This is a genomic window from Dokdonella fugitiva (genome assembly GCF_004342425.1).
GTDB classification, from domain to species: domain Bacteria; phylum Pseudomonadota; class Gammaproteobacteria; order Xanthomonadales; family Rhodanobacteraceae; genus Dokdonella_A; species Dokdonella_A fugitiva.
On record NZ_SLWQ01000012.1, the window covers coordinates 1 to 56,518 of the forward strand.

49 protein-coding genes and 1 pseudogene (1 of these 50 cut by a window edge) are annotated in these 56,518 nt (G+C 69.9%); 21 read left to right on the plus strand and 29 right to left on the minus strand.

All coding sequences use genetic code 11. The annotated features are described in order from the left end of the window. Positions 1-130: 130 nt before the first annotated feature. Together EV148_RS16515 and EV148_RS16520 are read right to left on the minus strand one after the other, a co-directional pair. Positions 131-439: a P-loop NTPase family protein gene (locus EV148_RS16515; protein ID WP_131999960.1), complete on the minus strand. Its 309-nt coding sequence runs from the start codon at positions 437-439 to the stop codon at positions 131-133. 53 nt (positions 440-492) lie between these two features. Beyond that, positions 493-675: a hypothetical protein gene (locus tag EV148_RS16520; RefSeq protein WP_131999961.1), complete on the minus strand. Its 183-nt coding sequence runs from the start codon at positions 673-675 to the stop codon at positions 493-495. 215 nt (positions 676-890) lie between these two features. Between EV148_RS16520 and dbpA the strand changes: the two genes are divergently transcribed. Both dbpA and EV148_RS16530 read left to right on the plus strand, forming a co-directional pair. Then, positions 891-2,258: an ATP-dependent RNA helicase DbpA gene (gene dbpA / locus EV148_RS16525; protein ID WP_131999962.1), complete on the plus strand. Its 1,368-nt coding sequence runs from the start codon at positions 891-893 to the stop codon at positions 2,256-2,258. Continuing rightward, a complete protein-coding gene (locus EV148_RS16530; RefSeq protein WP_131999963.1) occupies positions 2,255-2,848 on the plus strand; it encodes a DUF1415 domain-containing protein in 594 nt (197 codons plus the stop codon). The genes dbpA and EV148_RS16530 overlap by 4 nt, the downstream gene beginning before the upstream one ends. A 118-nt stretch (positions 2,849-2,966) precedes the next feature. On the opposite strand, the gene EV148_RS16535 is transcribed toward EV148_RS16530, so the two are convergent. Continuing rightward, positions 2,967-3,809: a phosphodiester glycosidase family protein gene (locus tag EV148_RS16535; protein ID WP_241988131.1), complete on the minus strand. Its 843-nt coding sequence runs from the start codon at positions 3,807-3,809 to the stop codon at positions 2,967-2,969. Positions 3,810-3,935: 126 nt separating this feature from the next. Between EV148_RS16535 and EV148_RS16540 the strand changes: the two genes are divergently transcribed. Genes EV148_RS16540 through EV148_RS16550 form a run of 3 tightly spaced genes read left to right on the plus strand, consistent with a single transcriptional unit; the run spans position 3,936 to position 6,100 of the window. Next, the gene (locus EV148_RS16540; protein WP_131999964.1) at positions 3,936-4,847 is read left to right on the plus strand and encodes a DUF2167 domain-containing protein; all 912 of its coding nucleotides are present in this window, start codon (positions 3,936-3,938) and stop codon (positions 4,845-4,847) included. 15 nt (positions 4,848-4,862) lie between these two features. Then, the gene (locus EV148_RS16545) at positions 4,863-5,576 is read left to right on the plus strand and encodes a site-2 protease family protein (protein ID WP_131999965.1); all 714 of its coding nucleotides are present in this window, start codon (positions 4,863-4,865) and stop codon (positions 5,574-5,576) included. Between the two features lie 41 nt (positions 5,577-5,617). Continuing rightward, on the plus strand, positions 5,618-6,100 hold the full coding sequence (locus EV148_RS16550) for a YajQ family cyclic di-GMP-binding protein (protein ID WP_131999966.1): 483 nt from the start codon (positions 5,618-5,620) through the stop codon (positions 6,098-6,100). Between the two features lie 136 nt (positions 6,101-6,236). Here the strand turns inward: EV148_RS16550 and EV148_RS16555 are convergent, their stop codons facing one another. The 4 genes from EV148_RS16555 to EV148_RS16570 all read right to left on the minus strand — a co-directional run bounded on the left by EV148_RS16555 (position 6,237) and on the right by EV148_RS16570 (position 10,413). Next, entirely contained in the window at positions 6,237-7,721 is a 1,485-nt protein-coding gene (locus EV148_RS16555; protein WP_241988132.1) for a hypothetical protein, read from the minus strand. 5 nt (positions 7,722-7,726) lie between these two features. Beyond that, a complete protein-coding gene (locus EV148_RS16560) occupies positions 7,727-8,902 on the minus strand; it encodes an SPFH domain-containing protein (protein WP_241988133.1) in 1,176 nt (391 codons plus the stop codon). 217 nt (positions 8,903-9,119) lie between these two features. Beyond that, positions 9,120-9,596 (minus strand): cupin domain-containing protein, encoded by a 477-nt coding sequence (locus EV148_RS16565; RefSeq protein WP_131999967.1) that lies wholly within the window; start codon positions 9,594-9,596, stop codon positions 9,120-9,122. A gap of 10 nt (positions 9,597-9,606) precedes the next feature. After that, positions 9,607-10,413, minus strand: a complete 807-nt coding sequence (locus EV148_RS16570; RefSeq protein ID WP_131999968.1) for an MBL fold metallo-hydrolase — start codon at positions 10,411-10,413, stop codon at positions 9,607-9,609. 86 nt (positions 10,414-10,499) lie between these two features. On the opposite strand from EV148_RS16570, the gene pdxR reads away from it, so the two are divergent. Then, positions 10,500-11,978: a MocR-like pyridoxine biosynthesis transcription factor PdxR gene (pdxR, locus tag EV148_RS16575; protein ID WP_131999969.1), complete on the plus strand. Its 1,479-nt coding sequence runs from the start codon at positions 10,500-10,502 to the stop codon at positions 11,976-11,978. 31 nt (positions 11,979-12,009) lie between these two features. Here the strand turns inward: pdxR and EV148_RS16580 are convergent, their stop codons facing one another. Genes EV148_RS16580 through EV148_RS16590 form a run of 3 tightly spaced genes read right to left on the minus strand, consistent with a single transcriptional unit; the run spans position 12,010 to position 14,181 of the window. Next, positions 12,010-12,726 carry a pseudouridine synthase gene (locus EV148_RS16580; protein ID WP_131999970.1) on the minus strand — a complete coding sequence of 239 codons (717 nt, stop codon included), beginning with the start codon at positions 12,724-12,726 and terminating at the stop codon, positions 12,010-12,012. Beyond that, positions 12,723-13,772, minus strand: coding sequence for a class I SAM-dependent methyltransferase (locus tag EV148_RS16585; RefSeq protein WP_131999971.1), 1,050 nt, complete (start codon positions 13,770-13,772; stop codon positions 12,723-12,725). The genes EV148_RS16580 and EV148_RS16585 overlap by 4 nt, the downstream gene beginning before the upstream one ends. A gap of 22 nt (positions 13,773-13,794) precedes the next feature. Further along, positions 13,795-14,181 (minus strand): YajD family HNH nuclease, encoded by a 387-nt coding sequence (locus EV148_RS16590; protein ID WP_131999972.1) that lies wholly within the window; start codon positions 14,179-14,181, stop codon positions 13,795-13,797. A 196-nt stretch (positions 14,182-14,377) separates the two neighbouring features. On the opposite strand from EV148_RS16590, the gene EV148_RS16595 reads away from it, so the two are divergent. Continuing rightward, on the plus strand, positions 14,378-15,193 hold the full coding sequence (locus EV148_RS16595; protein WP_158287518.1) for a transglutaminase domain-containing protein: 816 nt from the start codon (positions 14,378-14,380) through the stop codon (positions 15,191-15,193). A 43-nt stretch (positions 15,194-15,236) separates the two neighbouring features. On the opposite strand, the gene EV148_RS16600 is transcribed toward EV148_RS16595, so the two are convergent. From EV148_RS16600 to EV148_RS16610, 4 genes and pseudogenes are all read right to left on the minus strand, one after another. After that, complete coding sequence (locus EV148_RS16600) at positions 15,237-15,671, minus strand: hypothetical protein (protein WP_131999974.1); 435 nt, start codon at positions 15,669-15,671, stop codon at positions 15,237-15,239. 208 nt (positions 15,672-15,879) lie between these two features. After that, positions 15,880-17,529: pseudogene (abc-f, locus tag EV148_RS16605) on the minus strand (ribosomal protection-like ABC-F family protein); the annotation flags it as partial. A 57-nt stretch (positions 17,530-17,586) separates the two neighbouring features. After that, positions 17,587-17,757: a hypothetical protein gene (locus tag EV148_RS18565; protein ID WP_158287519.1), complete on the minus strand. Its 171-nt coding sequence runs from the start codon at positions 17,755-17,757 to the stop codon at positions 17,587-17,589. Positions 17,758-17,890: 133 nt separating this feature from the next. Continuing rightward, complete coding sequence (locus EV148_RS16610) at positions 17,891-18,625, minus strand: hypothetical protein (protein WP_131999976.1); 735 nt, start codon at positions 18,623-18,625, stop codon at positions 17,891-17,893. Between EV148_RS16610 and EV148_RS16615 the strand changes: the two genes are divergently transcribed. Then, complete coding sequence (locus EV148_RS16615; RefSeq protein ID WP_131999977.1) at positions 18,624-19,337, plus strand: hypothetical protein; 714 nt, start codon at positions 18,624-18,626, stop codon at positions 19,335-19,337. The two genes, EV148_RS16610 and EV148_RS16615, sit on opposite strands and share 2 nt — an antisense overlap. Then, positions 19,334-20,689 (plus strand): MATE family efflux transporter, encoded by a 1,356-nt coding sequence (locus EV148_RS16620; RefSeq protein WP_131999978.1) that lies wholly within the window; start codon positions 19,334-19,336, stop codon positions 20,687-20,689. Before EV148_RS16615 ends, EV148_RS16620 begins: the two co-directional genes overlap by 4 nt. A gap of 141 nt (positions 20,690-20,830) precedes the next feature. Here EV148_RS16620 and EV148_RS16625 read toward each other — a convergent pair whose 3' ends face one another. After that, positions 20,831-21,286, minus strand: a complete 456-nt coding sequence (locus EV148_RS16625) for a Rid family hydrolase (RefSeq protein WP_131999979.1) — start codon at positions 21,284-21,286, stop codon at positions 20,831-20,833. Between the two features lie 133 nt (positions 21,287-21,419). Further along, the gene (locus EV148_RS16630) at positions 21,420-22,175 is read right to left on the minus strand and encodes a queuosine precursor transporter (protein WP_131999980.1); all 756 of its coding nucleotides are present in this window, start codon (positions 22,173-22,175) and stop codon (positions 21,420-21,422) included. A 120-nt stretch (positions 22,176-22,295) separates the two neighbouring features. On the opposite strand from EV148_RS16630, the gene EV148_RS16635 reads away from it, so the two are divergent. From EV148_RS16635 to EV148_RS16645, 3 genes are all read left to right on the plus strand, one after another. Further along, positions 22,296-25,133, plus strand: a complete 2,838-nt coding sequence (locus EV148_RS16635; protein WP_158287520.1) for a S53 family peptidase — start codon at positions 22,296-22,298, stop codon at positions 25,131-25,133. A gap of 165 nt (positions 25,134-25,298) precedes the next feature. Then, positions 25,299-26,015, plus strand: coding sequence for a YebC/PmpR family DNA-binding transcriptional regulator (locus EV148_RS16640; protein ID WP_131999982.1), 717 nt, complete (start codon positions 25,299-25,301; stop codon positions 26,013-26,015). Positions 26,016-26,091: 76 nt separating this feature from the next. Next, a complete protein-coding gene (locus tag EV148_RS16645) occupies positions 26,092-26,781 on the plus strand; it encodes an HAD family hydrolase (protein WP_131999983.1) in 690 nt (229 codons plus the stop codon). Positions 26,782-27,017: 236 nt separating this feature from the next. On the opposite strand, the gene EV148_RS16650 is transcribed toward EV148_RS16645, so the two are convergent. Further along, on the minus strand, positions 27,018-28,439 hold the full coding sequence (locus tag EV148_RS16650; RefSeq protein ID WP_131999984.1) for a M20/M25/M40 family metallo-hydrolase: 1,422 nt from the start codon (positions 28,437-28,439) through the stop codon (positions 27,018-27,020). A gap of 337 nt (positions 28,440-28,776) precedes the next feature. After that, the gene (locus tag EV148_RS16655) at positions 28,777-29,490 is read right to left on the minus strand and encodes a pseudouridine synthase (protein ID WP_131999985.1); all 714 of its coding nucleotides are present in this window, start codon (positions 29,488-29,490) and stop codon (positions 28,777-28,779) included. A 123-nt stretch (positions 29,491-29,613) separates the two neighbouring features. On the opposite strand from EV148_RS16655, the gene EV148_RS16660 reads away from it, so the two are divergent. Continuing rightward, positions 29,614-30,039 carry an OsmC family protein gene (locus tag EV148_RS16660; protein WP_131999986.1) on the plus strand — a complete coding sequence of 142 codons (426 nt, stop codon included), beginning with the start codon at positions 29,614-29,616 and terminating at the stop codon, positions 30,037-30,039. 200 nt (positions 30,040-30,239) lie between these two features. Here EV148_RS16660 and thpR read toward each other — a convergent pair whose 3' ends face one another. Continuing rightward, on the minus strand, positions 30,240-30,809 hold the full coding sequence (gene thpR / locus EV148_RS16665; protein WP_131999987.1) for an RNA 2',3'-cyclic phosphodiesterase: 570 nt from the start codon (positions 30,807-30,809) through the stop codon (positions 30,240-30,242). A gap of 80 nt (positions 30,810-30,889) precedes the next feature. On the opposite strand from thpR, the gene EV148_RS16670 reads away from it, so the two are divergent. Together EV148_RS16670 and EV148_RS16675 are read left to right on the plus strand one after the other, a co-directional pair. Next, positions 30,890-31,345: a YbaY family lipoprotein gene (locus EV148_RS16670; RefSeq protein WP_131999988.1), complete on the plus strand. Its 456-nt coding sequence runs from the start codon at positions 30,890-30,892 to the stop codon at positions 31,343-31,345. A gap of 7 nt (positions 31,346-31,352) precedes the next feature. Beyond that, positions 31,353-31,703, plus strand: a complete 351-nt coding sequence (locus EV148_RS16675) for a VOC family protein (RefSeq protein ID WP_131999989.1) — start codon at positions 31,353-31,355, stop codon at positions 31,701-31,703. An 18-nt stretch (positions 31,704-31,721) separates the two neighbouring features. On the opposite strand, the gene EV148_RS16680 is transcribed toward EV148_RS16675, so the two are convergent. The 7 genes from EV148_RS16680 to EV148_RS16710 form a co-directional block, all read right to left on the minus strand. Beyond that, positions 31,722-31,997 (minus strand): hypothetical protein, encoded by a 276-nt coding sequence (locus EV148_RS16680; protein ID WP_131999990.1) that lies wholly within the window; start codon positions 31,995-31,997, stop codon positions 31,722-31,724. Between the two features lie 109 nt (positions 31,998-32,106). Next, on the minus strand, positions 32,107-33,120 hold the full coding sequence (locus tag EV148_RS16685) for a serine hydrolase domain-containing protein (protein ID WP_182517499.1): 1,014 nt from the start codon (positions 33,118-33,120) through the stop codon (positions 32,107-32,109). Positions 33,121-33,158: 38 nt separating this feature from the next. Next, positions 33,159-34,706: a serine hydrolase domain-containing protein gene (locus EV148_RS16690; RefSeq protein ID WP_131999992.1), complete on the minus strand. Its 1,548-nt coding sequence runs from the start codon at positions 34,704-34,706 to the stop codon at positions 33,159-33,161. Continuing rightward, positions 34,706-35,920 (minus strand): dipeptidase, encoded by a 1,215-nt coding sequence (locus EV148_RS16695; RefSeq protein WP_131999993.1) that lies wholly within the window; start codon positions 35,918-35,920, stop codon positions 34,706-34,708. The genes EV148_RS16690 and EV148_RS16695 overlap by 1 nt, the downstream gene beginning before the upstream one ends. Beyond that, positions 35,917-37,194: a diaminopimelate decarboxylase gene (lysA, locus tag EV148_RS16700; protein ID WP_131999994.1), complete on the minus strand. Its 1,278-nt coding sequence runs from the start codon at positions 37,192-37,194 to the stop codon at positions 35,917-35,919. Before lysA ends, EV148_RS16695 begins: the two co-directional genes overlap by 4 nt. 68 nt (positions 37,195-37,262) lie before the next feature. Further along, the gene (locus tag EV148_RS16705) at positions 37,263-40,247 is read right to left on the minus strand and encodes a TonB-dependent receptor (RefSeq protein ID WP_131999995.1); all 2,985 of its coding nucleotides are present in this window, start codon (positions 40,245-40,247) and stop codon (positions 37,263-37,265) included. A 39-nt stretch (positions 40,248-40,286) separates the two neighbouring features. Next, positions 40,287-41,738: a transglutaminase-like domain-containing protein gene (locus tag EV148_RS16710; RefSeq protein ID WP_131999996.1), complete on the minus strand. Its 1,452-nt coding sequence runs from the start codon at positions 41,736-41,738 to the stop codon at positions 40,287-40,289. Between the two features lie 165 nt (positions 41,739-41,903). Between EV148_RS16710 and EV148_RS16715 the strand changes: the two genes are divergently transcribed. The 6 genes from EV148_RS16715 to EV148_RS16740 are packed head-to-tail and all read left to right on the plus strand — an operon-like array spanning position 41,904 to position 48,485. After that, positions 41,904-43,055 (plus strand): DUF819 family protein, encoded by a 1,152-nt coding sequence (locus EV148_RS16715; protein WP_131999997.1) that lies wholly within the window; start codon positions 41,904-41,906, stop codon positions 43,053-43,055. A 12-nt stretch (positions 43,056-43,067) separates the two neighbouring features. Beyond that, positions 43,068-44,504, plus strand: coding sequence for a C40 family peptidase (locus tag EV148_RS16720; RefSeq protein WP_131999998.1), 1,437 nt, complete (start codon positions 43,068-43,070; stop codon positions 44,502-44,504). Further along, complete coding sequence (locus tag EV148_RS16725; protein WP_131999999.1) at positions 44,501-45,595, plus strand: dipeptide epimerase; 1,095 nt, start codon at positions 44,501-44,503, stop codon at positions 45,593-45,595. The genes EV148_RS16720 and EV148_RS16725 overlap by 4 nt, the downstream gene beginning before the upstream one ends. Positions 45,596-45,602: 7 nt before the next feature. After that, a complete protein-coding gene (locus tag EV148_RS16730) occupies positions 45,603-46,445 on the plus strand; it encodes a MurR/RpiR family transcriptional regulator (RefSeq protein ID WP_132000000.1) in 843 nt (280 codons plus the stop codon). 1 nt (position 46,446) lies between these two features. Further along, positions 46,447-47,208: a L,D-transpeptidase family protein gene (locus tag EV148_RS16735; protein ID WP_132000001.1), complete on the plus strand. Its 762-nt coding sequence runs from the start codon at positions 46,447-46,449 to the stop codon at positions 47,206-47,208. Between the two features lie 32 nt (positions 47,209-47,240). Continuing rightward, positions 47,241-48,485, plus strand: coding sequence for a dicarboxylate/amino acid:cation symporter (locus EV148_RS16740; RefSeq protein ID WP_132000002.1), 1,245 nt, complete (start codon positions 47,241-47,243; stop codon positions 48,483-48,485). Positions 48,486-48,536: 51 nt separating this feature from the next. Here EV148_RS16740 and EV148_RS16745 read toward each other — a convergent pair whose 3' ends face one another. From EV148_RS16745 to mgtA, 3 genes are all read right to left on the minus strand, one after another. Next, positions 48,537-49,070: a DUF4142 domain-containing protein gene (locus tag EV148_RS16745; RefSeq protein ID WP_132000003.1), complete on the minus strand. Its 534-nt coding sequence runs from the start codon at positions 49,068-49,070 to the stop codon at positions 48,537-48,539. 123 nt (positions 49,071-49,193) lie between these two features. Then, the gene (locus tag EV148_RS16750; protein ID WP_132000038.1) at positions 49,194-53,630 is read right to left on the minus strand and encodes a DEAD/DEAH box helicase; all 4,437 of its coding nucleotides are present in this window, start codon (positions 53,628-53,630) and stop codon (positions 49,194-49,196) included. 305 nt (positions 53,631-53,935) lie between these two features. Continuing rightward, positions 53,936-56,518, minus strand: partial view of a magnesium-translocating P-type ATPase gene (mgtA, locus tag EV148_RS16755; protein WP_132000004.1) — the 3' portion only. 114 nt of this gene lie beyond the right edge of the window; only the last 2,583 of its 2,697 coding nucleotides appear in the window; its start codon lies beyond the right edge, outside the window; the stop codon is at positions 53,936-53,938.

The following is a 56,518-nucleotide window of genomic DNA, read 5'->3' on the forward strand; positions in this document are numbered from 1 at the left end:
CGCCAAAGCTCATCTGGTCCATCGCGCGCGCTCCTCGTCGGGTAGTGGCACTATCTCAGCACAATGGGACGGACTTGTTCAGACCTTCCCTAACGTGCGCGCGAACGGCGTTCATGCAGTGCTTCGTGCATCAGGGGTCCTGCTGCAGGAGCCCGAGGCCGCAGTGCGGGCAGCGCCCGCCCCATTTGTGGCGGGTATAGGTGGTGGCGCACTCGGGGCAGACGACCTTCTGTGCGCGCATCGCGAGCCATGCCGTCGTCGCGGCCAGCCCGACCAATCCGGCGCCGATCAGCCACGGGAAGGCCTTGCCGAACGCGTCGTGCCCAGCAGCGAGCAGAGCGAGCACGAACACCCAGGCGAGGATCACGCCGGACATGCGCAGCGCTCCGCGGACCTGGGCCCTCGAGTAGTTCTCCCAATATGCGGTGTGCTTGCCCATGCGCCTTCGCCCCGCTGCGGATGGTACCCGAGTGGTTGCCCGTGCCCGAAAGGCTAGAACACCGTGAACAAGGCGAGCGACAGCGCTGCATAGATGACGACCACCGTCCAGTAGTAGCGCGGGGATTCCTCGCGCAGCACTTCGCGCATGCGGATGCCCGACTTGGCGAGGACGCGGCCGGTCGCGACCGCGTGGGCGACGTAGAGCAGGACGAATATGCCGATGATCTTGAACATGTCGCTTGCAGTCCTTGCGTCCGGGGGAGCCGGCCGAATGGCAGGCCTTGGTCAGGATTGCACGACGTGGCAGCCCGGGACGGTGCGGTCGCGCACGGGGTGCTCCTACAGTATGGCCGGAGCGTGGGCCACGCGCATTTCCGTTCGCGCCGGGCGTAGTCCGCGACGGGAGGTGGCGCAGGGGACGCGACCGCCGATACCTGCGAGAATTGCGCATGCCTTCCTTCTCCTCGATTCCCCTCCCCCCTGCCCTGCACCGCTCGCTCGAGACGCTCGGCTATGCGGAGATGACGCCCGTGCAGGCGGCGACATTGCCTGCGCTCATCGGCGGGCGCGATGTCGTCGCGCAGGCGCCGACCGGCAGCGGCAAGACCGTCGCGTTCGGGCTCGGCCTGCTGCATCGGCTCGATCCCGCGTTCGTCAAGCCGCAGGCACTCGTGCTCTGCCCGACGCGCGAACTTGCCGACCAGGTCGCGCGCGAGATCCGCCGGCTTGCGGCGACGATCCCCAACCTCAAGGTGCAGCTGCTCACCGGCGGCATCCCGGTCGGGCCGCAGCTCGCCTCGTTGCGCAAGGATTCGCACGTGATCGTCGGCACGCCGGGGCGGGTGCAGGAGATGATCGAGCGGCAGGCATTGTCGCTCGCGAAGGTGCGCACGCTCGTGCTCGACGAGGCGGACCGCATGCTCGACATGGGCTTCGAACCGGCGATCCGCGAGATCGCCAGGCACTTGCCGCCGAAGCGCCAGGGCCTGCTGTTCTCGGCGACGTTTCCCGAGGACATCCGCCGCATCGGCCACGAGTTCCTGCGCGAACCGCTCGAAGTGACGATCGAGGGCGCCGACGAGCAGCCGGAGATCGACGAGCGCTGGTTCGAAACGGAGCTCGCGCGCAAGCCCGCCGCGCTCGCCGCGGTGCTCGCGCAGTACCGGCCGGAATCGAGCGTCGTGTTCTGCAACACGCGTCGCGACGTCGACGACGTCGTCGACGCACTCGCCAAGGCGGGCATCGACGCGCTCGCGCTGCACGGCGACATCGAGCAGCGCGACCGCGACGAGGTGCTCGTGCGCTTCGCCAACCGCAGCTGCAGCGTGCTCGTCGCGAGTGACGTCGCCGCGCGCGGTCTCGACATCAAGGACCTCGCCGCGGTCATCAACTACGAGTTGCCGCACGACGGCGACTCCTACCGCCACCGCATCGGCCGCACCGCGCGCGCCGGCGCGAAAGGGCTCGCGCTCAACCTCGTCGCGCCGCGAGAGATGCAGCGCGCGAAGACGCTCGAAGCCCTGCGCGACGCGCCGCTGCACTGGAGCGCGATCCGTGCCGTCGCCAAGGTCGCGGACCTGCACGCGCCGATGGCGACCCTGCGCCTCGACGCGGGCCGCACCGACAAGATGCGCCCCGGCGACATCCTCGGCGCGCTCACCGGCGACGCCGGCCTCGCCGGCGACGCGGTCGGCAAGATCGACGTGTTCCCGACGCGCTCCTATGTCGCGATCCGCCGCAGCGAGGCGGGCAAGGCGCTCGAACGCCTTCGCGCGCGTGGCATCAAGGGGCGCAAGGTGCGCGTGGTGCGCCTGTGAGCGACCTGCCCGCGAACGCGACGGATACGCCGACCGACGACGAGGCGATCGCCGCGACGCGCCGCTGGATCGAGCGCGCGGTGATCGGCCTCAACCTGTGCCCGTTCGCGCGCGCGCCGTTCGTGCAGGATCGCCTGCGCATCACGGTCAGCCGCGCGACCGACGTCGAGGCACTCGTCGACGACCTGCGCGCGGAACTCGAATGGCTGCGCGATGCCGATGCAACCGAATGGGAGACGAGCCTGCTCGTGCATCCGTTCGTGCTCGGCGACTTCGAGGACTACAACCAGTTCCTCGACGTCGCGGACGCGCTGCTCGAGGCGATGCAGCTCGACGGCGAGATCCAGGTCGCGAGCTTCCACCCGGACTATCGGTTCGCCGACGCGGGATCCGACGACATCGAGAACGCGACGAACCGTTCGCCGTTCCCGACCCTGCACCTGCTGCGCGAATCGAGCATCGACCGCGCGGTCGAATCGGGCATCGACACGGACGCGATCTACGAACGCAACATCGAAACGCTGCGCAGGCTGGGCCATGCCGGCTGGGATGCGCTGTCGACCGACGACACTTGGAGAGCGAAAGATTGAAACACGAGGGACGCGAAGGAAGAGCCGAGGAAAAAGCTTGGACACGGAGCACACGGAGCGAGCCGGAGACGAGAAGAGCTTTTCATGTCAAGGCTCTTTCGTCCGCGTGCCCAGTGTTTCAATCTTCGGATCTGCGCTTTCCCTCGTGCCCTTCGTGTTTCAATCTTTCGCCCCCGTCGGCGAACACTGCGAACATTCCCGCGTACGGCCTGACCAGCACGGCCGCGGCGCCTGCGTAGCCGGTCGTCGGCGTCCAGAAGCGGGACAGCGTGCCGTCGAGGTAGAGCGCGTCGCGGCAGCCGAGTTCGTCGCGGAACATGGTCGCGAATGCGTGGAACGACAGCGGCGCCTCGCTCACGGCGAACAGCACGTGGTCGGGCGTCGGCGCGCAGACGCCGCTGCGCCACTTGCGGCTGTCGGAGGCGGCGTCGAAGTTCGGATTAAGGTCGCCGTCGACGACGAGCATCGGTCCGGACTGGGTCGCGAGTCGCGGCTCGATGCGCGCCTGCTGCCAGCGTGCGGTGGTGAGGACGCCCGCGCGGCCATCGCGGTCGACGTAGAACACGCCGTTCGGCGGCAACGCGAAATTGCCGCGCCCGGTGCCGGTGCGTGCGGTGTTGAGCGGGCGCACGATGCGGCCGTCCTCGACGTGCAGGCCGAGCGGCCGGTACTGGCCGTCGTAGATGCCCGCGTTGGCGGCGAACAGCAGTGCGCGGCCGCGGCCCTCGCCCCATTCGCGCAGGCGGTCGACCGTGCCGAACGCGCGGCCGGCTTCGTCCTTCCAGTGCAGTTCGAGCCGGTCGGTGGCGAGGTCGACGCCGACCACGCGGCACTCGACGTCACCGGCGCGCACGCTGCGCACCGACGGCGCGGCCGCCAGCGGCGGCGCGCCGGCCAGGGCGAGGACCAGGGTCGGGACGAGGAACACGCGCATCGGCGCATTGTGGCGCAAACCTGGCATCGTTCGCGTTCGCTTTCGGTTATGCGCCACGCGATCCGCCAGCTTGTACACTCCGCGCCGGGGGACGAGCCGGCCCGGCTCCGTCGTGCGCCGCGCCGCGGCGATCTTTCCTTGGGGACTGACATCATGCGTATTTCGCGCTGGACGCGCCTGGCCTTGCTCGTGCTCGCCGCGGGCCTCCTGTTCAATTCCGCCTCGGCGCAGGATGCCGATACCGACGGCGACGCCGCCGGCGGCCCGTCGCCATGGCAGGTCGCTGCCCGGGCGATGCAACACGGCCCGGCGACGATCCGGCTCGCCGACCAGGCGACGCTGCGCCTGCCGCAAGGCTACGCGTTCGTGCCCACCCGCGAGGCGAGCGCGCTGATGGAGGCGATGGGCAACTCGACCGACGACAACTTCATCGGCCTCGTGTTTCCGCAGGACGCGGGCAGCGACGACGCCGAGGACTGGATGGTGTCGATCGAATACGACCCGTCGGGCTACATCAAGGACGAGGACGCGCAGCACTGGAACGCCGACGAACTGCTGCAGAACCTCAAGGACGGCACCGAGGCGGCCAATGCGAACCGCGTGCGCATGGGCATCCCCGCGCTCGAGGTCACCCGCTGGATCGAGCCGCCGAGCTACGACGCCTCGACTCAGCGCCTCGTCTGGTCGGTCGAGGGTCGCGACAAGGGTGCGTCGGCCGGCGCCGACAACACGGTCAACTACAACACCTACGTGCTCGGCCGCGAGGGCTACATTTCGCTCGACCTGATCACCTCGTCGTCGAAGATCGAGGCGCAGAAGCCGATCGCGCGCAACCTGCTCGCCGAAGTCGCGTTCATCGACGGCAAGCGCTACGCCGATTACGATCCGTCGACCGACAAGCTCGCCGCCTACGGCCTCGCGGCGCTGGTCGGCGGCGTCGCCGCGAAGAAGCTCGGCCTGCTCGCGATCGCCGCCGCGTTCCTCGCCAAGTCGTTCAAGCTGGTCGCGGTCGCCGTCGTCGCCGCCGGCGCGGCGATCAGGAAGTTCTTCTCGCGCAAGGCCTGAGGCGGCCGCACCGCGATGCTCAAGCTGCTGTTGCTGCTGTTCAAGGGCGCCAAGCTCGGCAAGCTCGCCCTCACCGGCGGCACGATGCTGCTGTCGGTGATCGCCTACGCGTGGATCTTCGGCTGGTGGTATGCCGTGGGCTTCGTCGGCCTCATCTTCGTGCACGAGATGGGCCACTACCTCGCCGCGCGGCAGCGCGGCCTCGATGTCGGCGCGCCGACCTTCATCCCGTTCGTCGGCGCATGGATCGAACTCAAGCAGCGGCCGCACGATGCGGAGACGGAAGCGTGGATCGGCCTCGCCGGCCCGCTCGTCGGCAGCCTCGGCGCACTCGCCTGCTATTTCGCCGCGCGCGCGAGCGGCAGCCAGTTGCTGCTCGCGCTCGCCTACGCGGGCTTCTTCATCAACCTGTTCAACCTGATCCCGGTGTCGCCGTTCGACGGTGGCCGCGTCAGCGCGGTGCTGTCGCCGCGCCTTTGGCTGCTCGGCGCGCCGATCCTCGTCGCCCTGTTCTTCTGGCGGCCGAGCCCGCTGCTGATCTTCATGGCGATCCTCGCCGCACCCCAGGTGATGCAGGCGATCCGCGGCTTCCGCTCGCCGGAGCAGCAGGCCTACTACGCGGCGAGCGCCGAGACGCGGCTCGGCTACGGGCTTGCCTACCTCGGCCTGGCCGCGTTCCTCGCCATCATGAGCTACGAATTGCACCAGCAGTTGCCACGCCTGCACTGAGCCCGGGCTACACTCGGGGCCTCCCACGCGCCGGAACCCTCATGCCCAGCTTCGATATCGTTTCCGAGGTCGACAAGCACGAACTCACCAACGCCGTCGATCAGGCCAACCGCGAACTCTCGAACCGGTTCGACTTCAAGGGCAGCGACGCGAAGTTCGCGCTCGACGACCACGTCATCACCGCCTCGGCGCCGAGCGAATTCCAGCTCAAGCAGATGCAGGACATCCTTCGCGCGCGCCTGACCGCGCGCAGCATCGACGTGCGCTGCCTCGACGTCGCCGAACCCGAGGTCAACCTCGCGACCGCACGCCAGAAGATCACCGTCAAACAAGGCATCGAGCAGGCCGTCGCGAAGAAGATCGTCGCCGCGATCAAGGCCGCCAAGCTCAAGGTCGAAGCGCAGATCAACGGCGACAAGCTGCGCGTGACCGGCAAGAAGCGCGACGACCTGCAACTCGCGATTGCCCTCCTGCGCAAGAGCGAGTTCGACGTGCCGTTGCAGTTCGACAACTTCCGTGACTGAGCGGGACGAGAAGCAGGAATTTCGGCACGAAGGACACGAAGGGAAGCCGAAAGCCCTTTCCGGCTCTGCTTTTTCCTTCGTGTCCTCCGCGCCCTTTCAGTCTCTTGCCCTCGATCTTCGACCCTGGCGGCCACGTCTAGCGCAGGCTCACCGTCTGGCCTTTCCAGAGCGGGTCCTGCCAGCGGTAGAAGGTGCTGAGGGAGCTGGGTTTGTCGGCGCGCTTGTCGATCGCGAGCGTGGCGAGGTCGAGCACTTCGAAGGTGCGCGAGAAGCGCCCGCCGATGCGCACTTCGCGCGCGGCGAGCAGCTTGCGGCCGCCCGGCACCCAGCCGGCAAATTCGACGTAGCCGATTTCGGGCGCATCGCCCGCGGGCGGCACGACGTCGACGGTCCAGTCGTCGCCGACGCGATGGAACACCCACATCTCGCGCCAGGCGTCGAGCGGCTGCACGGCGAGCGTGAGCGCGGTGCCGGTGCCGTTGGCGCGCGCGGAGTTCGTCCAGACCGTGCCGTAGGTGCAACGCTGCAGCAGCGGCGCCTTTTCGCCGTGTTTCGCATCCACGAGGCGGATGCAGGTCTCGCCCGGCTGGCCCGGCGCGGTCTTCACGGCGAGGCCGGTGGTTGCGAGCCGCGCGGACACGGGTTCCGCGGCCCAGCGCACGGCGCCGACGCGCACCGCGGCGTCGCTGTACGCCGCCAGGTCGTCGTCGGCGAGTTCCTGCCGGTTCACGCCGGTGAGTTCCTGCAGTGCCCGCGCTGCGGCTTCGGTCGCGGGTTCGCCGCGGCGCACGCGCTCGAACGCGAGGCTCGACCACACCGCCGCGGCACGCATGCGCAGGCGGTTCTTCAGATACCCGGGCAGGTCCGCGCGCGGCACGCGGTCGAGCACGTCGGCGCGCCAGCCGTCCAGGCTTGCGCGCTCGAACGGCGTCGTCGCCGGGTCGATGCACTCCTCGCGCGTCAGCGCGAGCGCGGCGCGCGCCTTCTGCTGCGCATCCGCCGGCAGGGCCATCACGCGCCGGAACGCGTCACCGTCGTAGCAGACGTGCACGCGGCCATCGCGTTCCAGGCTGCGCATGGCCACGCCGTAGTAGGCCACGACCTCGAGGTGCGCCGCGATCGCCGCATCGTCCGCGCGGCGGCGTTTCGACGACGCGCGGCGCGCGAGGCGGTCGGCCATCGTGCCGAGCGCGTCGAACGCCTCGGCATCGATGTCCTGCGCCGGCGCGGCGCGCAGGTACGCGGCCGCGTAAGCGATGCCGAGCGCTTCCGCACCCGGCGTGTCGCGCAGGAAGCGCACGACCGCGAGCAGCCCGGCCGCGTCGCCGGTGCGCAGCGACAGTATCCGCACCTCGCTCGCGCGCACGTAACCGGCGCGTTCGCGGCGATGGTCGTACACCTGGAGGTAGTCGAGGCGATGGCCGCGCACTTCGAGGCTGTCACCCTGCCAGAGCACGACCTGCTGTTGCGCGGACCCGCGCGGTGCCGCGCGCAACGCGGCCTGGTCGATCACGACGATCGCGGTCGGGTTGGGTTCGGGCAACGCGGGCACCTTCGCCGGTTCCGCCGCGCGCGCGGCCACGGATGCCGACAGGGCGGCGATAAGGAGCATCGTCTTCATCGCGTTCACTCCTGCGGTGCCTGCGTCATGGCCTGCGCCTTCATGCCGCCGATGAGATTGGCGCCGATGAAGCCGCCGTCCGCGGGCGTCGGCGCGATGATCACCGACACCCTGTCCGACAGCTTGTCGGCGAGCGTCTTCTGGATCAGCAGCGGGTGTTTCGTGATCAGCGCGCCGTCGCGTTCGAGCTGCTCGCTCGCGACCTTGCCGAGCTGCTCGACCCGATAGGCGTCCGCCTCGGCGAGCTTGCGGCGCGAGTCCGCCTCGCCCTGCGCCTCGATGCGACGCGCTTCGGCCGTGCCTTCGGCGGTGCGGATGCGCGCGGCCTTTTCCGCATCGGCTTCGAGCCGGCGCTGCTCGATCTGCTTCTGCTTGAACGGGATCACGTGCTTCATCGCCTCTTCCTGCGCCTTCGCCGCGATGATCTGCTCGTTCGCGCTCGCCTCGGCCGCCTTCTCGCGCCTGACCTTCTCGGCTTCCGCCTCGAGCTCCGATTCCTTGACCTGCTTTTCCTTGAGCTGCAGCGTGTACTGCATCTGCTCGGTCTCGAGTTCGACCGCGAGCAGCTTGTCCATGCCGGCGCGATAGTCGGCCGGCAAGTCGACGTTGCCCATCGTCACGCGACGCAGCGCGATGCCGTCGGCGGCGAGCAGCGGCCTGAGTTCGGCCTCGATCACGTCCTGCAACTCCTGCCGCTTGCTCGAGAAGATTTCGCGCACCGTGTAGCGCGTGAAGACCTTGTAGACGACGCCCTGCACGAGCGGCTCGACGAGTTCGGCACCGACGTCGTCGGGCAGGCGCGAAGCCTTGTCGGGAAGCGTCGCGGGATCGATCGCGTAGCGGATCGACAGCTCCACGCCGAGCGACAGGCCTTCCGACGACTGGAACGGCGCCTCGCCATCGGCCTTCGCGCTGCGCGTGGGCGTGTAGGTCTGGTCGAGCAGCGAATAGCGACGCAGCTCGTGGATGCCCGGCAGCACGAGCGCGACGCCCTCGCCGAGCCGCGTGGTCGTGCCGGTGAGGCGGTTGAGCCGCAGCGCGACTTCCTGGCGACCGACCGATTCCAGCGGTGGATGTTCGTAGACGCCATACGCCGCGACGACGGCCGCGGCGAGGACGATGGTCCTTGCATTGATGAACTTGCGCGAGGTTTCCTTCACGAAGCGAAGACGATCCGACACGGTGCCCCCCGATGTGCGTCGACTGGATCCGCGACCCGCACCGCGCGGGCCGGCCTGCGCGACGACCCGGCTTTCCTGCAGCCACTCGACGATCGGCTCGCGCAGCATCATTGCAATCCGGCCAAGGGCAAGCCCGCGGCCTCGCTCACGACGCATTGCTGGCGGGTTGTGGCGGGATTCGGGCATCACGTCACCTCCCTTGCGGGAAGTGCAGCGCCTACGACCCCACGTCGAGCTCCAGCGCAGGGCACCCGGTATCGCGGCAATGGCGGACGTAGTCGGCGAGGCGGGTGGCGGCGGTGGCGCGGGCGGTCACGGTGTCGCCGGGACCGAGGAATTCGACCGTGCCGATGACGACGACGAGGGCGACGAGTGGTACGCCGCCGATGGCTTTCCACCAGTCGATCGTGCCGGGTGGCTCGTGTACGTAGCCGCCGGCGGTGATGTGCTCGCCGGTGTGTAACATGCGCTCGCCGACGACGTTCCAGGCATGTACCTCGCCGGTGTGCCGGTGCAGCGGCATCGCGGTGCCGGGCGCCATGCGGATCAGCTCGGCGAAGCCGCGGTCGCCGAACACGCGCAGCAGCTTCGAGGCGCGGCCGGTGCCGGGCGAGGCGATCCACGGCAGCGCGTCGGCATGCCGGTCGTGATGCGCGAGCAGGGCGTCGCGCAATGCGTCGAGTGCGGTCGTCATCGCGCCGGGCTCACGCGGCGACCGCGCGCAGGTGGCGCTCGAACGAGGCATCGACCGCGGCGCGTGCGCCGCCGATGATGTTGCGACCCCAGGTGTAGCCGTAGACGTCCTCGAAGGCGAAGCGCGCGAGCCGGTCGCGCATCGCGCGCACGTCGGCCGTCGCCATCGGGATGAAGTTCGGATAGCTGTACATGAAGGTCACGTGGCGCCGGTCCATGACGACCTGCAGGGCGTCACCCGGGAACAGCGCGCCACCGGGGCGCGGCCCGTCCTTCCAGTGCAACGCGGTGCTGCCGGGGAAATGGCCGCCGCAGCGGACCAGGGTCACGTCGTCGGAGAGCGCGAGCTCGTCGCCGCTCCACCAGCGGATGCGCGGCGACGGCCGCATCACCCATTCGCGGTCGGCTTCGTGCAGCAGGATCTCGACGCCGCCGAGCGCATCGCTCCAGTCGACCATCGCCGAATAGAAGTGCGGATGCGAAATCACGATGCGGTCGACGCCGCCGCGTTCGCGCAGCGCGGCGAGCGCGGCGTCGTCGACGAGGCTCACGCATTCCCACAGCAGGTTGCCGGCACCGGTCGGCAGCAGCAGCGCGCGCTGCGGGATCGCGAAATCGGGCGCGATGCCGATGCCGAGCAGGCCCGCGTCGACGTCGACGCGCAGTCGATGCCGCTTCGCGAGCTCTTCCAGCGTCGTCCAGCGTTGGCCGGCCCAGCCGACGTACTGGCGCTCGTCCTCGCAGATCGCGCAGCGGGCTGGCGGCGCGGCGCTGTCGGCGTACTGGGTACCGCAGGTTTCGCAGACATGGCACGGCATGGTCGGGGCTCCTTTCGTTGCAGGGGCAAGCATTCGGACGAGCCATAACGTACGCTTGCACTGGTTCTCCAACCGGACCAGTCGAGATGACTTCGCAGGAACCAGTCAGCCCGCCGTTCGCCTTCCCGCTGCAGCTCGACGGCCACGCCGGCGGCCGCATGCGCCAACTGCACGAGCAGCTGCGCGCGGCGATCCTCGACCGGCGCCTGCCGGCAGGCGCGGAGCTGCCGGCGACGCGTCGCGTCGCGAGCGCATACGGGATCGCGCGCAACACGGTGATCGCCGCCTACGACCTGCTCATCGCCGAGGGCTACGTGGTCCCGCGCGCAGGCGCCAAGGCGGTGGTCGCCGAACTCGCCGCGGCGAGCGTCGCCGCGCGGCGCGCCGCGAAGCCGCGACCGCTGCCGCTGGGCCTCGAGGACCCGCGCCTCAATCCGCTCTGGCGCACGCCATTCCTCGTCAGCGCCGCGCCACGCGGACTGCCGCCGCGCTCGTTCCGCCTCGGCGTGCCCGAGCACCGCCATTTCCCGCACGAGATCTGGCGCAAGCTCTCGGCGCATGCGCTGCGCGCGTGGTCCAGGGCGCCCTTCAGCTATCCACCGTCGGAAGGTATCGGGGAACTGCGCGAGGCGATCGCGCAGCACGTGGCGTTCGCCCGCGCGGTCGCCTGCAAGGCCGACGACATCGTCGTCACGTCCGGCGCGCAACAGGCGTTCGACCTGCTCGCGCGCCTGCTCGTGACGCCCGGCAGGACGCGCGTCGCGTTCGAGGAACCGGGCTACCCGCCCGTGCGTGCCGCCATGGCCGCGGCCGGCGCGCAGCTCGTCTCGATCCCGGTCGACGACGAGGGCCTGTGCGTCGAGCGCCTGCCGCCCGATGTGAAGGTCGTCAGCGTGACGCCGTCGCACCAGTCGCCGACCGGCGTCGCGTTGTCGATGCGCCGGCGCATCGCCCTGCTCGAGTTCGCGCGCACGCATGGCGCGGTCGTGCTCGAGGACGACTACGACGGCGAGTTCCGTTTCGGCAACCGACCGCTCGACGCGCTGCAGACGCTCGACCGCGACGCGCTGGTGTTCTACATCGGCACGTTTTCCAAGAGCCTGTTCCCGGCGCTGCGCAAGGGCTTCGTGGTCGCGCCGGCGTGGGCGCGCGACGCACTCGCCACTGTCAAGCATTGCACCGACTCGCACGGCGACGCGATCGCGCAGGCGACCCTCGCCGCTTTCATCCGCGAGGGCCACCTCGCACGGCACGTGCGGCGCATGCGGCCGATCTACGCGGAGCGACGCGAAGCGCTGCTCGACGGGCTGCGGCGCCACCTCGCCGACTGGTTCGAGCCGATTCCGTCGGAAGCTGGCCTGCATCTCGCCGCGCGCATCCGCGAACCCGCCCACGCCGATGCGATCTACGCCAAGGCGCGCGTGCACGTACCCGGCGCGATGCCGGCCGGCGAATACTCGCGCGAGCCGTTGCCGCAGCCTGCGCTCACGTTCGGCTACGGCGTCATCGATGCTGAGGAGATCGGGCCGGCGTTGCAGCGGTTGGCGCGGGCGCTCGCCGGTTGAGCGCGGCGGCACGCGCTTTGCGCGTACCGCCCTACGCGGGGATGCCGGGACTTGCGAAGATCGATGCGACCTCGTCGGCGCCGAGCGCGCGCCATTCGCCCGCGGGCAGGTGGTCGAGCACGAGGCCACCGATCGCGCTGCGGTGCAGCGCCTCGACGTGGTTGCCGGTGGCGGCGAACATCCGCCGCACCTGATGGTAGCGACCCTCGCTGATCGACAGCCGCGCGCGGCGCGCGCCGAGCGGCTCGAGTCTTGCCGGCGCGAGCGGCGTCGTTTCCGATTCGAGCATGAGGGTGCCGCTCGCGAACAGCGCGGCTTCGTCGCCGCGCAGGTCGTGCGCGAGCGTCGCCTCGTACACCTTCACGACCGCCGCGCGCGGCGAGATGATCCGGTGCAGCAGCGCGCCGTCGTCGGTCCACAACAGCAGGCCCGAGGTGTCGCGATCGAGCCGGCCGACCGTCGACAAGGCCGGGCTGCGCGCGCGCCAGCGCGGCGGCAGGAGGTCGTAGACGATGCGTCCGGCATCCTTGGTCGAACAGGTGCAACCCACCGGCTTGTGCATCATGAGCACGAGCCCTAGCGGCGGATCGAGCGGCTCGCCGTCGATGCGGATGCGCGCGTGCTCGACCTTGTCGTCGGCATACAGCACCTCGCCGTCGGCGTCGGTGATGCGCCCCGCGCGGAACATCTGCGTGACGTCCTTGCGGCTGCCGTAGCCGAGATTGGCGATGAGCTTGACGAGTTTCACGGGCGCGGTCCCTTCGCTTCGATGACCTTGTAGCCGTCGCGTTCGGCCAGCGTGCGCAGGGCGCCGAAGCGCGCGCCGAGCGTCGCCTCGTACGGCAGGTGGCGGTTCGCGACGAGCAGCAGCACGCCGTGCGGCTCGAGCGCGTCCGCGGCCGCCTCTATGAATGCGCGGCCGAGCGCGGGTTCGTCGGCGCGCCCCTGGTGGAACGGCGGGTTGCTCACGATCGCATCGTAGCGACGCGGCAGTCCGCGCGTGACGTCGTGCCAGAGGAACGCGGTCGCGATCGCGCGCCGCGCTGCCGCGAGGGTCGCATGCAGGTTCGCCTCCGCCGGTTCACGCGCGCGCGCTTCCGCATCGTAAAGATCGAGCACTTCCACGCCCGCGCAGCGCCGCGCGACTTCGCAGGCGAGGTAGCCGTAGCCCGCGCCGAGATCGGCGACGCGCGGGCCGAGCGTCGGCGGCAGGTGTTCGGCGAGCAGCGCCGATGCGGGATCGATGCGATCCCAGGCGAACAGGCCGGGACGACTCGACCATGCGCCGCCGGCGATCGGCCGCATCGCATCGAGCCCGGCCCACTCCGTGGCGAGCGCCACGTCGACGCGCGCGTCGAGCGGCGCGGTCCGGTAGACGCGGCACTTGCGCCGCGACGCGCCCTGCACCGCCCCGGCGAGACGTTCGAGATCGGCCATGCCCGATCGCGCGCCTTCGTTGTTCGGCTGGCATGCGACGACGATGCCGCCGTGCGCGGCGATGCGCACAGCCTGCGCGAACACTGCACGCGCTTCGTCGCGTTGACGCGGTGGCAGCACCAGCACGAGCGGCGCCCGCGATGGCGTCACCTCGGCGAGCCGTGCGCCGGCGCGCTCGAGCGCTCCGGCGAACGGCTTGAACGTCTGCACGCAAGCGAATGCGTCGCGCCACTGCGCGAGCCAGGCACCGGCACGCGCACGCAGGAAGACGCTCCCGCCCGCGGGCGGCGCGAGGGCCCCCTGCATGAACGGCAGGAACAGCGCATCGAGCACGTCGTCGACGGCGACCGCGCTCATGCGTCGTCGTGCGCGCGCTGCGTCACGAGCCGACCTTGCCGCGCGCGAGCATCGCCTTGAGGTCGGCGAACGGATTCGACGTCGCCGCGGCAGGCTCGGGCGACGGCGCGTCGTAGCCGGCGCCGCGCACGTGGTCGATGTAGCGCGAATGTTCGTTGTCGTGGCAGTACACGCAGAGCAGCTCCCAGTTGCTGCCGTCGGCCGGGTTGTCGTCGTGGTCGTGGTTGCGGTGGTGGACCGTGAGTTCCTGCAGGTTCGCGCGCGTGAAGGCGCGCCCGCAGCGCCCGCACACCCACGGATACATCTTGAGCGCGCGCTCGCGGTAGCCGAGTTCGCGCTGCTCCGCCGCGCGGCGCGCGGCGGCGACGATGCGGTCGAGCTTGTCGTCGTCGGGTTTGCGCGCGCTCATGCTCATGGGACCGTGGCTGGGTGGCGACTTCATTTTAGCGCGTCGCCCGTGGCCGCGACCGCCCCGGGCACCGCCGCGCCGACGCCGCCCGGACCGGCCGCGAACGCCGCGGCGCGACCCCGCCCGCTGCCCCGCGACGTTGGACATCGCGCGCGGCATCGCGCACGCTCGTCGCCATCGGCCACGGATTCCACGCATGCGCTCGTCCTTGCGCCCGACCCTCCTCTGCTGCGCCGTGCTCGTCGCGTGCGGTGCGCGCGCCGGCGAACCGAAGCCGGGCAACGAGGAGATCGAACGCAGCCTGCGCAAGCTGCTCGTCACGTCGCCGTACCGCATCTCCGACGCGGCGCGCGCGGGAACGATCCGCTTCCGCGTGCAGATGCCCGGCGCGCCCTGGGCGTGGCCCGAAACACACGAACAGCACGTGCGCGACGACGGCGCGACGACCGAGCTCACGATCTGCGGGGACTGCGGAACCGAAGCGCGGCCGAGTGCGGCGGAACTGCGCCGCTACCTCGAACCGAACGCGTGGGTACAGAGCCGCGACCGCCGCGTGATCGCGTTCGCGCGCGCGGCGACCGGCGGCACGGTCGATTCGCAGATGAACCAGCTCGTGCTCGCGGTCCGGCGCAAGCTGACCGGCGCGATCGATTTCCGCGAATACCGGAGCGCGACCGAAGCGCTGCTGTCGCGCGGGGGCGACTGCACCGAGTTCGCGATCCTGCTCGCCGCCGCGGCGCGTGCGCGACACATCCCGACGCGCGTCGTCGTGGGCGTGTCGTACGCGAGCCATTTCCTCGGCGAACGGCATGCGTTCAGCCCGCACATGTGGGTGCAGGCCTGGGACGGGCAGCACTGGAAGAGCTACGACGCTGCGCTCGGCAGGTTCGACGCGGGCCACATCGCGATCAGCATCGGCGACGGGACGCCTGGAGGGTTGCGCGGCGGGATGCAGGCGATCGCGCGCATGCACATCGTCGACGCGGCCGGCGTCGTCGAGGACACCGGCTGACTTCCGTGCGCGCGCCGCCGCGGCGCGCGCACGCCATGACAGGTCAGCGCGCGCGAGCCTCGTGCACGATCGGCAGTTCCGGCACGTCATCGTCCGCGTCCTCGATCATCGCGGCCGACTGCGGATCGCTGACGCCCCCCATGAGCAGCACCTCGGATTCCGGCGGCGGCAGCGGCGCCGTCGAGGCGACGCCCGCCGTGACCGTCGCCTGGATGCCGGTGCCGATCGGATCGGCCTGGCCGGGCACCGCCACGGTCATCGCGAGCGCGGCGCCGAGACCGAGCGCGACGCCGCGGCGCACGCGATAGGACACGCAGATCGGACCTTGCGCGTTGCGCACGAACGCGACGCGTTCGGCATCGCTCATCGCATCGAGTCCGTGCACGGCCTTGCTGCAATGGTTGCAGAAGCCGGCGACACGCCGCTGCGCGTCGATGCCGAGCGGACAGGGCTGGTCGATCTTCGGGAAGCAGGCCATCGCGGGATCTCCGTTCATCGGTGGCGGCGCGGCGCGCCGGTGACCACGGAAGGATGCAACGTCGGTGCGGGGCGCGCGGGGTTGGCGCCGATGGGCTCCACGTAGGGCGGTCGAACCGCAAAGCGGCGAGTCCCACCGAGCGCGAAGCCGGAGCGGCGGCACGCGCGATGCGCGTACCGCCCTACGCCGCCGCGCGCTTGCCCTTGCCTTGCTCCGGCGTGCCGCCGCCCGAACCACGTGCGCGCAACCAGGCCGCGTATTCATCGAGGTCGCCCTTGAATTCCTCGACCTTGCCGTCGGCAACGCGCCAGAACGTGTCGCAGACGAGGCCCGTGAGATGACGGTCGTGCGAGACGAGCACGATCGCACCGTCGAAGTCGCTGAGCGCTTCGGCGAGCGCCTCGCGCATCTCGAGGTCGAGGTGGTTGGTCGGCTCGTCGAGCAGCAGCACGTTCGGCTTGCGCCAGGCGATCAGTGCGAGCGCGAGGCGCGCGCGTTCGCCGCCGGAGAAGCCGTCGATGACTTCGAATGCGCGGTCGCCCGGGAAATTCCAGCGGCCGAGGTAATCGCGGAAGTCCTGCGTCGACACGCCCGGCGCGATCTCGCGCAGGTGGTCGATCGGCGTCTGCCCTTCGTGCAGCGACTCGACCGTGTGCTGGGCGAAGTAGCCGAGCACGAGGTCGGGATGCGCGGTGCGTTCGCCCGCGAGCAGCGGCAGCTCGCCGACCAGCGTCTTGACCAGCGTCGACTTGCCCGCGCCGTTCGGGCCGAGCAGGCCGATGCGGTCGCCGGCTTCGAGGCCGAACTTCACGTTCTTCACGATCACCGCGTGGCCGTGGTCCTCGACGACCGCATGGTCCGACGGCCCCGCATGCGCATTGCCCTTGAGCGTGTAACCCGCATCGACGTGGTTCAGTCGCAGCAGCGAATGCGGCAGCTTGACCGGCTCGGGGAAGTTGATGCGGATCTGCCGCTCGGCGCGCACCGCCTCGGTGCCGCTGAGCTTGGCCAGGCGCTTGACGCGCGACTGCGCCTGCTTGGCCTTGCTCGCCTTCGCCTTGAAGCGCGCGATGAACGCCTCGAGGTGCGCGCGCTCGGCCTGTTCCTTCTCGAACGCGATCTGCTGCAGGCGCAGGTGCTCGGCGCGCTGGTGCTCGAAGCTCGTGTAGTCGCCGGTGTAGAGCTTGGCGCGCTGCTCGTGCAGGTGCAGCGTGTGCGTGCAGAGGCCGTCGAGGAACTCGCGATCGTGCGAGATCATGAGCAGCATGCCCGGGTATTTCTGCAGCCACTGTTCGAGCCAGAGCACGGCGTCGAGGTCGAGGTGGTTGGTCGGCTCGTCGAGCAGCAGCAGGTCCGACGGCGTCATCAGCGCGCGCGCGAGGTTGAGGCGCACGCGCCAGCCGCCGGAGAATTCGGCGACCGCCATGCGGTGCGTGTCGGCCTTGAAACCGAGGCCGTGCAGCAGCCGGCCCGCGCGCGCTTCGGCGTCGTAGCCGTTGATCTCGGCGAGTTTCTGGTGCGCGGCGGCGACCGCGTCCCAGTCCTCGGCCGCGGTCGCGGCGCGCTCGGCTTCGAGCACGGCGTGCACTTCGGTGTCGCCGGACACGACGAAGTCGATCGCCGCATCCGGCAGCGCCGGCGTTTCCTGGGCGACGCTGGCGATGCGCAGGCGGTTCGGCAAGTCGATGTCGCCCTTGTCGGGCTCGATTTCGCCCATCACGACGGCGAACAGGCTCGACTTGCCGCAACCGTTGCGGCCGACCACGCCGACCTTCGCCCCCGCGTGCAGGGCGATGTCGACGTCGGACAGGAGCAGGCGTTCGCCGCGTCGCAGGGCGAAATTCTTCAAGGCGATCATGGGGTTCGATAGGTGTCGCGGAGCCGCGTAGTGTAGCCGACGCGTGCCTCCCCGGCATCATCCGGACAGGCCGGGCACCATCCGCATGAGGGCACCGACGAGTTGCTCGGGCGTCGCGTCGATGTCGCCCGCGAACCAGCCGGGCAGCACGCCGAGCTGGGCTTCTGCAATCAGCGCCGCCGTGCGCGCGGTCGCCGCACCGACGCCGGCCCGCTTCGCCAGGCGCATGGCCGCTCGGCGGCTGGTTCACGCTCGACGTGCACGGCATGCTGCTCGCGATGCTCTGGCGGAGCGCATGGACCGCCGCGCTCGGCGTGCAGTTGCTGCGTGGACGGCTGTCCTCGGCGGCGCAACCCCTCGCCTAGGCGGCGCGCACGGTGCCCACGTACAGCAGGGCGCGTTCGCCGGCGAGCGAACGCGTGCTGGCGACGACGAATGCCTCCGTGGCACCCGCGTCGAGCGTGGTCTCGAATCGCCAGCCGGCGCGATCCAGCCGCGCGTCGCCGAACGCGGCGGCGACGTCGGGACGTTCGATGCCGGTCGCGCATGCGTGCACGCGGCCGTCGACCTCGACCTCGACCGCCGCGACCGCACCGTCGTCGAGCGACGCGGCCCAGCCTTCCAGCTCCAGGCGGCCGTCGCGCAGTTCGCGCCGGTCGAGCCAGCCCCAGGCGCCGCGCCGGAAGCCGGCAAGCGCGGACAGGTCGCGCGCGGGATCGGCGGCGGCGACGTAGAGATCCTGTTCGTTCGCGAGCGCGCGTCGCAGCCGGCGCAGCGGGCGCTCGCCGCCGGCTGCGGCGCGCACCGCGCGGCGCACGCGTGCTTCGTCCGCGTAGGTCGTGCCGTAGATGTCGGCGCCGAGGTCCGCGTTCTCGCTCGCACCCGAGTAGACGAGGCCGGACGCGGGCGCGGCGACGCCCGGCGGCAGCAGCGCGACGTCGCGCACGCTGAAGCAGATCACGCCGCGCGGCGTGAGCAGGCCGTACAGGCGGCGCATCCAGGCATCGAACAGCGCGTCGGGCAGGTGCGAGAACAGCGAGGCGACCCAGATCACGTCGAAGCGCTGCGGGGGGATCGAACCGCGCCGGGTCCGCATGCGACGCGATCGTGGGCACGCCGAACACGTCGGCGACGAATGCGAGGGCGTCCTCCTGCAACTCCGAAGCCCACAGCTGGCCGCGCGGCAACGCGAGGCCGAGGAAGCGCAACAAGCGGCCGTAGCCGCAGGCGAAATCGAGCACGCGCAGGTCGCGTGCGTCGCCGAACACCGCCCGCATCACCTCGCTCGCGGCCGCGTACTGCTGCAACGCGATCGCGAAGTACTGGCTGAACGCGGCGCCCGCGTCGCGATGCTCGCGCAGCGAGTGCAGCAGCATCTGGTCGCGCGGGTGGATGCGCGCTTCGAACGGCGCCTGCACGGGCAGATCCTGCGCTTGGGCAAGCACCGCGCGCAGGCAGCGCGCATCCGCGCACATCGCCGACACGTCGGCGTACAGCGTCGATTCGTTGCGATCCGGCACTCGGGACTCCAGGACAGGCGGAAGGCACCGGCGCGCCATGCGCCGCTGCGGCGATCGCGCGGCAGGGCGAAGATCGCGCCGCCGGCTGCTCGCGTCCGGCGACGGAGGTCGCGCGGTCGAGGACGGCGTCATCGCCTCACCCGGCCCGTTCCAGCGGGCGGAATTCTCTCGGGCGGGAGCGATCCCCTCGTCGACATTGTACCGCCACGCGACGCTTCGAACGAGTCGCGACAGGCGGCTGCGGGCGGCGCAGAATGCGCCGCCCTCCCGCCGGAACGCCCGCCATGAAGGACCTCACGCAAGGCTCGATCACGCGCCATCTCATGGCGCTCGCGGTGCCGATCGCGATCGGCATGCTGTTCCAGACACTGTACGTGCTGGTCGACCTCTACTTCGTCGCTCAGCTCGGCGACGCGGCGATCGCGGGCGTCGCCACCGCGGGCAACCTGCAGTTCATCATCATGGGTCTCACCCAGGTGCTCGGCGTCGGCGCGATGGCGCTGATCGCGCGCGCGGTCGGCGCGAAGAACCCGGCCGACGCGAACCTCGTGTTCAACCAGAGCCTGGTCATCGCGGCGGTGTTCGCGGCGATCACGCTCGTGGGCGGTTACGCATTCGCCGGCGCGTATGCGCGCGCGCTCGGCGCGGACGCCGAAACGGCGGCACAGGGTACGACCTACCTGCATTGGTTCCTGCCCGGGCTCGCGCTGCAGTTCGCGCTCATCGCGATGGGGTCGGCGCTGCGCGGGACCGGCCTCGCGAAACCCGGCATGACCGTGCAGGTCGCGACCGTCGTGCTCAATGCGGTCCTCGCGCCGGTACTCATCGCGGGCTGGGGCACGGGCAAGCCGCTCGGCATCGCGGGCGCGGGCCTCGCGACCTCGCTCGCGATCGCGGCGGGCGTCATCATGATGGCGGCCTACTTCGCACGCCTCGAAAAATACGTCGGCGTCGACACGGCCCTCCTGAAGCCCGACTTCGCGACATGGAAGCGCATCCTCAAGATCGGCGTTCCGCCGGGCGGCGAGTTCGCGCTGATGTTCCTGTTCCTCGCCCTCGTCTACTTCATCATCCGTCCATTCGGCCCGGCCGCGCAGGCCGGTTTCGGCGTCGGCTCGCGCGTGATGCAGGCGATCTTCCTGCCGGCGATGGCCGTCGCATTCGCGGTCGCGCCGCTCGCCGGGCAGAACGCGGGCGCGCGCCTGCTGCCGCGCGTGCGCGAGACGTTCGACAAGGCGGCATTGATCGGCAGCGTGATCATGGCCGTGCTCACGCTGTTCTGCCACTGGCGCCCGGATCTTCTCGTCGGCTTCTTCACCAAGGACGCCGAAGTCGTGCGCATCGGCAGCGAGTTCCTGCGCATCATTTCGTGGAATTTCGTCGCGCAGGGCCTGATCTTCACCTGCGCCGGCATGTTCCAGGCGCTCGGCCACACGCTGCCCCCGCTTTACTGCACCGCGACGCGCGTGACCGTGTTCGCAAGCGTCGCGTACTGGCTGTCGATGCGGCCCGGCTTCGAGCTGCACGAGGTGTGGTACGTGTCGGTCGCGACGGTGACCTTGCAGGCGATCCTCATCATCGCCCTGCTCCTGCGCGACATCGGCCGGCGCACGCGCGCAGCGGTGCCGGCTGCAACCTGACGAGGCTCCGTCATGGGCGCTCGGCGTACGGTGTAGGCGCCCCCTGTGCGCGACGTCGCGCCTCGGCGCATAGCGACCCTGTGCGCGACCGTCACGCCCCGACGCATGGCGACGCTGCGATCGCCCGCAGGCTCCGCCCCGCTATCGGCGGCGCGCGTCGTCGACGAGCGCGTTGCACTGCACCTCGGCGCGCGCGCCGAGCGCTAGGCCGCCCGTCGCGTAGGCCATGCGCGCGGGGAAGTGGCGCTTGAAATAGCCGCGGTAGACTTCGTTGAACGCGGGCCAGTCCTTGATGTCGGCGAGTGCGACCGTGCATTGCACGACGCGGTCCCACGATGAGCCGTGGCGCGCGAGCTTGGTGCCGATGTTCTCCATGAGCTGTTTCGCCTCGGCCGCGATGCCGCCGGCGACGAGCTTGCCGTCGGCGCCGGTGCCGATCTCGCCCGAGAGATAGAGCATGCCGCCGGCGCGCACGGCTTCGGAGAATGGCAGGCTCATGCCGGGCGGCGCATTGGTCACCGGAAAATACTCGACGTCGTCGGCGGCGGATGCCGGGATTGCGCAGGCAAGCAAGGCGCCCAGGGTGAAGCGCAGCATGGCCGGGACTCCGGCAGCCGCGGCGAGGCCATCGCGGCTTCCGTCGCTCCCACGGGAGGCATCGAGGCTGGAGCCGCTCCTACAGGGATTGGTACGCCTGCGTGGCGAGGGTGCGTTCATGGATGTCTCCCTGTCAGGGCTGCAGCGGCCGCTGTTCGCCTTCGTCGCGCAGGCTGAACGGCGTGAAGTGAGTGTGTTCATCGTAGATGTCGACGCCTTCGCGGCGCTTGAGGAAACCGATCACCGCGTAGGTCACCGGCGTCAGCACGATCTCGACGAGCACCTTCATGGTCCAGTTGAACGCGATCACCTTGAGCATCGTCTGGCCAGACCAGATGCCGGCGAACGCGATCGGGTAGAACGTGATGCTGTCGAGGCCCTCGCCGACGATGGTCGAGCCGATCGTGCGCGTCCACAGCCAGCGCCCGTTGGTCCACAGTTTCATCTTCGCCATGACCCAGGAGTTGGCGAAATCGCCGATCCAGTAGGCGACCATCGAGGCGAGCATGATGCGCCAGCTCGCGCCGAAGACGACTTCCAGCGCGGGCTGCAGCTGCTGGTTGAACGGTTCGTCCGGGCTCGGCGTCATGCCGATGATCACGACCGTCATCACGCTGGCGAACGCGAGGCCGCCGAAGCCGGCCCAGATCGCGCGGCGCGCGCGCGAATAGCCGTACACCTCGGTCAGTACGTCGTCGAAGATGTAGCTGATCGGAAAGAACAGGTTGCCCGCGCCGAACGTGAGCGCGCCGAGCAGGGGCAAGGTGAACGTGCAAACCTTGGCCGGACCGATCAGGTTGGAACAGAGCAGGACCGCGACCATGCCGCCGACGAGCAGGTCGTAGTAGCGGAACCCCGGCGCGCGCGCCGCGGTCGTGGATGCATTCATGGACGCCCCTCGTGGTGCAAGCCGCCATCATAGCGTCCGCGGCGCAATGCGAAACGGTTCGCTTGCGGCGCGCCGCAGGGGCGCTTATGGTCACCTTTTCCAATTTCCCGGATGATCCTGATGAACCACCGAATCACGGTCCGCGTCGCGGCCGTACTGTCGGTCGCGCTCGCGTTCGCGGACGTGCAGGCGCACGCCGCCGACGCCGACCTCGTCAAGGACGCGGTCGAGCTGTCCAAGCGGGTGAGCGTGGCCGGCCCGCGGCCGACCTGGATCCGCGCCGAACGCGCGCGTGGCACGGTCGATGCCGATCTCCGACTGGAGAACGTGAGCGTACTCCTCAATCGCACGCCGGAGCGCCAGGCCGCGTTCGAAGCACTGCTGCGCGAACAGCAGGACCCCGACTCGCCGCGTTTCCACCAGTGGCTCGACGCCACGCAGATCGGCGAGCGCTACGGCGCGAGCGCGCACGACCTCGATGCGTTGTCGGACTGGCTGCGCAGTGAAGGGCTGCGCGTCGAAGGCGTGTCGCCGGCGCGCACGCGCGTGCGGATCAGCGGACGCAGCGCCGATGTCGCGCGCGCCTTCGACACGGCCCTGGCCTGGTACGACGGCGACGGCGGGCGACGCATCGGCGCGAAGTCGGCGCCGCGCGTGCCGGCGGCATTTGCAGCGGCGGTACGCGGCGTGGTCGGCCTGGACACCGTCGTGTTCCGACCGGGGCACCGCATGAGCGCGCCGCGCGCGGGCGCGATCACCGCCGGCGGCCCCGCCCCCGCCGGCACGAGTTGCGGCGCGGACGGCTGCGAGCACATCGTCTTCCCCGCGGACTTCGCGCGCATCTACGGGCTCGACACTCCGCCCGCATCCAACGTCGGCGGAAGTGGCGTGTCGATCGCGATCGTCGGCCGCGAACGCGTGTACCCGCCCGATATCAGCAATTTCCAGTCGATCCTCTACCGCACGCCGCCCCGTGTCGCGCAGGTGATCGTGCCGCCGGGATCGCTCGACCCCGGTGATCCGGCCTCCACCTGCAGCACGACCGGCGGCACGCCGAGCTGCACCGACCCCGGCGACGAAATCGGCGACCAGTACGAGGCGACCCTCGACGTCCAACTCGCCATCGCCACCGCGCCGAGCGCGGACATCAAGCTCGTCGTCGCCGCCGACAGCGACACGCGCAACGGCGTGCAGGAAGCGATCGAGTACGTGATCGACACCTCGCCGCCGCCGGCGAACATCCTCAGCATCAGCTTCCTCAGTTGCGAACCGGCCAACGGCGCGGCGATCGCCCACTACCTCGACGACCTGTTCGCCCAAGCCGCGGCGGAAGGCATCTCGGTGCTCGTCGCGTCCGGCGATGCCGGCGCGGCCGGCTGCGAGGACCACACCGCACCGCCGACCGCGAACCAGTCGCGCGCGATCAACGTGCTCTGCGCCTCCGGCTACGTCACCTGCGTCGGCGGCACGCAGTTCGCCGATACCGCCGACCCGTCGCGGTACTGGAGCGATACCGACGGCAACGGCTACCTGTCCGCGCGCGGCTACATCCCCGAGGGTGCGTGGAACGAGCCCGTCGCCCGTGATGGCAGCAGTTCGCACGGCGCAACCGGTGGCGGAACCAGCCTCTACATCCCCAAACCCGCATGGCAGACCGGCGTCGGCGTGCCGGCGAACGCGTGGCGCAACACGCCCGATATCGCACTCACCGCCTCGAGCCACGACGGCTACTTCACCTGCATGGCAGCGCAACGCGGTCCGTGCACGGTGAGCGGTGGCCATTTCAGCTTCCTCGTCTCGAGCGGCACGTCGGCCTCGACGCCGGCCATGGCCGGCATCGTCGCGCGCCTCAACGAGAACTACAGCGGCGGCCAGGGCAACCTCAACCCGCGACTGTATGCGCTCGCCTCGCATCCGTCCTACGCGGTCTTCCACGATGTCACGGTCGGCAGCAGCGGCGTCGCATCGTGCGACCTCGCGGTGCCGAGCCTGTGCAACAACAGCACGCCCGGGCCGACAGGTCCCGGCGGCGGGTTGAAGGGTTACGCCGTCACCGACGGCTACGACCTCGCGACCGGGCTCGGCTCGGTCGCGGCCAACTACCTCATGGCGAATTGGGGCGGCGCGCAGCCGCCCGGCGTGGTGCTCAACCAGCATGGCATCAGCGGCTCATGGGCCGAGCCGAATGCGCAGGCGCAAGGCATCCTCCTGACCGTGCAACCGGATTTCTACGCGCCGGGCAGCGGCCTGCTGTTCGGTGGCTGGTTCACCTACGGTGCGGAGGCGGGCGACGGCGCGCGCTGGTACACGATCCAGGGCGAGGTCGCGGGTACGAGTGCCATCCTGCCCCTCTACCAGACCGTCGGCGGACGCCTGCACACGCTGCAGACGACGACCACGACGCCCGCGGGCGTCGCCACGCTGAGCTTCTACGACTGCACGCACGGAACCCTGCAATACACCGCTGCCGGCTATTCCGGCACCCTGTCGCTCACGCGGCTGCTTCCGAACGTGACGTGCGCGATGAACGGCAACAACGGCGTGAGCGCGGGCCACTACCTCCTGTCGGGTGTATGGGCGGACGTCGCCGCGGACAACGGCCAGGGCCTCGTGCTCGATCTCAATCCGGCGCAGCACGTGCTGTTCGGCGCGTGGTACACGTACGCGGCCGACGCGCCCGCCGGCGCGGACGCGTCGTCGCAACGCTGGTATACGCTGCAGGCGACCCTGCCGTCCGGCAACCGGATCAGCGCGATACCGCTGTATGAAAGCCGGGGCGGTACCTTCGTCGGCCAGACGCCGGCGACGACCACCGCCGTCGGCACCGCGGACCTGACGTTCCACAGCTGCACGTCGGCGACACTGGCCTATGCGTTCGACCCCGGCACCAACGGCGGCCAGCACGGCACGCTCGAGCTCTCGCGCCTCACGCCGGCACCGTCGGGCTGCCACCTCTGACCGACACCGCGCACGAACGCCGCCGCGACGCGGCGGCGTTCCCCGACCGGCCGCGGCCGCGACGCGCCCGCACGCGGCCACGGCGTCGCGAAGTAGAATGGGGATCCCGCGACCGGCGCTGCCGGGGGCGGTCCTCGTCATCGACACAGCGACACAGGAATTCCCATGGGCAGAGGCCCCAGCATCGAAAACCGCAAGAACGCCGAGGACGCGCGCCGCGGCAAGGTCTTCACCAAGCTCATCCGCGAGATCACCATCGCGGCACGCAACGGCGCCGATCCGGCCGGCAACGCGCGCCTGCGCGTCGCCATGGACAAGGCGCTGTCGGCCAACATGTCCAAGGACACGATCGAGCGTGCGATCAAGCGCGGCTCGGGCGCGGACGGTGCCGACGACATGCAGGAGATGCGCTACGAGGGTTACGGCCCCTCCGGCGTCGCACTCATCATCGACACGATGACCGACAATCCCGTGCGCACCGTCGCGGACGTGCGCCACGCGCTGTCCAAGCACGGCGGCAACCTCGGCACGACGGGTTCGGTCGCGTTCCAGTTCAAGGAACTCGGCGAAATCGTGCTGGACACGAAGGCGTCCGGCGGCGAGGACAAGGTGCTCGAACTCGCCCTCGACGCGGGGGCCGACGACGTGGTCGGTGAAGCCGATGCCTCGGTCGTGCTGTGCGCGCCGGAAAACTTCGAAGCGGTGAAGAAGGCGCTCGTCGCCGCGGGCCTCACGCCGATCAGCGCGGACATCGTGATGCGCCCGGACAACCGCGTCGCGGTCAGCGGCGATGTCGAGGAAACGCTCGGCAAGCTGCTCGACTGGCTCGAAGAACTCGACGACGTGCAGGACGTCTACCACAACGCCGCGTTCAGCGACTGAACGCGCGCCGGCCGGCGACACGACGCGCGCGGTACACGGCGCTAGACTGCGGGTTCCTCCCGCCGGGATCGCCGCCATGCTGGGTTCGCCGCCGACCGCCTTCCTGTTCGATCTCGACGGCACGCTCGTGGACAGCGTCTACGAGCACGTGCTCGCATGGCAGGAGGCACTGGACAGCGAAGGCATTTCGCTGTCGGTGTGGCGCATCCATCGTCGCATCGGCATGAGCGGCGGCCTCATGATGAACGTGCTGCTGCGCGAGAGCGGCATCGCGATCGACGAGGCGCGGGCCGAGCGGCTGCGCCGCGCGCATGCGGCGGCGTACAACCGCCGCTCGGGCATGATCCGTCCGCTGCCGGGCGCGCGCGAACTCGTCGCCTGGCTCACTGCGTCCTCGATTCCATGGGCGATCGCGACCAGCGGCCGCATGGAAACCGCAGGCCCCGTGCTCGAGATGCTCGGCGTGGACCCGGCGCGCGTCCCGGTCGTCACGCGCGACCTCGTCCGCTACGCCAAGCCCGACCCCGACCTTTTCCTCGCCGCGGCGGACAAACTCGGCGTCCCGATCGAGCAATCGACCGTGGTGGGCGACGCGGTGTGGGACATGCTCGCCGCGCGGCGCGCACGCGCGCTCGGCATCGGCCTGCTCTCGGGCGGCTACTCGGAAGACGAACTCGAACGCGCGGGCGCGTACCGCGTGTTCGAAGACCCTGCCGACCTGCTGCGCCACATCGACGAAGTCGGCGGGCGTCGCGCGTCGATGTAGGGCCCGGCCTCGGCATGGCGGACGAGCTTCGCGGCTTCCGCTGCCCCCGCACGGGTGCGGCGCACGTCACCTGCAGGAGCGCCCCCTGTGCGCGACCGTTGCGCCTCGGCGCACCGCGACGCCGCGGTCGCGCACAGGTGGGCTCCTACGGGTGCACCGCGCGTGCGGCGGAAGTCAGTTCGCCCTGAGCGCAGGCTGTGGGCTCACGCGAAAACGCCGGCCGGCCTGCGCGTCGATCATTCCTTCGCGTTCGCGTAGAGCTTCACGACCTCGTAGAGGAAGCGTCGTCCGTCGAGCAGCGACTTCACGCGGATGCGTTCGTTGAGCCCGTGCGCGTGGCTGCCTTCGACGTCGTGGAACATGCCGGACAGGCCGTAGGTGGGCGTACCTGCCGCGTTGAGGAAGCGGCCGTCGGTCGCGCCGGTCGACATCGTCGGCACGATCGCGACGCCGGGCCAGATCGACTCGGCGACCTTGCGCACCGGCTCCATGATCGCCGGCGACAGGTTCGGGGCGTTGCCGACCGGGCTCGGTTCGCCGATCGCCGTGATCGTGATGTCGGCGTCGTCGACGAGGCGCGCGAGCGTGTTCTTCACCGCCTCGAGCGGCACGCCGGGCAGGATGCGGCAGTTGACGTTCGCACCCGCGCGTTGCGGCAACGCGTTGGGCGCGTGCCCCGCGTCGACCATCGTCGCGACACAGGTCGTGCGCAGCATGCTGTTCCAGCCCGGATTGAGCGTCCACAGGCGGTCCGCCGCGGCCGCGTCGGGCGGATCGGCGAGCACGGCCTTGATGTCCTCGGCGACCGCCTGCGGCGCGAGTTCGAGCTGCGCCTTGAAGTATCCGCGCGTGGCGTCGTTGAGGCTGATCGGGAACTGGTAGGCCGCGATGCGGCCGAGCGCGGTGCTCAATGCGTAGATCGGGTTCTTCTTCGTCGGCCGCGAGCTGTGGCCGCCCTTGTCGGTGACTTCGAGGCGGAAGTCCTGGTACACCTTCTCGCCTGCCTGCACCTGCAACGCGACCGGCTTGCCGTGCGCATCGAGTTCGCCGCCCGCCCCTTCGTTGAGCGCGAACGCGGCGCGCGTGAGTTCGGGATGCTCCTTCATGAGCCATTCGACGCCGTCGAAGGTGTCGGATGTCTCCTCGCCGCAGGTGAGCATCAGCCGGATGTCGCGACGCGGCTTGAAGCCTTCCTTGTGATAGCGGATCAGGCTGTCGGTGAATACTGCCGCCATCGCCTTGTCGTCGCTGGCGCCACGCGCGTAGAACCAGCCGTCTTCCTCGACAAGCTTGAACGGATCGCGCACCCAGTCCTCGCGCTTCGCCTCGACGACGTCGAGGTGCGCGAGCAGGAGGATCGCCTTCGCCGCCGGGTCGCTACCCTTGATCGTCGCGACGAGGTTGCCGTCCTTCGGCCGCTCCGCCGGCACGAGCACCTGCGTGTCCGCCGCGGGGATGCCGGCCTCGACCAGGCGCGCCTGCATTGCCTGCGCCGCCTCGGTGCAGCTGCCGACCGACAAGGTCGTGTTGATCTCGACGAGTTGCTTGTACAGCGCGTGGAACGACGCCTCGCCGGCATCGGGTTTCTTCGCCGCGACGGGCAGCGCGGCGACCATGAGCGCGGCGGCGAGCATCGAGGCGGGGCGGTTCGGCTGCATCGGGTGATTCCTCTTCGGCACGAAGGCGCAACCATGGAACGCGGGCGCGGCCTTGGCAAGGCGCTTTACACGGTGCAAACATGATCGAGGCCTGAGGACCGGGGGTACGCAAGTCACGACGGTCGGCGGCACGCGCTGCGCGCGTGCCGCCCTGCACGAACCCCGACGTCCGTAGGGCGGAATGCGTCTGCAGGAGCCCGCCCTGTGGGCGATCGCGGCGTTGCAACGCGCGGCGCGACGGTCGCGCACGGCGCGCGCTTCTGCACAGTGCCGTACGGCGCGTTCGGCGCGGAAGCCGCGGCACTCGCCGATGCTCGCCCGCGGCCCTCGTCCGCCGTCACCACTCCGTGCGATCGGGCAACAGGCCGCGCAGCTCGGGCTCCGTGAGGTTGCGCCACTGTCCGAGCTTGAGCGCGCCGAGCTTGATATTGACGATGCGCACGCGGCGCAGCTGGGTCACGCGGTAGCCGAATGCGGCGGCCATCAGACGGATCTGCCGGTTGAGACCCTGCGTCAGCACGATGCGGAATCCGTACTTGGCGATGCGCGCGGTGCGGCACGGCTTGGTCATCTGGCCGTGGATGCGCACGCCGCGCGCCATGCCGGCGAGGAACTCGGGCGTGACCGGCTTGTTCACCGCGACGAGGTATTCCTTCTCGTGGCGATTCTCCGAGCGCAGGATCTCGTTGACGATGTCGCCATTGCTGGTGAGCAGGATCAGGCCTTCCGAGTCCTTGTCGAGACGGCCCACCGGGAAGATGCGCTGCGCATGGTCGACGAAGTCGACGATGTTGCCGCCGACCTCGCGCTCGGTCGTGCAAGTGATGCCGACCGGTTTGTTGAGCGCGATGTAGACGTGCCGGCGGCCCTTCGCATTCGCCTTGCGCGAGAGCAGCGCCTGGCCGTCCACGAGGACTTCGTCGCCCTCCTCCACCTGCGTGCCGATGCCGGCGGGCACGCCGTTGACGGTCACGCGCTTTTGCGCGATCAGGCGGTCCGCCTCGCGGCGCGAGCAATGGCCACTCTCGGCGATGTATTTGTTCAGTCGCATCCGCGCATTCTACGGGCTTGCACCCCCGCGCAGTTGCACCGCCCGGCGAACGGGGTACGCTGGCACTCCCGGCGCAGCGCCGGCGCGCAATCCTCCCGTATGGAAATCCCAGGAGAACTCCCGATGAAGAAGCATGCTTCCGCGGTATGGACCGGCAGCCTCAAGGAAGGCAAGGGCACGATCTCGACCGAGACGCGCGTGCTCGCCGATGCGCCCTACGGTTTCAGGTCGCGTTTCGAGGACGGGCCCGGCACTAACCCCGAGGAACTCATCGGCGCCGCGCACGCGGGCTGCTTCTCGATGGCGCTGTCGGCCCAGCTGAGCAACGCGGGCACGCCGCCGGAGCGGATCGAGACGAAGGCCGAGATCACCTTCGACAAGGTCGGCGATGGCTTTGCGATCACCGCGAGCCATCTGACCGTCAGCGCGAAGGTGCCAGGCATCGACGCCGCGAAGTTCCAGGAACTGGCGACCAAGGCGAAGGAAGGTTGCCCGATCTCGAAGGTGCTCAATGCGAAGATCACGATGGACGCGACGCTCGTCAGCTGAAGCGGTGGTGGTAGGGTCGATGTGCGCCCGCTCCGGATGCGTGGGCGGAAATGATTCGCGCTCGGGAGCCGCGCGCGAGTCGTGGCGTGCCTTCAAACAGGTGCCGGAAGCAAATGGATCCCGCTTTCTCGGAATGACTTCGAGTGGCTGTTTGACGTCGAGAGGCCGCTGACGTCGACGGGCGGCTTGACGTCGAGGGTTCAGGCGAGCGGCCAGCGTCCGGTCACGCGATAGGGCTCCGGTGGCTGGCTGTCGATGAGCACGAACTCGTCGACGTGCCACGTGATCGGCTGCGCGAGCGGGCGGCGCAGCGCCTGCTCCGCATCGCGCAGGATCGTCACGTGCGGAACGAGCCGGTTCGTGCCGTGCGTGCGGCAGCCGTGGCGTGCGAGCGCGTTGCCGAGTGCGTCGTGCAACTGCAGCAGGGCAGCCGGCGCCTGCTGGCAGCCGAGCCAGACCGGCATGCTGCGGGCACCGAAGCTGCCGACGACATCGAGCAGGAACTCGAAGCGCGGCGATGCGACCTGGGCCGCCGCGGCGATCGCGCGAGCAACGAGGTCGGGCGGCGGCTGCGCGAACGCGCCGAGGAACTGCAACGTGAGGTGATAGCGCGGCGGCTTGAGCCAGCGCCCGCGTGGATCGAGCTCAGCGCGCAACGCGTCCGCGGCCGCGGCGATCGCGGCGCGCGTCGACGCCGCCGGCGACAATGCGAAGAACAGGTTGTGGCTCGCCGCCGCCGCGGGCGCGAAACCGGGAAGATCGCCTTGCATCGGCGCCAGTCTAAGCGATCCGCCCGCGCCGTTGGCGTGTCCCGCTGCACGTTGCGCCTCGGCGGTGGTACAACGGCACCATGCGCCTCGTGCCCGTGTTCGCCCTTGCCGCGATGCTCGTTGCCTGCCAGTCCGTGCCGGCGCCGGAGCACGGCGTCGGCGCGCCGTCGGCGACGACGCCGCGCGCCATCGTCGTGCATGGCCGCGCCTTCCATCTCGAGCGCATGCTCGTCCCGGCGGGGGCCGTGCTCGACGTCCAACTCATCGACGATCGCATCGCCGACGCGCCGGACGCGATGCGGCCGGCCACGGTCGCGCGCATGAGCTACGGCGACCTGCGGTCTTCGCCCTACGTGTTCGATCTTCCCCTGGACGCCGACCGAATGGACGCGGACGGTCGTTACAGCGTGCGCGCGACCTTGCGCGACGCCCACGGGCGGCTCATGTTCGCCACCCCTTCCCGCGTTCCCGTCGCACCCGGTGCCGCGTCGCCGCTGGAACTCCACCTCGTGCGCGTCACCCTGCCCCCGCCCTGAGGACCTCATGACCCGCCACGACCACGTGATCGACTTCATCGAATTCCCTGCGGGTGACGTCGGCCAGCTGGATCGCGGCAAGCGCTTCTTCGCCGACGTGTTCGGCTGGACCTATCGCGATTGGGGCGAGGACGATATTCGGATACGTCGCCAGTGGCGTCGCGAGCGGCAGCAATGCCGATCCCGGGCATCGACCACGGCACCCGCTCGCCGTGATCCGCGCGACCTCGACACGCGCTCGCGCGTGATCGCCGCAGGCGGCGAAATCAGGCGCGAGACATTCGTGTTCCCGGGCGGGCGCCGATTCCACTTCCGTGATCCGGCAGGCAACGAACTCGCCGTCTGGTCCGAGCACTGACCACGTCACGGGGCGCCGTCAGCGGCGGTGATGGTCGCGACGGTGGTCGTGGCCGCGGCGATGGTGGACCCGGTCGTAATGGACGCCGAGGCCGATCGTCGGATACGAATACCGGTAGTAGCCGGGCCAGTAGTCGTAGTCGTAGTAGTAGACGTCGGGGCGGTAGGTGTAGCGGCTGCTGTAGTAGACGCTGCCGCGATAGCCGTCGTGACGCACGTAGCCCGGTTCGTATACGCAGCCGGCCAGCGCGGCCAGCAAGGTCAACCCGAGCGCGGTTTTCAGGATCGTTTTCATGACGCGAGCCTCTTCGTCCGAGGTACGGGTCACCCTACGCCGGCCGCGCTAAATCCGTGCTGAGCCAGCCGGCGAGATCGCATTCAGGACGCATTTCGTTGCGCGCGCTTCAGAAGAACAGGCGCCCGATCCCGAGCGCCATGCGATAGGGCTCCGGATCGTTGCGGTTGCTCAGCACGATCACCGTGAGGTGGCGCTTGGGCCAACGCACGATCACGTTGCGGAACCCGATCGTCTCGCCCGAATGCCATTGCGTGTCGCCGGTGAGGCGCCAGCCGAAGCCGTATTGGACGTCGGCGACATCGGTCTTCGTCCATGGCGTGAAGGCGAGCCGCCGCGATGCCTCGCCGAGCAGGCGATCGTCGTAGGCGGCGGCGTCCCAGTGCGCGAGGTCGTCGATCGAGGAATAGATGCCGCCGTCGCCGAGCACCGCGCTGGTGAGGCTCTGGTCGGTGCGCTGCCAGTGGCCGGCGACCTCGCTGTAGCCGTACGCGCGATGCGGCACGGGCGGGCCCTCCTGCACGTAGGCCAGCGTGTCGCGCATGCCGAGCGGTTCGAAGATGCGCTCGCGCAGGAAGCCCTGGAAGCTCCGTCCGGAAGCACGTTCGACGACGAGCGCGAGCAGCGCATAGCCACCGTTGCTGTAGCGATACGCCGTGCCCGGCGTGAAGTACAGCCGCGATTCGCGTTCGAGCAGGTGCAGCACGTCGCTGTCGCGCAGCGGCGTGGCGAGCCCGGCCGGCATGATGTCCTCGTAATCGATCAGCCCGCCGGTGTGCGTGAGCAGGTGGCGGATCGTGATCGCATCGTCGCTCGCGGGCAATGACGGCAGCCAGCGGCGGACCGGGTCGTCCAGGCCGAGGCGGCCATCTTCGGCGAGCAGCAGGATCGCCGCGGCGGTGAACTGCTTGGTCACCGACGCAAGCCGGTAGTTGGTCGCGGGCGTCGCGGCGATGCCCTGCTCGAGATCGGCGCGGCCGTACGCCTTGCGCACGAGCGGAATGCCATCGCGCAGCACGAGCACGGAAGCGCCGGGTACGTCGCCCGCGTACGCGCGCATGATCGCATCGACGCGGGCCTCGCGCGTCGCCCCTGCCGCGCACCCGGCTAGCCATGCACCCATTGCCACTCCAAGCACCCGCCAACCCATCGCGAACTCCGTCAGTCGCAGTCGCGCACGCGCCGGAACGCGAGGTCCTCGAAGTCGAAGCTGAAGTCCGCGCGCGGATCGACCTTCGCGAGCTTCAGCATGCCCTCGTCCGCGTCGGCGGGGAGGTCGATCCAGGCCTCGGCATCGACACGGACATCGTCCCACGCGACGAGCGTGCGCCCGAGCGAGCGCATGACGATGCCGCTCAGGAGCGGCGACTTCGCCGCGCGGAAACGCACCCTGCCCGCCTCCTCGCACAACGCCGCTTCGCCGAACCATGGATCGCGCCAGATGCCTAGGCGCGTGCGCAGTTCGTCGACCGCGACGGGTTCGCGCACGGAGACATCCGGTGCCGCCTGTCCGCGAGTGACCGGTTCGGCGGCGACGCGTGCGGCGTACCCGGCGATCGTCGCGCGTTCGGCTGGCGCGGTGAAATGCTTGAGCAGCACTTCGCCGAGCATCGTGCGTGCCGCATCGCCGTCGCCGTTGATGAGCACGACGAAGCCCGCATGGCGATCGGGCAGCAGCATCAGCAGCGAATACATGCCCGACAGCGTGCCGGTGTGCGAGACGGTCCACGTGCCGTCGACGTCGGCGAGGCGCCAGCCGAGCCCGTACGCGTAAGCGTGCGTGCGGTCCCAGTCGCGGCGGCGCCCGGAGATCGGCATCGGCGTATGCGCGGTCCAGAGCTCGCGGCGTCGCTCGGCCGACAACCAGGCGAGCTGCCGCGCATCCGGCGCGAGCCAGTTGCGTGCCCACGCGAGCATGTCGCCGAGGCTGCAGCGGATGCCACCGGCGGCCGCCGAGGTGATCGCCGGCACGATCGCCGCATCCGCGTTGATCACCACGTTGCGGCCGTCCTTGCGCATGTGCGGCTGCGCGACATCGTCGACCTCGGCGCTCCGCCAGCTGCCGACGCGACAGCGCGCGAGCCCGAGCGGTTCGAACACTTCGCGCCGCACGAGATCCTCGTACGGCGCGCCACCCGCGGCGGCTGCGACCTCACCCGCGACGACGTACAGCAGGTTGTCGTAGGCATAACGCGAGCGGAAGCTGTGCTGCGGCACGAGCCAGGCGAGGCCGGCGAGGATGTCGGCGCGCGTGAATGCGTTCGGTTCGGGCCACAGCATGAGGTCGCCCGCGCCTTCGCGCAGGCCGCTGTTGTGCACGAGCAGGTCCTGCACCTCGATGTTGCGCGTGACCCAGTCGTCGTGCATGCGGAACTGCGGCAGGTGGCGCGTGACCGGATCGTCCCAGCGCAGCTTGCCGGCGGCGACGAGTCGCGCGAGCAGCGCGGTCGTCATCGCCTTGCTGTTGGAGGCGATCTTGAACAGCGTGCGCGACGTGACCGGCTTGCCGGAACCTGCGACCGTCTCGCCCGCGGTGCGCGTCCACACCACACGGCCGTCCTCGATCACGCCGACCGCGAGGCCCGGCAGGTGGTAGCGCGCCATCGCGTCGTCGAACGCGATGTCGTAGGGCGAGCGCGGCCCGGCCGCGGCGGCGACGCCGGCGACCATCGTCGCGACGAGCAGCGCGACCGCCCGGCTCCCGCGCATCACCGTCCGGCCTCCTGGTGCTTCGCTCCCGCGTCGATCGCCGCCTGCCACACGCGCAGCAGGTTGCCGCTCCAGATCATGCCGATCGCATCCTCGTCGTAGCCGCGCCGGCGCAGCCCTTCGGTGACGTTGCGCGTCTGCGAGGCGTCGAGCCAGCCGTCGACGCCACCGCCGCCGTCGAAGTCCGAGGCGATGCCGACGTGATCGATGCCGGCGACACGGGCGATGTGCTGCACATGGTCGAGATACATGTCGAGCGTGGCGAGCGGAAACTGCGCATCGATGCGGCGCATGCCCTCGACGTAAGCGGGCAGGTAATCGTGCTTCTCGCTGTCGTACTCGGCATCGCCCGCCTGCACGGCCACGGCTTTCTGCAGTGCCTTCTCGGCCGCTTCGCGCGCCGGGTCGCGCTTGACGAACTCGCGGTAGGCGACCGCCTGGATCACGCCGCCGCGCGCGGCGATCGCGCGCAACAGGTCGTCCGGCAGGTTGCGCGCATGATCGACCAGCGCACGCGCCGACGAATGCGAGGCGATGATCGGCGCCGCCGATATGGCGAGCACGTCGCGCACGCAGGCATCGGACGCGTGCGAAACGTCGACCATCATGCCGAGCGCGTTCGCGCGCGCGACGACCGCGCGGCCGAAGTCGGTGATGCCACGCTCGTTCGTCTCGTGGCGCTCCGCGTCCGGCAGCGAGCTCGAGCAAAGGTCGTTGTTGCCGACGTGCACGAGGCCGAGGTAACGCGCGCCACGCGCCCAGGCGGCATCGAGGCGCGCGAGGTCGTGGCCGAGCGAATAGGCGTTCTCGACGCCGATTGCGGCCGACAACCGGCCGTGGGCGCGATTGGCGCGGATGTCCTGCGGCGTGCGCGCGAGGCGGATGCGCCCCGGGTAGCGCTGCAGCAGGCGATCGATCGCGGCGTACTTGCGCTCGGCCTGAGCGACCGCGTGCGCGTAGCCTTGTGCGTCCAGCGGCCCCTGCTCGACGAACACGACGAGGAACGCGGCATCGAGGCCGCCGCGCTCCATCTTGCCGAGATCGACCTTGAGCGGCGTGTCGCCGCCGGCGTCGAAGCGCGGTTCGGCCATGTAGGCGAACGGGATGTCGACGTGCGTGTCGAGCGCGAGCGGACGCCCGTCGCGCGCGTGGTGCATGGCGCATGCCGACGCGAGCAGCGTGGTGAGCACCGCGATGGTCGCCCGCGCGCTCATGCGACCTGCCAGTCGCCGGCCGGCTGCTCGCCGGCGAGCATCTCGTCGAAGTGCTGCCGCCGGCGCACGACGGCGTAGCGGCCGCGTTCGACCATCGCTTCCGCGGCGAGCGGGCGCGAGTTGTACGTCGATGCCATCGAGGCCCCGTAGGCGCCGGTCGTTTCGATCATGACGAGATCCCCTTCCTCGCAGCGTGGCAACTCGCGTGCGCGCGCGAACGTGTCGCCGGTTTCGCAGACCGGCCCGACGACGTCGTAGACCACGCGCTCGCGCTCGCGCCCGTGCAATGGTTCGATCGCATGCCAGGCATCGTACAGGCTCGGCCGCTGCAGGTCGTTCATCGCCGCATCCAGCACGAGGAAGCGGCGCCGCGCACCGTGCTTGACGCGGATCACGCGCGTCAGCAGCACGCCGGCCTCGGCGACGAGCCAGCGCCCGGGTTCGACGATCAGCCGCCCGCCGAAGCCGCGCAGCGCATGGCGCAACGTGCGCGCGTAGTCGCCGACGTCCACGGGCACGTCATGGCTTTCCCGGTAGCGCACGCCGAGGCCACCGCCGGCATCGATGCAGGCGATCGCGTGGCCGGCCGCCAGCAGATCGCGCGCCAGCACGGCGATGCGCTCGAAGGCCCGGGCGAACGGCGCGAGTTCGAGCACCTGCGAGCCGATGTGCACGTGCAGGCCGTCGAGCACGACATTCGGTCGATGCGCGTGCTCGGCGAACCATTGCCAGGCCTCGTTCGGCTCGACGCCGAACTTGTTCTCCGCCTTGCCGGTCGCGATCTTCGCGTGCGTGCCCGCATCGACATCGGGGTTCACGCGCACGGACGCATGCGCGACCTGGCCGCGATCGCGCGCGACGCGCTGCAGCAGGTCGAGTTCGTCGCGCGATTCTACGTTGAAGCGGCCGATGCCCGCCGCGAGGGCCTCGGCGATCTCGTCGGCGGTCTTGCCGACGCCGGAGAACACGATGCGCGACGACGCGATGCCGGCGCACAGGCTGCGCCGCAACTCGCCCGCGGAGACGATGTCGGCGCCGAAGCCCTCGTCCGCCATCAACGCGAGCACGGCGACATTGGGATTGGCCTTCACCGCATAGCAGACGAGTGCATCGAGCCCGGCCAGCGCCGCGCGCAGTTCAGCGGCGCGCCGGCGCAAACGGCTGGCCGAGTAGACGTGCAGCGGCGTGCCGAGCCGCCGCGCGAGCGCTTCGAGATCGACGCCGTCGACGCAGGTGCGCTCGCCGCAGTCGTCCGCCTCGGGTACTGCCGCCATGGGATGTCCGCTCCTGGAGGAAAAAAAGAACGGCGGCCCAGGCATCGGGCCGCCGCGGGGAGAGCACATCAGAAGTCGGCGGAGACGGTGAGCTGGGCGAAGCGCGGCGACTGGAAGCCGATCGGTTGCCGGAACGTGTCGTTCACGGTGTCGCCGATCGTCGTCTGCAGGTCCTGGTTGACGCGGATCGTGTGTTGCTGGTTGAACAGGTTGTACACCGCGAACTTGACCTGGAGGCGACCCTTGTCGCCGAGCGACGTCAGCCAGGCGATGCTCGCGCCGACGTCGAACGTCCATGGCGTGCGGCCGTACCTGCCGCGCGGAGAGCGCACGTAGACGCGCTCCGTCGACGGGCCGTCGCAGTTCTCGACGCAGATGAAGTAGCTGTGGTAGTTGGTCGCATCGTAGGGATTGCCGACGCCGAAGCCGGTGACCGGCGAGCCGGACAGCGCCTTGAAGTCGCCGCCGAGGCGCCAGTGGTCGTCCAGCGCGTAGGTCCCGCGCACCTTGATCTGATGCCGGTGGTCGTTCGGCAGGTAGCCGGCGCCGCCGAGGTTGACCCAGGGATCGTCGAAATTCTCGGTGCGACCGGTATCGTCGAACTCGGTGTCGGAGTTGACCGGTCCTTCGGCGTTGCCCCGGCTCCAGGACAGCGTGTACGACGCGTTGAGCGCCCACTTGCCGTCCCATGCGCGATCGATCTGGAACTCCAGTGCCTTGTAGGATCGATTCGGCTTGACCCAGCCGCGCTGGCCGAGGTAGTTGCCTTCGCTGTCGTACATCGCCCAGCCCTCGCGCGACGTATCGATCGTGATCCAGCCATCGGCATTGCCGTCGCAGTCGGTGTCGCCCCACACGGTGACGGGCTTGCCCGGATTGGCCATGACCCAACCGACGTAGCCGTCGCCGCCGCATTGCGGCGTCGCGCTGATTTCCATGTCGTCCACCGCGTTGTGCAGCTTGCGATAGGTGCCGCTCACGCCCCACGACCACTTGTCGTCGAGCATCTGCTGGAAGCCGAGGATCGCCTCGTCGGAGTAGACCGGATCGATGTCACGATCGACTTCCGAGCGCAGATCGCCGACCGTGCCATCGCCCTGCGAGTCGTCGACCGGGCCGATCTGCGGGCCGAGCCGCGGGATCGCGTAGCGCGAACCGTCGCGCTCGACGATGTCGTAGCCGTCGAACGCGTAGTACGTGCGCTCGTCGAGCAGCCCACCGCCCTGCTTGATGTTGATCACGTTCGCGACGGGGAGGAAGTACCGCCCGAGGTTACCGTAGAGCTTGGTCGTGCCGTCGCCGTGCATGTCCCACGAGAAGCCCAGGCGTGGCGCGAGCATGTCGTCGGTCTTGATGTAGCTGCGACCGGCGCCGTCCTTGTTGTCGAACGCGTCGAGGCGCAGGCCCGCGTTGAGCAGGAAGTTCGGCGTGATCGACCAGTTGTCCTCGAGGTAGTAGGCGGAGTCGATCGACTCGAACGTGCCGGCGATCTCGTAGCGGCGCGCGCGCACGTAGCCCTGGTAGCCCTCGGGAATCACGCCGCCGTTGTCGATCGTGTCGCCGGTGTCGCCCGGGTAGATGTTGTAGTAGATCGCGCCGGGGCCGGGATAGTAGCGGTTGTAGTCGGACGTGTTCTCCTCGCGGTCGAGGCCGAAGCGCAGGAGGTGGTCGCCGAGCGTCCATTCGAAGTCGGCGCGCATCGCCTTGCGGTCGTCGTTGCGCGAGATCACCGCGCTGTTGGTCGTGCAGCCGAGCGGCACGCCGGGCGACGGAATCTGGTTGTTCGCCACGACGCGGTTGCATTCGATGTCCGACAGCGAGCGCTGGAAGTTCTCGCGCTCGTTCTTGCCGTACATGAGCTTCATCGAGAAGTCGTTGGTGAGGTACGACGACCAGGTGAGGTTCCAGTTGCGGCCGCCCGTGTCGGTGTAGATCTCGTTCGTCTTCGCGCCACGCTCGCCGGCCTCGAAGTCGTAGTCGTAGACGTCGCCAGTCCTGCTGTTCTTGTTGGAGAACGCCATCAACTCGAGCAGGTTCTTGTCGTTGATGTGCCAGTCGAACTTGGTGCCCCAGAAGCCGTCGTCGGACGCGTTGCGCGTGAGCACCGTGCCGTCGTCGCTGGTGTTCCGCGGGCGGTCGTCGCGCCCCTCGTACATGAGGAAGAAGAACAGCTTGTCCTGCACGATGGGGCCCGACGCGTACAGGTTGAGCTTGGTCAGCGACTGCTCGTCCCTGCTCGCGGCGAGATAGCGCTCGCCATCGGACGTGTAGCGGTCCTTCGCCGACGAATGCCAGTCCGCCGGCTCGGTCGTGAGCTCGGCACCGTAGTGGAAGTCGTTGCTGCCCGAGCGCACGACCGCGTTGACGACGCCGCCCGTGCTGCGACCGAATTCGACCGAATAGCCGCCGGTCTTGACCTGGAATTCCTGGTAGAACGCGAACGGCGCCTCGGAGAACCCGTTGCGGTTGTAGAAGTCGGTGACGTTGAGGCCGTTGACGTAGAACGAGTTCTCGGCGACCGACGAGCCGCCGAACGAGAGGCCGCCGAACGCCGCCACGCCCTTGTTGACGCCGGGCGCGAGGGTCGCCACCGAGTCGACGTTCTGGTCGACAGGCAGGCGGCGCAGTTCCTCGCGCGTGACATTGGTGGCGATTTCGGTCGAGGTCACGTCGACCGCGGAAACAACGCTCGTGCCGGTGACCTTGACCGCTTCGAGGCTGACCGCCTCGCCGACGTCGACGGTCGTCGCGTTGCCGAGGCTCACGCGGATCGCGAGCGGTTCGCCGACCGCCGCGCCGTCCTTCTCCGCCTGCAGCGTGTACTTGCCGACCGGCAGGTACGGGAAGCGGTAGTTGCCCTTGTCGTCGGCGACGACCGTGCGCGTGAGCCCGGTCTCCGGACTGGTCACGGTCACGGTCGCGCCCGCGGCGGTCTTGCCGACGATCGAGCCATCGGTGTTGCCGGCGAAGGCCGGCACCGCGATGCACGACAGACACAGTCCGAGCGCCAGGCACAGCCTGCGCTTGCGAAGTACGCGCGTGTTGCCACCCATGTCCGATCTCCCCGTTGGCGGTTGGATTCCCGTCGCCGTTCAGTCGGCGCGCGCGGGGCGCACGCTCCACTCGAAGGCGTAGTCCCACTGGTCGAAATACAGGTTGCCGCCGCTCCACTCGACCTCGCCGCGCTGCAGGTCGACGGTTTCGGAGCGGAAATGCGTCTTCGGCGGCACGAGCTCGCGGCCGTAGTCGTCGTTGAACGCGATGCGGTAGGCGTCGAGGCCGCCGAGGTAGAAGCCCGCGATCGCCGGGTCGCCGTCGTCGAGACGCCCGAACGTCACGTCCATCGGCACCCAGCCGTACGGCGCGACGTAGAGCCAGCCCCAGTCGTGCATGTCGTCGTAGCCGGCGTCGGAATAGATCCAGCCGGACTGCCAGCGCGTCGGGATGCCGTTCATGCGCAACAGGGTCATCAGCAGCAGGGTCTGCTGGCCGCAATCGGCATGCCCCGCATGCAGCGCGTAGTCGCTGATGTTGCTGATCGTCGAATACTCGCGCGCGCCCGCCCACGGGATGCGGTCGACCGCAGCGTAGAGTTTCTGCGCGATGCGCCAGGGATTCTTCTCGTCGCCGACGATCTGCCGCGAGAAGAGCTCGAGGGGCTCGCTGAAGACGATGTGCGGCGGGCGCTCGGCGAGGTAGGGCGCGAGTTCCGGCGTGACCGCCACGGGCACGACCTTGTCCGCATCGATCGCGTGGTATTGCGCATGGACGTCGAGTTCGTAGGTCACCGAGAACCTCGTCGCCTCGCCCGCGCGGGCGCGCGCTTCGAGATACACCGTGCGTTGCAGCGCCGACGCCGGCGCGAGCACGTGCTTGCGCGGCACGCTCGCCTCGAAGCGCAGGTGCTCCTGCTGGCCGGCGATCTCGCGCGGATATGGCAGCCACGCGCGCACGACCTCGCCCGCCGGCACCGCGTCGGCGTGCACGCTGATCGACTGCGTGACGCGCACGTGGCGCGCTGCGACGCTGCTGCGACCGCTCGCGAGCGCCGCGTCGCGCGCTTCGCGATGATGCGCGTTGGCGACTTCCATCGGGCCGACGTGCGGCGGCACCGGCTTCGCGCGACGCGCACGCGCGGCTTCGCCGAGCAGGAAAAGGTTCGACGGCGCGCGCTTGAAGTAGCGCAGCTCGCCGTCGATGAGCTGGTGTTCGAGCAGGCCCGCGGCATCCCACGCGGCGAACTCGGCCGCGGTGAGGTCGGGGATCTGCTGTCTTACACGCGCCTTGGCCGCGTCCGTGTCGAGGCTGAAGTCGAGGCGGATGCGGCGCATGCGCTCGCGCTGGAACTCGAGTACCGACCGCATCGTCGCGTCGCCATCCTCGCGCGCGAGCGCGGCCGCGATCGCGGATTCGGCGGCCTTGAACTGGCCTGCATCGATCATCGCGATGATCGCCGCCGGGGCGGGCACGTCCCCGGCCTGCGCGACGCCGCCGCACGCGATCACGACGAGCAGCAGGAGGCGAAGACGTCGCCGACGCGACATGGGCGCGACCGTTGCGGATGCGATGGCCACCTAGAGTCCCCAGTACAACCCCGGCCACCTGTGTAACATGCTTGCAAACGAGCGTCAATAATTTATGCTTCTAATACGAAGCAATGGAATTAACTATTCCGTGACCGCATCCGATGCCGTGTCAGAGGGCAGAAAATGATCCGCACGGCATGGCCTTACCTGGCCCTCATGCTGCTCGCGGCCGGCCTTTTTCCGGCCCTCGAACGGCGTTACGGCTGGCGCGGCTTCGCGGTGCTGCCGCCGATCGTGCTCACTTACCTGCTCGTGACTGCGCTCGCCGCAGCGGGCCTGTGGCAGATCACGCCGGAGATCCGCGAGGTGCAGTCGATGCTGACCACGCGACTCGTGCCGGCCTTGCTGTTCCTGCTCATGATCAACTGCGACCTGCGCGCGATCATCGCGCTCGGCCCGCGCGTGCTCGCGGTGTTCGCCTGCACCACGGCGAGCCTGTTCGTCGCATTCATCGCGACCTGGCTGCTGTTCCGGCATGCGCTGCCGAACGAGGGCTGGCAGCCGCTCGCGGCACTCAGTGGCAGCTGGGTCGGCGGCACCGCGAACATGGTCGCGGTGAAGCAGTCGATCGACATGCCCGATTCGCTGCTCGCGATGTCGCTGCTCACCGATGCGCTGTGCTATTCGATGTGGGTGGTCGTGCTGTTCTCGATCGCCCGGCTCGCTCCGGCCTTCAACGCGTGGACGCGGGCGCGCTCGAGCGCCGAGCTCACGGTGGAGGCCGCCGCGCCGGCGGGCGCGACGACGCCGGATGCAGTGCTGCTCTGGTGCGGTTCGGCGCTGCTGGTCGCGTTCGCGGCCGCGATGATCGCGGCGCGGCTGCCGGCGACGGGCATGGTGTCGGCGACGACCTGGACGATCCTGCTCGCGACGATCGCCGGGCTCGTCGTCGCGCACACGCCGCTCGCGCGCTTCCCGGGCGCTTCGCCGATTTCCGGCGCGCTGCTGATCCTCGTCGTCGCCGTGCTCGCCTCGCAGAGCAACTTCGAAGGCATCGCGAGCGCGCCGCTGTACCTCGCCTGCGGCGTCACGATCATCGGCGTGCACGCGTTGCTGCTCGCACTCGCCGCGCGCGCGTTCCATTTCGACCTGTACTTGTGCGGCATCTGCTCGCTCGCGCACATCGGCGGCGTCGCCGCGACGCCGATCCTCGCCGCGAGCTATTCGCGTGCGCTGGCGCCGGTCGGCGTGCTGCTCGCGCTGCTCGGCTACATCCTCGGCACCGGCTTCGGCCTGCTGGTCGCCGGCATCCTGTCCCGACTGGCCCTCGCCTGATCCGGTTCCTCCATGAATGCGCCCTTCCCCACTTGTTTGTTCGCCGCGCTGCTCGCCACCGCGGCGGGTACGCCGGCGCGCGCCGATGATGCGGCGCCGGCGCCGGTACCGGAGCACGGCGTGATCGGCGTCGACGAGTCCAAGCTCACCCCCGGCTACTGGATCGCGCGCCTTGCCGATCCGGATCGCGTCGTGCTCGATCGCGCCGCGATCGCCGTCGACAATGCGCGCCTGCGCGCGCTCGACCCGTCGATGCACGACTTGCGCGCGTTGCCCGCGCGGCTCGATCGCTCGCTCGTCGCGGGCTGGATCGAGGACCTCTCGGGCGACGTCGAAGAGACCCTCTACGCCGTCGACGGCAAGGCGGTCGCGGCGACGCAACGCGAGGAATGGCTCGCCAACCGTGCCGTCGATGCGATCCCCGAACGTGCCGATGCACGCTACGGCCTCGTCGTCGCACGCGCGGACCTGCGCCGCTTCCCGACCACGACGCGCGTCTTCAGCGAGCCCGGCGACACCGACATCGACCGTTTCCAGGAGAGCGCGCTGTTCCCGGGCACGCCGGTCGTCATCGCGCACGCGAGCCGCGACGGTCGCTGGTGGTTCGTGGTGAGCCCGTTGTATGCGGCGTGGATCGAACGACGCTTCGTCGCCGAGGGCACGGCCGACGAGGTGTTCGCCTACGCCGAGCGCAAGCCTTACCGCATCGTCACGGGAGCGACCGTCACGACCGTCGCGACGCCGGAGCAACCCGCGGTCTCGCGCCTGCAGCTCGACATGAGTACGCGCGTGCCCGTGCTCGCCGACTGGCCCGCCGGACGGCCGGTCAATGGCGAGCACCCGTACAGCTCGCACGTGATCCAGCTGCCGCTGCGCCGCGACGACGGCTCGCTCGCGTTCACGCCCGCGCTGCTGCAGAAGCGCATGGACACCAACAGCGACTACCTGCCGCTGACGCGCGCGAACCTGCTGCGCCAGGCGTTCAAGTTCCTCGGCGAACGCTACGGTTGGGGCCACTCGTACGACGCGCGCGACTGCAGCGGCTTCGTCTCCGACGTCTACCGCAGCATGGGCGTGCAGATGCCGCGCAACACGCGCGACCAGAGCCTCAGCGCGGGCCTGCGCCACACCGCGTTCGGCGACGCCGACGACCACGACGCGCGCGTCGCCGCGGCGCGCGCGCTCGAAGTCGGCGACCTCGTCTACATCCCCGGCCACGTGATGATGGCGATCGGCGACGTCGACGGCGAGCCGTACGTGATCCACGACACCACCGGCCTCAGCTACCGCCGGCAGGACGGCAGCATGGCGCGCGTGCTTCTCAACGCCGTGTCGGTCTCGCCGTTGCTGCCGCTGCAGTTCAACGACAAGGATTACTACGTCGACCGCATGACCAGCATCGTGCGGATCCGCCCCGACGCCACCAAGGACGCGACGAACCGGCCATGAAGATCACCGACATCCGTTTCGGCATGCTGCGCGTGCCCCTGAAGACGCCGTTCAAGACCGCGCTGCGCACGGTCGACATGGTCGAGGACATCGTCGTCATTGTGAACACCGACACCGGCCATGTCGGCTACGGCGAGGCGCCGGCGACCGCGGTCATCACCGGCGATACGCACGGCTCGATCGTCGAGGCGATCCGACACTATATCTCGCCGCGCCTGATCGGCGCCGACGTCGCCGACCTCAACCGCATCACGCGCCTGGTCCAGGGCGCGATGGAGAAGAATTCGAGTGCGAAGGCGGCGGTCGAGATCGCCGTCTACGACCTGTTCGGCCAGCTCTACGGCGCGCCGCTCTACCGCCTGCTCGGCGGCGGCGACCCGGTCATCACGACCGACATCACGATCAGCGTCGACTACATCGACAAGATGGTCGCCGACTCGATCGCGGCGGTGGATCGCGGCTTCGAGTCGCTGAAGATCAAGGTCGGCAAGGACATCGGCGTCGACATCGAACGGGTCAAGGCGATCTATGCCGCGGTCGAAGGCCGCGCGCTGCTGCGCCTCGACGCCAACCAGGGCTGGACGGCGAAACAGGCGGTGTATGCGCTGCAGACGCTCGAGGACGCCGGCGTGCGGCTGGAGCTGGTCGAGCAGCCGGTCAAGGCGCAGGACCTCGACGGCATGAAGTACGTGACCGAACGCGTGCACACGCCGATCATGGCCGACGAAAGCGTGTTCGGGCCGACCGAAGTGATCGAGTTGATCCGCATGCGCGCGGCCGACATCATCAACATCAAGCTCATGAAGACCGGCGGCATCTCCAACGCGATCCGCATCGCCGACATCGCGGCGATGTACGAAGTCGAATGCATGATCGGTTGCATGCTCGAAACCAGCATCAGCGTCGCCGCGGCGGTGCACGTCGCGGTGGCGAAGGCGCACGCGATCACCAAGGTCGACCTCGACGGCCCGTCGCTGTGCGCGTTCAACCCGGTCGACGGCGGCGTCATCTTCAACGAGTCGGAGATCAGCGTGACCGATGCCCCCGGCCTCGGCATCCGCGAGATCCGCGGCCTCGAGCTGCTCGCCTGAGACGACGATGTCGCCCCTCCTGAAGATACGCGCCGAACGTGACCAGATGTCCGCGATCGAGCGGCGCATCGCCGACTACATCCTCGAGAACGCGCACCTGCTGCGCGACTACTCCTCGCAACAGCTCGCCAACGCACTGAAGATCAGCCAGTCGAGCGTGGTCAAGTTCAGCCAGAAGCTCGGCTTCAAGGGCTATCCGGACCTCAAGTACTCGGTCGGCGAATCGATCGCGCGTGGCGACGGCGAGACGAACGGCAGCGCGGAACCCGTGCGCGACGACCCGCATGCGGCGCTGGCGGAAAGCCTCTGGCATCGCAAGTCGCAGGCCGAGCAGGAGACGCGGTTGATCAACCCGGCCAGCCGCATCGACGCGATCGCCGCGGCGATCGACGCCGCCGGCAAGGTGTTCGTCATCGGCCTCGGCGAAGACGGCATCCCCGCGCGCGCGTTCGCGATCCGCCTCTCGCTGCTCGACATCCTGACCGTGCATCACTTCGATCCCGTGCTGATGGCGGCGGGAATTGCCGGCGCCAGCGCGGGCGACGTCCTGTTCGCGTTCTCCGAACACGGCAACCAGCCCGCGCTATGCCAGATCGGGCGGCAGTTCCGCGAACGCCACGGCAAGCTCGTGTCGGTCACGCGGCATACTGCCAATGCGCTCTGCACGATCGCCGATTTCCCGCTGCTCGTCTCGGCGCACGATGAACGCGCGCACATCGAGCCGCTGCTGTACCAGTCCGCGTTGCGGCACCTGCTCGACATGATCTTCGTGCTGCTGTGCGAACGCGGCGAGCGCCTGGCGCAGCTCGACGGCAACCTCGAGCGCATCCGCGCGATGCTCGAGCACTGAGATGCGCTTCGCCCTGCTCCTCGTGCTCGCGTGCGGCGTCGCCGTGCTGGCCTGCGCGTGTGCGCGCGCACCGCGCGCACCCGAACCGGCGTGGGCAGCCGCGCGACAGCTCGTGCTCGTGACGACCGCCGACTGGGATGCGACGCGCGGCACGCTGCACCTCTTCGAGCGCACGAGCGACGGCTGGCGCGGCATGGACGCGTTCCCCGTCACGATCGGCCGTGGCGGCTCGGCCTGGGGCATCGGCCTGCATCCGGATCAAACGGGGCCGCGCAAGCGCGAGGGCGATGGCCGCAGCCCTGCCGGCGTCTTCTCGATCGGCACGGCATTCGGCTACGCGCCCGCGGCAGCGACCGGCCTCGCCTATGCACCGATGGACGAGGGCCACTGGTGCATCGACGACGACGCGTCGCCGCTCTACAACCGCATCGTCGATACGCGCGATGTCGGTGCGGTCGCCGTCGCGGGTTCGACCGAACCGATGCGGCGCGACCTGCACGCCGGTGGCGACATGCGCTATGCGCTCGGCTTCGTGATCGAACACAATCCGCAGCACGAACGCGGCGCGGGCAGCTGCATCTTCGCGCACCTGTGGCGCGACGGCGGCACGACCGCGGGTTGCACGGCGATGGCGGGCGATGCGATGAGGCGCCTGCTCGCGAGCCTGCGCGCCGACGCCGATCCGGTGTTCGTGCTGTTGCCGTGGCCGGAGTACCGCCGACTGCAGGCAGCGTGGCGGCTGCCGCTCGTCGCGCAGCCGTAGCCATTCCTTTCCAACGACGACCGGACCTTCGCATGTCGAACACGCTCCGCATCCTGCTCGGCCTCGTGGCAGGCGCGGCCGCCGGCCTGCTGCTCGCGTGGCTCGATCCCGCGATCGCCGAACGCGCCGTCGCGTTCGCCCAGCCGATCGGGCGGCTGTGGCTCAATGCACTGCAGATGACGGTCGTGCCCCTCGTGCTCGCGCTCGTCGTGATCGGCGTCGGCGCCGCCAACGACGCGGCCGCATCCGGGCGCATCGCGCGCCGCGCGATCGTCGTCTTCGCGCTGCTGCTGACCGCGGGCGCCGTGTTCGCCGCGGTCGTCGATCCGCTGCTGCTCTCGCTGCTGCCACGCGACCCCATCGCGATCGAAAAGCTCCGCGCCGCGATCCCCGCCGGGGCTAGCACGCCGGCCACGGTCGGCTTCGGCGACTGGTTCGCCGGCGTCGTCCCGGTCAATGCGATCGCCGCGGCGGCGCAGGGGGCGATGCTGCCGCTGGTCGTGTTCGCGCTGTTCTTCGGCTTCGCGCTCACGCGCATCGAGACGGGCCGCCGCGAACGCATGCTCGAGTTCTTCCAGGCCATCGCCGACACGATGATCGTGATCGTGCGCTGGGTGCTGTGGGCGGCGCCGCTCGGCGTGTTCGCGCTGATCTTCGCCGTCTGCGCGCACGCCGGCGCGGGCGTGCTGGGTGCGCTCGGCGGTTACATCGCGATGCAATGCGCGACCTATGCAGCGATGGCCCTGCTGCTCTACCCGCTGGCGATCATCGTCGGCCGCGAAGCACCGCGGCGCTGGGTCGCGGGGCTGCTGCCGCCGCAGGTGGTCGCCGCGAGCACGCAATCCTCGCTCGCCTCGCTGCCCGCGATGCTCGAAAGCGCGCGTGACCGGCTCGGGCATCCGCGCGCGGTGTCCGCGCTCGTGCTGCCGATGGCGGTGTCGCTGTTCCGGCTGACCAGCCCGATGCAGTACATCGGCGCGGCCTCTTTCGTCGCGTGGATTCACGGCGTCGACGTGCCACTCGCGCAACTCGCGCTCGCCACCGCGCTCGCGGTGGTACTGAGTCTCGGTGCCGTCGGCCTGCCCGGCCAGGTCAGCTTCATGGCCGCGACGATGCCGGTCACCTCGACGATGGGCCTGCCGGTCGAGCCCCTCGGCCTGCTGCTCGCGGTCGACACCGTGCCCGACGTGTTCGCGACCGTCGGCAACGTCACGGGGGACCTCACCGCGAACAGCCTCGTCGCGCGAGGGGTGCGCGACGAGGCTGCGACGGCGTAGGGGGTCGGCGGGTCCGCGCGCGTCAACCGCCCGCCCGATCCGCGTTGGGCGTCACTCGCGGGCGAGGCCCGCGCGGGCGAGGCGGTCCTCCGCCTGGCGCTGGTTGCTGCGCAGTGCCGGCAGCATCGTCTCGGCATACTGGCGGATGTCGGGGTCGCGACTCGTGTCGCGCGCCGCCTCGTACAGCGCGATCATGTCGGCACTGTCGCGCGCGAGGTCCTCGACGTACATGCGATCGACGTCGACGTCGCGGCGCAGCAGGTCGTCGGCCTCCGATTGCGCGCGCGGCGACATGCGGTGATCGAGCTCGACGTTCTTCGCCGTCGCGAGCATGCGCAGCGCGTCGTCGGCCTTGCGGTGGCTGCCCAGCACGTTTTCGGCGAGCGAACGCACGCTGGTGCGGGCACGCCCGGTCACGCGCATCGCGAACGTGAGCTGGTCGATGTTGGCGGTATCGGCGGTACGCAGGAAGTCGACGTCGGCCTGGTCGAGCGCGCCAGCCGGAACCTCCACCACTTCGCGCATCTGCGCGCTGGCGCCGAATGAAAGGGCCGCGAGCGCCGCGGCGAGAAGGATGTTGCGCATGGTCGGTTTCCTCGCTGAAGAAGAAGCGGACCGACTATCGGCGCGACTGCCTTAACCCTGCGTATGCGCCTGCGATCGTGGTCGGCGCCGATTCATCTTGCCGACGCGCCGCATCAGCACGCGCTACTCTTCTTCCTGGCCGTCCGCAGGACCGGCCGCCGCGCGCAACGGGCGATCGCGCAGCAGGTGCGCCCGCATCGCCTGCTCCTCCGCGGGCGCAGGGGCACCGACGAAGGAGACGGTGCCTGCGACGCGCTGCGCGACCGGCACGCCGTCGCGGTAGAGCACGCGCGCCGCGGCGACGTGCGGGACCTTGTCGCCGGCGAGCAGGCCGCCGGTGAGATTGAGCGGATCGGCGCCGCTCAGGCAGACGAAGCGCCCTTCGAGTGGTCGCTGGCGTACCGCGCGCAGCGCGGCGACCGCTTCCGGCATCGCGAACTGTTCGCCGGCGATGCCGGCGATGAAGCGGCCGCCGCGGATCTCGCCGCGCGCTTCGAGCCGATGGTAGGCACGCAGCAGGTCACGCCACGGCGGCAGCCATTCCGCTTCGTACGCGAGCAGGCGCCAGCAGACGACGCCGTACCGACGCAGCAACACGCGCGCGACATGTTCGATCGTCGCTGCCTCGTCGCCCTGCGCGGTGGCGCCGCGACGCACGAGAGCCCAGCGCCCGGCATCCTCGATGCCGAACAGCGCGCTGCGGCGACCATGCCGGCGCCGCGCCGTCGACGGGCGCTTCGACGACGGCACGAGCAGCGCGCGCAGGCCGCTGTAGCTGTCGGAGTGCACGAGGCCGGAAGCGACGAGCTCGCCGAGTGCTTCCTCGAGCTGCACGTGCAGCAGGCGCGTGCCGGACAGGAGTTCGTCGAAGAACGACGCGCCATGCCTGGACAGGTGCTCGGCGACGACCTCTGCGCGCGAGGACAGTGCCGGCGCATCCTGGTTCGCAGCGTTCGCGAGCGTCATCCAGGTGTCGAGGTTGCGCCGCTGCAGCAGCACGATCGGCGTCGCGCGCACCGGGCCCCCGGACCGCTCGCTGCCGCCCTTGCGCGCTCGCAGTCGCGTCCAGACGAGGCGACCTGACTGGCACAGCGCGTCGAGCCAGGCGATCTCGTAGCCGTCGACGCGCGCCGGCAGGATCGAGCCCTCCCACGCGGACGCGGGCGCTTCGTAGCCTTCGAGCTGGGCGAGCACGCCGGCGAGCGCGTCGGGCCCGCTCACGCGCGTGCCGTCGGCGACGCGCTGCCAGTCGAACAGGAAGCGCATGTAGTCACGCGGCTCGACCGGCTCGATCTCGCGCCGCAGGCGCTTGACCGTGTAGCGATGGATGCGCGCGAGCAGGTGCCGCTCGCACCACTCGATTTCGCCATCGGGCGTGAGTGCCTCGCCCGAATAGCGGCCCTGCATGACGAAGCCGTTGCGTTCGAGCGCGAGCAGCGCGAGATCGACCGCGGAGCGGTCGATGCCGAGCGAGGTGGCGATCGCGGTGGGCCGCACGGGCCCGAGCGCGGTCATGCGTGCGCGCAGGATCTCGACGAGTGCGTCCTCGGCCGTCCATGCGACCGCCGCGTATTCGGCCGGCGCCTCGATCGCCGGATCGAGCGATGCGCCCGGCAGCACGGCTGCGAACTGCGGCAGGCGCTCGGCCGGCACCCATGCGAACGCGTCGCCGCCCGTGCCGATCGACAGGCGCGTGACGCGGCGGTCGGCGAAGAGCCGTTCGAGCCATTGCATCCAGCCATGGTTCGCGCGCGCCTCGGCCGCCGTCACGTAGGCGACGCCCATGAGCGCCGCATGCAGCTCGTCGGCCCCACGCGCCTGCGGCCAGGCTTCCTCGCGCACCGCGTCGATCGCGTCCTGGTCGAGGCGACCGAGGTCGTCGGCATGTTCGGGCGAACTCCAGCGCCGGCTGCCGACCGCCTGCGTGCGCCGCTCCTCGAGCGGCGCATCGTCGAGGAACGCATACGGGCGCGCGCCGAGGATTTCCGCCGCGAGCGGCGAGGGACCGGTGAGGTCGCGCGCGACGATGCGCGCGTCACCGCGCTCGAGCCGTTGCAGCAACGCGACGAGCGCGTCGATGTCCATCGCCTCGTGCAGGCAGTCGTGCAGGGTCTGGTCGACCAGCGGGTGCTCGGGGATCTGCCGCTCGCCGACGATGTTCTCGAGACAGGCGACCTGGTCCGGGAACACCTGCGCGAGCAGGTCTTCGGCCTTCATGCGCTGCAGCTGCGGTGGCACCTTGCTGCCGCCCTGGAAGCGCGGCAATGCGAGCGCGGTCGTCGCGTTCCAGCGGAAGCGCAGGCCGAACATCGGCGCGTCGAGCAGCGCCTGCACGAGCACGTCGCGCACGGTGTTCGAATGCAGGTATCGCGCGACTTCGTCGAGCGGAAAGCTGTGGCTCGTCGACAGCGAAAGGATGATCGCGTCCTCGGTCGCGGCCGCCTGCAGCTCGAAGTTGAACGTGCGGCAGAACCGCTTGCGCAGGGCGAGGCCCCAGGCGCGGTTCATGCGGCTGCCGAATGGCGTGTGGATGACGAGCTGGGTTCCGCCCGATTCGTCGAAGAAGCGCTCCATCGCGAGCGTATGCTGGGTCGGCAGCACACCGAGCGCGATCTTCGCCGAGCCGAGGTAGTCGACGATCTGGCGCGCGGCCGCCGCGCCGATGCCGACCTCGGCGACGAGCCAGTCGACGGTTTGCTGCACGCTCTCGCCGAGTTCGCCGGGCAGCGCATCGGCGCCGGCGAGGCGTGCGCCGACTTCTTCGCGCAGGCGCGATACGGCGAACGACAATTCGTCGCTGCGGCCCGGCGCCTCGCCGAGCCAGAACGGGATCGTCGGCGGCGCGCCCTGCGCGTCCTCGACGCGGATGCGCCCGCGCTCGACCCGCAGCACGCGATAGGCGTGGTTGCCGAGCTGGAAGATGTCGCCGGCGATGCTCTCGACGGCGAAGTCCTCGTGCACGCTGCCGATCATCGTCGCCTGCGGCTCGAGCACGACTTCGTAGTCTGCGGTATCGGGGATCGCACCGCCCGAGGTCAGCGAGGTGAGGCGCGCGCCGCGGCTCGCGCGCAGCACGCCGTTGACCGCGTCGCGATGCAGGTACGCGCCGCGCGGGCCGTTGCGCGTCGTGTAGCCCTCGGCGAGCATGCGCAGCACCGCGGTGAACTGCTCGCGCGTGACGCCGGCGAACGGATACGCGTGGCGCACGGTGGCGTAGAGCTTGTCCTCGCTCCACTCGCGGCTCGCGACCTCGGCGACGACCTGCTGCGCCAGCACGTCGAGCGGCGCCGCCTCGACGTGCAGGGTGTCGAGCTCGCCGCGGCGCACCGCGTCGAGCAGGGCCGCGCACTCGACCAGCTCGTCGCGCGAGAGCGGGAACAGCCGCCCCTTCGGCGTGCCACCGACCGCATGGCCGGAGCGGCCGACGCGCTGCAGGAAGGTCGAGATCGCGCGCGGCGTACCGATCTGGCAGACGAGGTCGACGTCGCCGATGTCGATGCCGAGTTCGAGCGAAGCGGTGGCGACGAGCGCCTTGAGGTCGCCGCGCTTGAGGCGCTGCTCGGCGTCGAAGCGGTGTTCCTTCGACATGCTGCCGTGGTGCGCGGTGACCTTGTCCTTGCCGAGGCTGTCGCTGAGGTGGCGCGCGAGGCGCTCGGCCATGCGCCGCGTGTTGACGAAGATGAGCGTCGTGCGGTGCGCGCCGATGAGCGCCTCGAGTCGTGCGTGCAGCTGTCCCCAGACGTCGCCGGACATCACGGCTTCGAGCGGTGCCTCGGGCAGTTCGAGCGCGAGGTCGCGCGCGCGCACGTGGCCCGCGTCGACGATCGTGCAGGCGATGTCCGTCGCGGGAATGGCCGATGCGCCGTGCGGCGCGGTGCCTGCGTCCGGCGCCACCACGGCCGGCTCGACGCCGGTGAGGAAGCGCGCGACTTCGGCAATCGGCTTCTGCGTCGCCGACAGGCCGATGCGCACGAGGCGCCGGCCGCACAACGCATCGAGTCGCTCGAGCGAGAGTGCGAGGTGCGCGCCGCGCTTGTTCGGCGCGAGCGCATGGATTTCGTCGACGATGACCGTGCGTGTCGTCGACAGCATGCGTCGCCCGGAGGCCGAGCCGAGCAGGATGTAGAGCGACTCGGGCGTGGTTACGACGATGTGCGGCGGGCGCTTGCGCATGCGGTCGCGCTCCGCCTGCGGCGTGTCGCCGGTGCGCACCATCGTGCGGATCTCGACGTCGGGCAGCCACAGCTGCAGCAGCTCGTCGCGGATGCCGGCGAGCGGTCGTTCCAGGTTGATGCGCACGTCGTTCGACAGTGCCTTCAGCGGCGACACGTAGACGACCGCGGTCTCGTCCGGCAGGCCACCCTCGACGCCGCGGCGCACGAGGTCGTCGATCGCGGCGAGGAACGCCGCGAGCGTCTTGCCTGAACCGGTCGGCGCGGCGATCAGCGTGTGCCGGCCCGAGGCGATCGCGGGCCACGCCTCGGCCTGCGCCGGGGTCGGGGCATCGAACGCCCGGCGGAACCAGGCTGAAACGGCGGGATGGAAGGTATCGAGCGGCATCGCGGCAGTGTGCACGCGGTCGTCTCGAATCGTGAGACGGACCGGCCCGACTAGGGTGCGGCCGGCGCGCGGCGAACTCAAGCGCTCCGGGTCCTTCGCGTCCGGCAGCCCTCGATCGAGCCATGACGGGAAAGCCGTGCGAGGTGGGCCGCTTCCGTCGGAATATCGTGCAGGCGGGCTCAAGCCGCGCGGCGACGGATCGGGCGCCTGCGCGCCTTTGATCCGCCCCGCGCCTGCAGGCGACTGCACGTGATCGTGCCCCGGCCGCGTGGTCGCGAGGCGGCACGCGCTGCGCGCGTACCGCCCTACAACAGGCCGAAGCGGCGGATCAACGCCGTCTTCACGACCTGGGCGAGCGCCATGTACGCGGCGAGGATGAGGGCGAGATACAGCCAATAGGTCGCCGGCAACGCGACGAAGCCGAACTTCGGCGCGAGCGGCGAATACGGCAGCATCGCGCCGATGAGGCAGATCACGACGCCGGTGGCCGTCAACGCCCGGCTCGCCCTGCTCCGCACGAACGGCAGGCGGCCGGTGCGGATCACGTGCACGACCAGCGTCTGCGACAGCAGCGACTCGACGAACCAGCCGGTCTGGAACAGCCCCGCCCGCCCCGGTTCATTCGCCCCGAACACGAACCACAGCAGCGCGAACGTCGCGTAGTCGAACAGCGAGCTGACCGGGCCGATGCACAGCACGAAGCGCGTGATCGCGCGCATGTCCCACTGGCGCGGCCGGGCCAGGTACTCGGGATCGACGTCGTCGGTCGCGACCGAGGTCTGCGACAAGTCGTAGAGCAGGTTGTTCAGCAGGATCTGCACCGCCGCCATCGGCAGGAACGGCAGGAACGCGCTCGCGCCGAGCACGCTGAACATGTTGCCGAAGTTGGAACTGGCGGTCATCTTGATGTACTTGAGGATGTTGCCGAACACCTTGCGGCCCTCGAGCAACCCTTCCTCGAGCACCATCAGGCTCTTCTCGAGCAGGATGATGTCGGCGGCCTCCTTGGCGATGTCGACCGCACTGTCCACCGAGATGCCGACGTCGGCCGCGCGCAGCGCAGGGCCGTCGTTGATGCCGTCGCCCATGAAGCCGACGACGCGGCCGTCACGGTGCAACGCCTCGATCACGCGCACCTTCTGCGCGGGATCGAGGCGCGCGAACACCTGGGTGTCACGCGTGGCGATCGCCAGTTCCTCGTCGCCCATCGCCGCGACCTCGGGGCCGACGAGCCAGCGTTCGACGCGCAGGCCGACCTGGCGGCAGACGTTGCGCGTGACGATGTCGTTGTCGCCGGTGAGCACCTTGACCGCGACGCCGTGGTCGGCGAGCGCGCGGATCGCATCGGCCGCGCTGTCCTTGGGCGGGTCGAGGAACGCGACGAAGCCGGTCAGCACGAGGCCCGTCTCGTCGGCGAGCGAATACGTGGCCTTCGCCTCGATCTCGCGCATGCCGAGCGCGATGACGCGGAAGCCGTCGTCGTTCATGTCGCGCGCGACCCGCCGCGCATCGGCGAGGCATGCCTCGTCGGCGGCGACGTCCCCGCTGGCGACTCGCACGCGCGCGCAGATCCCGAGCATCTCCGCGACCGCGCCCTTGGCGACGAGGAAATGCCGCCCCGCGCGATCGCGCACGATCACCGACATGCGCCGGCGCGTGAAGTCGAACGGGACCTCGTCGACGGGGGTGTATTCGCCGAGCAGGCGCCGGCGTGCATCGGCGTCGACGCGCTCGATCACCGCGACGTCGAGCAGGTTGCGCAGGCCGGTCTGGTGGTGGCTGTTGAGGAATGCGAATTCGAGCACGCGTTCGTCCTCGCCGCCGTGCACGTCGACGTGGCGCTCGAGGATGACCCTGTCCTGGGTCAGCGTGCCGGTCTTGTCGGTGCACAGCACGTCGATCGCGCCGAAGTTCTGGATCGCGCCGAGGCGCTTTACGACGACGTCCTTCTTCGCCATCTCCATCGCCCCCTTGGCAAGGTTGATCGTGACGATCATCGGCAGCATCTCGGGCGCGAGACCCACCGACACGGCAACCGCGAACATGAAGGCGTCGAGCCAGGCGCCCTTGGCGAAGCCGTTGACGAGGAACACGAACGGCACCATCACCGCCATGAAGCGGATCATGAGCCAGGCGAAGCGCTGCACGCCGCGGTCGAAGCTCGTCTGCGCTCGCTCGCCCGCGATCGATCCGGCGAGTGCGCCGAATGTCGTCCGCGCACCGGTCGCGACGATCACGCCGAGCGCGCTGCCGCTGACGACGTTGCTGCCCATGAAGCAGAGGTTGCGCGCCTCGAGCGGGGCGGTGGCATCGCGGTCCGCGGCGGCGAACTTCTCGACCGGCATCGACTCGCCGGTCAGCGACGACTGGTTGACGAACAAGTCCTTCGTCGCGACCAGGCGAAGGTCGGCGGGAATCATGTCGCCCGCGGCGAGGTGGACGACGTCGCCCGGCACGAGCTGATCGATCGCGACTTCGACCTTCGCGGCCGGCACGCGCACGCCATCGGCACCCGCCGCGGGCCGGCGCCGCACGGTCGCGGTATTGCTGACGAGGCTGCGCAGGCGCTCGATCGCACGGCTGGTGCGCGTTTCCTGGAAGTACGACAGGAACACCGACATGAACACCATCGCGAGCATGATCAGCGCGCCCATCGCGTCGTCGCCGAGCCACGACACGACGGCGAGCACGCCGAGCAGCACGTTGAGCGGACGGGTGAAGCAGCGGCGGGCGATTTCGACCAGGAATGGCCGGCGACGCTCCTCGGCGAGCGCATTCGGGCCGTACTCGGCGCGCCGCGCGGCGGCCTCGCCGGGATCGAGCCCTTCCCCGTCGACGCCCAGGTGTGCGATTGCGGCCGCGGGCTCGAGGCGCGCGACTTCGATCAA

Coding starts and splice junctions, on each gene's coding strand:
- EV148_RS16515 (WP_131999960.1), bottom strand. CDS start 439: ATGGGCAAGCACACCGCATATTGGGAGAACTACTCGAGGGCCCAGGTC.
- EV148_RS16520 (WP_131999961.1), bottom strand. CDS start 675: ATGTTCAAGATCATCGGCATATTCGTCCTGCTCTACGTCGCCCACGCG.
- dbpA (WP_131999962.1), top strand. CDS start 891: ATGCCTTCCTTCTCCTCGATTCCCCTCCCCCCTGCCCTGCACCGCTCG.
- EV148_RS16535 (WP_241988131.1), bottom strand. CDS start 3,809: ATGCCAGGTTTGCGCCACAATGCGCCGATGCGCGTGTTCCTCGTCCCG.
- EV148_RS16540 (WP_131999964.1), top strand. CDS start 3,936: ATGCGTATTTCGCGCTGGACGCGCCTGGCCTTGCTCGTGCTCGCCGCG.
- EV148_RS16545 (WP_131999965.1), top strand. CDS start 4,863: ATGCTCAAGCTGCTGTTGCTGCTGTTCAAGGGCGCCAAGCTCGGCAAG.
- EV148_RS16550 (WP_131999966.1), top strand. CDS start 5,618: ATGCCCAGCTTCGATATCGTTTCCGAGGTCGACAAGCACGAACTCACC.
- EV148_RS16555 (WP_241988132.1), bottom strand. CDS start 7,721: ATGAAGACGATGCTCCTTATCGCCGCCCTGTCGGCATCCGTGGCCGCG.
- EV148_RS16565 (WP_131999967.1), bottom strand. CDS start 9,596: ATGACGACCGCACTCGACGCATTGCGCGACGCCCTGCTCGCGCATCAC.
- EV148_RS16570 (WP_131999968.1), bottom strand. CDS start 10,413: ATGCCGTGCCATGTCTGCGAAACCTGCGGTACCCAGTACGCCGACAGC.
- pdxR (WP_131999969.1), top strand. CDS start 10,500: ATGACTTCGCAGGAACCAGTCAGCCCGCCGTTCGCCTTCCCGCTGCAG.
- EV148_RS16585 (WP_131999971.1), bottom strand. CDS start 13,772: ATGAGCGCGGTCGCCGTCGACGACGTGCTCGATGCGCTGTTCCTGCCG.
- EV148_RS16590 (WP_131999972.1), bottom strand. CDS start 14,181: ATGAGCGCGCGCAAACCCGACGACGACAAGCTCGACCGCATCGTCGCC.
- EV148_RS16595 (WP_158287518.1), top strand. CDS start 14,378: ATGCGCTCGTCCTTGCGCCCGACCCTCCTCTGCTGCGCCGTGCTCGTC.
- EV148_RS16600 (WP_131999974.1), bottom strand. CDS start 15,671: ATGGCCTGCTTCCCGAAGATCGACCAGCCCTGTCCGCTCGGCATCGAC.
- EV148_RS18565 (WP_158287519.1), bottom strand. CDS start 17,757: ATGCGCCTGGCGAAGCGGGCCGGCGTCGGTGCGGCGACCGCGCGCACG.
- EV148_RS16615 (WP_131999977.1), top strand. CDS start 18,624: ATGCGACGCGATCGTGGGCACGCCGAACACGTCGGCGACGAATGCGAG.
- EV148_RS16610 (WP_131999976.1), bottom strand. CDS start 18,625: ATGCGGACCCGGCGCGGTTCGATCCCCCCGCAGCGCTTCGACGTGATC.
- EV148_RS16620 (WP_131999978.1), top strand. CDS start 19,334: ATGAAGGACCTCACGCAAGGCTCGATCACGCGCCATCTCATGGCGCTC.
- EV148_RS16625 (WP_131999979.1), bottom strand. CDS start 21,286: ATGCTGCGCTTCACCCTGGGCGCCTTGCTTGCCTGCGCAATCCCGGCA.
- EV148_RS16630 (WP_131999980.1), bottom strand. CDS start 22,175: ATGAATGCATCCACGACCGCGGCGCGCGCGCCGGGGTTCCGCTACTAC.
- EV148_RS16635 (WP_158287520.1), top strand. CDS start 22,296: ATGAACCACCGAATCACGGTCCGCGTCGCGGCCGTACTGTCGGTCGCG.
- EV148_RS16640 (WP_131999982.1), top strand. CDS start 25,299: ATGGGCAGAGGCCCCAGCATCGAAAACCGCAAGAACGCCGAGGACGCG.
- EV148_RS16645 (WP_131999983.1), top strand. CDS start 26,092: ATGCTGGGTTCGCCGCCGACCGCCTTCCTGTTCGATCTCGACGGCACG.
- EV148_RS16650 (WP_131999984.1), bottom strand. CDS start 28,439: ATGCAGCCGAACCGCCCCGCCTCGATGCTCGCCGCCGCGCTCATGGTC.
- EV148_RS16655 (WP_131999985.1), bottom strand. CDS start 29,490: ATGCGACTGAACAAATACATCGCCGAGAGTGGCCATTGCTCGCGCCGC.
- EV148_RS16660 (WP_131999986.1), top strand. CDS start 29,614: ATGAAGAAGCATGCTTCCGCGGTATGGACCGGCAGCCTCAAGGAAGGC.
- thpR (WP_131999987.1), bottom strand. CDS start 30,809: ATGCAAGGCGATCTTCCCGGTTTCGCGCCCGCGGCGGCGGCGAGCCAC.
- EV148_RS16670 (WP_131999988.1), top strand. CDS start 30,890: ATGCGCCTCGTGCCCGTGTTCGCCCTTGCCGCGATGCTCGTTGCCTGC.
- EV148_RS16675 (WP_131999989.1), top strand. CDS start 31,353: ATGACCCGCCACGACCACGTGATCGACTTCATCGAATTCCCTGCGGGT.
- EV148_RS16680 (WP_131999990.1), bottom strand. CDS start 31,997: ATGAAAACGATCCTGAAAACCGCGCTCGGGTTGACCTTGCTGGCCGCG.
- EV148_RS16685 (WP_182517499.1), bottom strand. CDS start 33,120: ATGGGTGCATGGCTAGCCGGGTGCGCGGCAGGGGCGACGCGCGAGGCC.
- EV148_RS16690 (WP_131999992.1), bottom strand. CDS start 34,706: ATGCGCGGGAGCCGGGCGGTCGCGCTGCTCGTCGCGACGATGGTCGCC.
- EV148_RS16695 (WP_131999993.1), bottom strand. CDS start 35,920: ATGAGCGCGCGGGCGACCATCGCGGTGCTCACCACGCTGCTCGCGTCG.
- lysA (WP_131999994.1), bottom strand. CDS start 37,194: ATGGCGGCAGTACCCGAGGCGGACGACTGCGGCGAGCGCACCTGCGTC.
- EV148_RS16705 (WP_131999995.1), bottom strand. CDS start 40,247: ATGGGTGGCAACACGCGCGTACTTCGCAAGCGCAGGCTGTGCCTGGCG.
- EV148_RS16710 (WP_131999996.1), bottom strand. CDS start 41,738: ATGTCGCGTCGGCGACGTCTTCGCCTCCTGCTGCTCGTCGTGATCGCG.
- EV148_RS16715 (WP_131999997.1), top strand. CDS start 41,904: ATGATCCGCACGGCATGGCCTTACCTGGCCCTCATGCTGCTCGCGGCC.
- EV148_RS16720 (WP_131999998.1), top strand. CDS start 43,068: ATGAATGCGCCCTTCCCCACTTGTTTGTTCGCCGCGCTGCTCGCCACC.
- EV148_RS16725 (WP_131999999.1), top strand. CDS start 44,501: ATGAAGATCACCGACATCCGTTTCGGCATGCTGCGCGTGCCCCTGAAG.
- EV148_RS16730 (WP_132000000.1), top strand. CDS start 45,603: ATGTCGCCCCTCCTGAAGATACGCGCCGAACGTGACCAGATGTCCGCG.
- EV148_RS16735 (WP_132000001.1), top strand. CDS start 46,447: ATGCGCTTCGCCCTGCTCCTCGTGCTCGCGTGCGGCGTCGCCGTGCTG.
- EV148_RS16740 (WP_132000002.1), top strand. CDS start 47,241: ATGTCGAACACGCTCCGCATCCTGCTCGGCCTCGTGGCAGGCGCGGCC.
- EV148_RS16745 (WP_132000003.1), bottom strand. CDS start 49,070: ATGCGCAACATCCTTCTCGCCGCGGCGCTCGCGGCCCTTTCATTCGGC.
- EV148_RS16750 (WP_132000038.1), bottom strand. CDS start 53,630: ATGCCGCTCGATACCTTCCATCCCGCCGTTTCAGCCTGGTTCCGCCGG.